The sequence below is a fragment of the Blautia caccae genome, from assembly GCF_040095955.1.
Classification (GTDB): Bacteria; Bacillota; Clostridia; order Lachnospirales; family Lachnospiraceae; genus Blautia; species Blautia celeris.
In genome coordinates this window covers 1-57,671 of sequence record NZ_JBBMFP010000008.1, presented here as the reverse complement: position 1 = coordinate 57,671, position 57,671 = coordinate 1, and the positions used below count along the sequence as shown (strand labels likewise).

General features: G+C 45.1%; 59 protein-coding genes. 51 read left to right on the top strand and 8 right to left on the bottom strand.

Going from position 1 to position 57,671, the window contains the following annotated elements; all coding sequences use genetic code 11:
• The first annotated feature begins 140 nt into the window (after positions 1–140).
• The 10 genes from WMO65_RS10370 to WMO65_RS10325 all read left to right on the top strand — a co-directional run bounded on the left by WMO65_RS10370 (position 141) and on the right by WMO65_RS10325 (position 8,091).
• Positions 141–518, top strand: coding sequence for a P-loop NTPase family protein (locus WMO65_RS10370; RefSeq protein WP_243128784.1), 378 nt, complete (start codon positions 141–143; stop codon positions 516–518).
• The gene (locus tag WMO65_RS10365) at positions 508–1,245 is read left to right on the top strand and encodes a type II secretion system F family protein (protein WP_052099551.1); all 738 of its coding nucleotides are present in this window, start codon (positions 508–510) and stop codon (positions 1,243–1,245) included. The genes WMO65_RS10370 and WMO65_RS10365 overlap by 11 nt, the downstream gene beginning before the upstream one ends.
• Positions 1,235–2,470, top strand: a complete 1,236-nt coding sequence (locus tag WMO65_RS10360) for a type II secretion system F family protein (RefSeq protein ID WP_148391703.1) — start codon at positions 1,235–1,237, stop codon at positions 2,468–2,470. Before WMO65_RS10365 ends, WMO65_RS10360 begins: the two co-directional genes overlap by 11 nt.
• A gap of 41 nt (positions 2,471–2,511) precedes the next feature.
• Positions 2,512–2,679, top strand: coding sequence for a Flp1 family type IVb pilin (locus tag WMO65_RS10355; RefSeq protein WP_103732463.1), 168 nt, complete (start codon positions 2,512–2,514; stop codon positions 2,677–2,679).
• A gap of 10 nt (positions 2,680–2,689) precedes the next feature.
• On the top strand, positions 2,690–4,096 hold the full coding sequence (locus tag WMO65_RS10350; protein ID WP_148391704.1) for a DUF5702 domain-containing protein: 1,407 nt from the start codon (positions 2,690–2,692) through the stop codon (positions 4,094–4,096).
• Positions 4,097–4,120: 24 nt separating this feature from the next.
• Positions 4,121–4,966: a TadE/TadG family type IV pilus assembly protein gene (locus WMO65_RS10345; protein WP_349064102.1), complete on the top strand. Its 846-nt coding sequence runs from the start codon at positions 4,121–4,123 to the stop codon at positions 4,964–4,966.
• A complete protein-coding gene (locus WMO65_RS10340; protein ID WP_148391706.1) occupies positions 4,967–5,407 on the top strand; it encodes an A24 family peptidase in 441 nt (146 codons plus the stop codon).
• A 12-nt stretch (positions 5,408–5,419) separates the two neighbouring features.
• Positions 5,420–5,845 carry a hypothetical protein gene (locus WMO65_RS10335; protein ID WP_148391707.1) on the top strand — a complete coding sequence of 142 codons (426 nt, stop codon included), beginning with the start codon at positions 5,420–5,422 and terminating at the stop codon, positions 5,843–5,845.
• A 61-nt stretch (positions 5,846–5,906) separates the two neighbouring features.
• A complete protein-coding gene (locus WMO65_RS10330; protein ID WP_148391708.1) occupies positions 5,907–7,280 on the top strand; it encodes a DUF6382 domain-containing protein in 1,374 nt (457 codons plus the stop codon).
• Between the two features lie 220 nt (positions 7,281–7,500).
• Positions 7,501–8,091 (top strand): rhomboid family intramembrane serine protease, encoded by a 591-nt coding sequence (locus WMO65_RS10325; RefSeq protein WP_033142097.1) that lies wholly within the window; start codon positions 7,501–7,503, stop codon positions 8,089–8,091.
• Between the two features lie 25 nt (positions 8,092–8,116).
• On the opposite strand, the gene WMO65_RS10320 is transcribed toward WMO65_RS10325, so the two are convergent.
• Positions 8,117–8,842 carry a sensor histidine kinase gene (locus WMO65_RS10320; RefSeq protein WP_103732468.1) on the bottom strand — a complete coding sequence of 242 codons (726 nt, stop codon included), beginning with the start codon at positions 8,840–8,842 and terminating at the stop codon, positions 8,117–8,119.
• A 163-nt stretch (positions 8,843–9,005) separates the two neighbouring features.
• Here WMO65_RS10320 and WMO65_RS10315 point away from each other — a divergent pair, with 163 nt between their 5' ends.
• Positions 9,006–9,413, top strand: a complete 408-nt coding sequence (locus WMO65_RS10315) for an HIT family protein (protein WP_033142069.1) — start codon at positions 9,006–9,008, stop codon at positions 9,411–9,413.
• Positions 9,414–9,433: 20 nt separating this feature from the next.
• Positions 9,434–9,991 carry an RNA polymerase sigma factor gene (locus tag WMO65_RS10310; RefSeq protein WP_148391709.1) on the top strand — a complete coding sequence of 186 codons (558 nt, stop codon included), beginning with the start codon at positions 9,434–9,436 and terminating at the stop codon, positions 9,989–9,991.
• Between the two features lies 1 nt (position 9,992).
• Here WMO65_RS10310 and murG read toward each other — a convergent pair whose 3' ends face one another.
• Positions 9,993–11,060 carry an undecaprenyldiphospho-muramoylpentapeptide beta-N-acetylglucosaminyltransferase gene (gene murG / locus WMO65_RS10305; RefSeq protein WP_148391710.1) on the bottom strand — a complete coding sequence of 356 codons (1,068 nt, stop codon included), beginning with the start codon at positions 11,058–11,060 and terminating at the stop codon, positions 9,993–9,995.
• Between the two features lie 97 nt (positions 11,061–11,157).
• Here murG and WMO65_RS10300 point away from each other — a divergent pair, with 97 nt between their 5' ends.
• The 9 genes from WMO65_RS10300 (at position 11,158) to WMO65_RS10260 (ending at position 17,935) form a co-directional block, all read left to right on the top strand.
• Positions 11,158–12,111, top strand: coding sequence for a DUF4367 domain-containing protein (locus WMO65_RS10300; RefSeq protein ID WP_349064100.1), 954 nt, complete (start codon positions 11,158–11,160; stop codon positions 12,109–12,111).
• A gap of 16 nt (positions 12,112–12,127) precedes the next feature.
• Positions 12,128–12,604, top strand: a complete 477-nt coding sequence (locus WMO65_RS10295) for a DUF6147 family protein (RefSeq protein ID WP_148391712.1) — start codon at positions 12,128–12,130, stop codon at positions 12,602–12,604.
• 118 nt (positions 12,605–12,722) lie between these two features.
• On the top strand, positions 12,723–14,330 hold the full coding sequence (locus WMO65_RS10290; protein WP_148391713.1) for an MBL fold metallo-hydrolase RNA specificity domain-containing protein: 1,608 nt from the start codon (positions 12,723–12,725) through the stop codon (positions 14,328–14,330).
• Positions 14,331–14,524: 194 nt separating this feature from the next.
• A complete protein-coding gene (gene glnA / locus WMO65_RS10285) occupies positions 14,525–15,955 on the top strand; it encodes a type I glutamate--ammonia ligase (protein WP_148391714.1) in 1,431 nt (476 codons plus the stop codon).
• A 66-nt stretch (positions 15,956–16,021) separates the two neighbouring features.
• The gene (locus WMO65_RS10280) at positions 16,022–16,294 is read left to right on the top strand and encodes a DUF6171 family protein (RefSeq protein ID WP_148391715.1); all 273 of its coding nucleotides are present in this window, start codon (positions 16,022–16,024) and stop codon (positions 16,292–16,294) included.
• Between the two features lie 15 nt (positions 16,295–16,309).
• Positions 16,310–16,693, top strand: a complete 384-nt coding sequence (locus WMO65_RS10275; protein ID WP_054350465.1) for a DUF6483 family protein — start codon at positions 16,310–16,312, stop codon at positions 16,691–16,693.
• 87 nt (positions 16,694–16,780) lie between these two features.
• Positions 16,781–17,104, top strand: coding sequence for a PadR family transcriptional regulator (locus WMO65_RS10270; protein ID WP_033142061.1), 324 nt, complete (start codon positions 16,781–16,783; stop codon positions 17,102–17,104).
• On the top strand, positions 17,091–17,702 hold the full coding sequence (locus WMO65_RS10265; protein ID WP_148391716.1) for a DUF1700 domain-containing protein: 612 nt from the start codon (positions 17,091–17,093) through the stop codon (positions 17,700–17,702). Before WMO65_RS10270 ends, WMO65_RS10265 begins: the two co-directional genes overlap by 14 nt.
• Positions 17,699–17,935 (top strand): hypothetical protein, encoded by a 237-nt coding sequence (locus WMO65_RS10260; RefSeq protein WP_148391717.1) that lies wholly within the window; start codon positions 17,699–17,701, stop codon positions 17,933–17,935. The genes WMO65_RS10265 and WMO65_RS10260 overlap by 4 nt, the downstream gene beginning before the upstream one ends.
• 9 nt (positions 17,936–17,944) lie before the next feature.
• On the opposite strand, the gene WMO65_RS10255 is transcribed toward WMO65_RS10260, so the two are convergent.
• Both WMO65_RS10255 and WMO65_RS10250 read right to left on the bottom strand, forming a co-directional pair.
• Positions 17,945–18,571: a response regulator gene (locus WMO65_RS10255; RefSeq protein WP_148391718.1), complete on the bottom strand. Its 627-nt coding sequence runs from the start codon at positions 18,569–18,571 to the stop codon at positions 17,945–17,947.
• A gap of 10 nt (positions 18,572–18,581) precedes the next feature.
• Positions 18,582–19,667, bottom strand: coding sequence for a sensor histidine kinase (locus tag WMO65_RS10250; RefSeq protein WP_148391719.1), 1,086 nt, complete (start codon positions 19,665–19,667; stop codon positions 18,582–18,584).
• Positions 19,668–19,868: 201 nt separating this feature from the next.
• On the opposite strand from WMO65_RS10250, the gene WMO65_RS10245 reads away from it, so the two are divergent.
• From WMO65_RS10245 to WMO65_RS10235, 3 genes are read left to right on the top strand one after another with little or no spacing between them, the layout of a single operon-like run.
• The gene (locus tag WMO65_RS10245) at positions 19,869–20,801 is read left to right on the top strand and encodes an ABC transporter ATP-binding protein (RefSeq protein WP_103731829.1); all 933 of its coding nucleotides are present in this window, start codon (positions 19,869–19,871) and stop codon (positions 20,799–20,801) included.
• A gap of 11 nt (positions 20,802–20,812) precedes the next feature.
• Positions 20,813–21,952: an ABC transporter permease gene (locus WMO65_RS10240; RefSeq protein WP_103731828.1), complete on the top strand. Its 1,140-nt coding sequence runs from the start codon at positions 20,813–20,815 to the stop codon at positions 21,950–21,952.
• The gene (locus WMO65_RS10235) at positions 21,939–23,150 is read left to right on the top strand and encodes an ABC transporter permease (protein ID WP_148391720.1); all 1,212 of its coding nucleotides are present in this window, start codon (positions 21,939–21,941) and stop codon (positions 23,148–23,150) included. The genes WMO65_RS10240 and WMO65_RS10235 overlap by 14 nt, the downstream gene beginning before the upstream one ends.
• A gap of 53 nt (positions 23,151–23,203) precedes the next feature.
• Here the strand turns inward: WMO65_RS10235 and WMO65_RS10230 are convergent, their stop codons facing one another.
• Both WMO65_RS10230 and WMO65_RS10225 read right to left on the bottom strand, forming a co-directional pair.
• Positions 23,204–24,313, bottom strand: a complete 1,110-nt coding sequence (locus WMO65_RS10230) for an SLC13 family permease (protein WP_148391721.1) — start codon at positions 24,311–24,313, stop codon at positions 23,204–23,206.
• Positions 24,314–24,321: 8 nt separating this feature from the next.
• Positions 24,322–24,573: a TIGR03905 family TSCPD domain-containing protein gene (locus tag WMO65_RS10225; protein WP_033142095.1), complete on the bottom strand. Its 252-nt coding sequence runs from the start codon at positions 24,571–24,573 to the stop codon at positions 24,322–24,324.
• 1,186 nt (positions 24,574–25,759) lie between these two features.
• Between WMO65_RS10225 and WMO65_RS10220 the strand changes: the two genes are divergently transcribed.
• From WMO65_RS10220 to WMO65_RS10110, 23 genes are all read left to right on the top strand, one after another.
• The gene (locus WMO65_RS10220; protein WP_256139560.1) at positions 25,760–26,701 is read left to right on the top strand and encodes a hypothetical protein; all 942 of its coding nucleotides are present in this window, start codon (positions 25,760–25,762) and stop codon (positions 26,699–26,701) included.
• A 157-nt stretch (positions 26,702–26,858) separates the two neighbouring features.
• A complete protein-coding gene (locus WMO65_RS10215; RefSeq protein WP_256139561.1) occupies positions 26,859–27,119 on the top strand; it encodes a hypothetical protein in 261 nt (86 codons plus the stop codon).
• Between the two features lie 499 nt (positions 27,120–27,618).
• Positions 27,619–28,422: a prepilin-type N-terminal cleavage/methylation domain-containing protein gene (locus tag WMO65_RS10210; protein ID WP_148393966.1), complete on the top strand. Its 804-nt coding sequence runs from the start codon at positions 27,619–27,621 to the stop codon at positions 28,420–28,422.
• 169 nt (positions 28,423–28,591) lie between these two features.
• Entirely contained in the window at positions 28,592–29,854 is a 1,263-nt protein-coding gene (locus WMO65_RS10205) for an AfsR/SARP family transcriptional regulator (RefSeq protein WP_256139562.1), read from the top strand.
• A gap of 36 nt (positions 29,855–29,890) precedes the next feature.
• Positions 29,891–30,340, top strand: coding sequence for a hypothetical protein (locus WMO65_RS10200; RefSeq protein ID WP_033142049.1), 450 nt, complete (start codon positions 29,891–29,893; stop codon positions 30,338–30,340).
• A 212-nt stretch (positions 30,341–30,552) separates the two neighbouring features.
• Positions 30,553–30,762, top strand: a complete 210-nt coding sequence (locus WMO65_RS10195; RefSeq protein ID WP_148393968.1) for a hypothetical protein — start codon at positions 30,553–30,555, stop codon at positions 30,760–30,762.
• On the top strand, positions 30,752–36,013 hold the full coding sequence (locus tag WMO65_RS10190) for a DUF7604 domain-containing protein (protein ID WP_148393969.1): 5,262 nt from the start codon (positions 30,752–30,754) through the stop codon (positions 36,011–36,013). The genes WMO65_RS10195 and WMO65_RS10190 overlap by 11 nt, the downstream gene beginning before the upstream one ends.
• Positions 36,014–36,127: 114 nt before the next feature.
• Complete coding sequence (locus WMO65_RS10185; RefSeq protein ID WP_148393970.1) at positions 36,128–37,498, top strand: SpaA isopeptide-forming pilin-related protein; 1,371 nt, start codon at positions 36,128–36,130, stop codon at positions 37,496–37,498.
• Positions 37,499–37,609: 111 nt separating this feature from the next.
• Positions 37,610–38,512, top strand: coding sequence for a class C sortase (locus WMO65_RS10180; RefSeq protein WP_148393971.1), 903 nt, complete (start codon positions 37,610–37,612; stop codon positions 38,510–38,512).
• Positions 38,513–39,385, top strand: a complete 873-nt coding sequence (locus WMO65_RS10175) for a class C sortase (RefSeq protein WP_148393972.1) — start codon at positions 38,513–38,515, stop codon at positions 39,383–39,385.
• A gap of 46 nt (positions 39,386–39,431) precedes the next feature.
• Positions 39,432–40,412, top strand: a complete 981-nt coding sequence (locus WMO65_RS10170; protein ID WP_243128892.1) for a DUF5979 domain-containing protein — start codon at positions 39,432–39,434, stop codon at positions 40,410–40,412.
• 14 nt (positions 40,413–40,426) lie between these two features.
• A complete protein-coding gene (locus WMO65_RS10165; RefSeq protein ID WP_033142043.1) occupies positions 40,427–40,927 on the top strand; it encodes a hypothetical protein in 501 nt (166 codons plus the stop codon).
• Positions 40,927–41,685 (top strand): hypothetical protein, encoded by a 759-nt coding sequence (locus WMO65_RS10160; RefSeq protein ID WP_033142042.1) that lies wholly within the window; start codon positions 40,927–40,929, stop codon positions 41,683–41,685. The genes WMO65_RS10165 and WMO65_RS10160 overlap by 1 nt, the downstream gene beginning before the upstream one ends.
• Before the next feature lie 12 nt (positions 41,686–41,697).
• Positions 41,698–42,489, top strand: a complete 792-nt coding sequence (locus WMO65_RS10155; RefSeq protein ID WP_033142041.1) for a sortase B protein-sorting domain-containing protein — start codon at positions 41,698–41,700, stop codon at positions 42,487–42,489.
• Positions 42,486–43,532 carry a MucBP domain-containing protein gene (locus WMO65_RS10150; RefSeq protein WP_148393974.1) on the top strand — a complete coding sequence of 349 codons (1,047 nt, stop codon included), beginning with the start codon at positions 42,486–42,488 and terminating at the stop codon, positions 43,530–43,532. Before WMO65_RS10155 ends, WMO65_RS10150 begins: the two co-directional genes overlap by 4 nt.
• A 14-nt stretch (positions 43,533–43,546) precedes the next feature.
• Positions 43,547–44,071, top strand: coding sequence for a signal peptidase I (locus tag WMO65_RS10145; protein WP_052099546.1), 525 nt, complete (start codon positions 43,547–43,549; stop codon positions 44,069–44,071).
• A 236-nt stretch (positions 44,072–44,307) separates the two neighbouring features.
• Complete coding sequence (locus WMO65_RS10140; RefSeq protein ID WP_181014420.1) at positions 44,308–44,481, top strand: hypothetical protein; 174 nt, start codon at positions 44,308–44,310, stop codon at positions 44,479–44,481.
• 28 nt (positions 44,482–44,509) lie between these two features.
• Positions 44,510–44,854 carry a hypothetical protein gene (locus WMO65_RS10135; RefSeq protein ID WP_033142039.1) on the top strand — a complete coding sequence of 115 codons (345 nt, stop codon included), beginning with the start codon at positions 44,510–44,512 and terminating at the stop codon, positions 44,852–44,854.
• Positions 44,855–45,027: 173 nt separating this feature from the next.
• Complete coding sequence (ilvD, locus tag WMO65_RS10130; protein WP_033142038.1) at positions 45,028–46,758, top strand: dihydroxy-acid dehydratase; 1,731 nt, start codon at positions 45,028–45,030, stop codon at positions 46,756–46,758.
• Between the two features lie 56 nt (positions 46,759–46,814).
• Positions 46,815–47,708, top strand: coding sequence for a dihydrodipicolinate synthase family protein (locus tag WMO65_RS10125; protein WP_054350502.1), 894 nt, complete (start codon positions 46,815–46,817; stop codon positions 47,706–47,708).
• A 77-nt stretch (positions 47,709–47,785) separates the two neighbouring features.
• A complete protein-coding gene (locus WMO65_RS10120) occupies positions 47,786–48,484 on the top strand; it encodes a 5'-methylthioadenosine/adenosylhomocysteine nucleosidase (RefSeq protein WP_033142036.1) in 699 nt (232 codons plus the stop codon).
• Between the two features lie 121 nt (positions 48,485–48,605).
• A complete protein-coding gene (locus WMO65_RS10115; RefSeq protein ID WP_243128811.1) occupies positions 48,606–49,427 on the top strand; it encodes a hypothetical protein in 822 nt (273 codons plus the stop codon).
• A 125-nt stretch (positions 49,428–49,552) separates the two neighbouring features.
• Positions 49,553–50,902 (top strand): glucose-6-phosphate isomerase, encoded by a 1,350-nt coding sequence (locus WMO65_RS10110; RefSeq protein WP_033142035.1) that lies wholly within the window; start codon positions 49,553–49,555, stop codon positions 50,900–50,902.
• Positions 50,903–50,946: 44 nt separating this feature from the next.
• Here WMO65_RS10110 and WMO65_RS10105 read toward each other — a convergent pair whose 3' ends face one another.
• A complete protein-coding gene (locus WMO65_RS10105; RefSeq protein ID WP_033142034.1) occupies positions 50,947–51,213 on the bottom strand; it encodes a hypothetical protein in 267 nt (88 codons plus the stop codon).
• Between the two features lie 345 nt (positions 51,214–51,558).
• Here WMO65_RS10105 and WMO65_RS10100 point away from each other — a divergent pair, with 345 nt between their 5' ends.
• From WMO65_RS10100 to WMO65_RS10090, 3 genes are all read left to right on the top strand, one after another.
• Positions 51,559–52,254: a response regulator transcription factor gene (locus tag WMO65_RS10100; RefSeq protein ID WP_033142033.1), complete on the top strand. Its 696-nt coding sequence runs from the start codon at positions 51,559–51,561 to the stop codon at positions 52,252–52,254.
• The gene (locus WMO65_RS10095) at positions 52,241–54,565 is read left to right on the top strand and encodes a sensor histidine kinase (protein WP_148392546.1); all 2,325 of its coding nucleotides are present in this window, start codon (positions 52,241–52,243) and stop codon (positions 54,563–54,565) included. Before WMO65_RS10100 ends, WMO65_RS10095 begins: the two co-directional genes overlap by 14 nt.
• 212 nt (positions 54,566–54,777) lie before the next feature.
• Entirely contained in the window at positions 54,778–55,890 is a 1,113-nt protein-coding gene (locus WMO65_RS10090; RefSeq protein ID WP_033142032.1) for an ABC transporter ATP-binding protein, read from the top strand.
• A gap of 47 nt (positions 55,891–55,937) precedes the next feature.
• Here WMO65_RS10090 and WMO65_RS26550 read toward each other — a convergent pair whose 3' ends face one another.
• Positions 55,938–56,015, bottom strand: coding sequence for a DUF6783 domain-containing protein (locus tag WMO65_RS26550; RefSeq protein ID WP_353963996.1), 78 nt, complete (start codon positions 56,013–56,015; stop codon positions 55,938–55,940).
• 114 nt (positions 56,016–56,129) lie between these two features.
• Between WMO65_RS26550 and WMO65_RS10085 the strand changes: the two genes are divergently transcribed.
• The gene (locus WMO65_RS10085; RefSeq protein WP_033142031.1) at positions 56,130–57,215 is read left to right on the top strand and encodes a PucR family transcriptional regulator; all 1,086 of its coding nucleotides are present in this window, start codon (positions 56,130–56,132) and stop codon (positions 57,213–57,215) included.
• Positions 57,216–57,671: the final 456 nt, after the last annotated feature.

The window sequence follows — 57,671 nt, the reverse complement described above, 5'->3', positions numbered from 1 at the left end:
CAAAAAATGCCTCATCCATTGATGGATGCTAAACTCATACAGAGTTGACAGGGTTTACAACTTCCTCTTAGACCGCCTTTTTCATACAAAGGTTACAGAGTTACACATCAAAAAGTAACTTATTATATATCGTGGGCGAGGTGAGAAGCGACGCGGAGGAACTGCTGCAGGCTGTCAATGTGGGGGCTGAGGGCAGCATGTCAACCATCCACGCCAATAGCTGCCGCGATATGGTCACAAGGCTGGAGACATTGGTTCTCATGGGAATCAATCTTCCGCTTCCGGCTGTCAGGAGGCAGATCGCGGCGGGGTTTGATCTGTTTGTCCACCTTGGCAGGCTCAGGGATAAGAGCCGCAGGCTGCTGGAAATCTGCGAGGTAGACGGGATGAATGAGGATGAAGTGCTGCTGCACCCCCTGTTTCTGTATGAGGAGGATCAGGGCCTGGTGCAGAAAGGGAAGCTGAAACACAGGGAAAAATTAGAAAGGGCGGGGATCATACTTGAAGATGGACTATGAACACTACAAACTGACAATTCTGGAATGGGCCAGATATCTGGGGGAGAGCGTACTTATCTGTGTGGTGATAGATGCGCTCTGCTACCAGAGCCTTATCACCTTTTTATTCATGCTGCCCATTCCTTTCTGGTATATCAGGCAGAGGAAACGCCAGCTTCTGATGCTGCGGCGCAGGAGGCTTCACCATCAGTTCAGGGATGCACTCAACGCTCTGGGAGCCGGTATCTCAGCGGGTTATTCACTGGAAAACGCGGTTCTGGAGGCGGGAAAGGACATGAACCGCATATACGGTCCCGACAGGGAGATCTCAAGAGAGATGGCGTACATGGCAGCGCAGATGCGTGTCAGTGTTCCCGTGGAGAAGCTGTTTTATGATTTGGGGAGCAGAAGCCAGGTAGAAGATATCCGCAGTTTTTCCGAAATCCTGGCACAATCCAAACGCATGGGCGGCAATATGCGGGAGACTATACAGAACTGCGTCAGTATCATGGAGGACAAGATTGACGTGAAAAAAGAGATTGACGCCATGCTGGCCGCAAGGAAAATGGAGCAGAACATGATGAGTTTCATGCCTGTGGGAATCATCCTCTATATGCGCCTGACATCGCCAGGATTTATGGATGTCCTGTATCACAATGCGGCAGGAGTCTGTATCATGACGATTTGTCTTGGCTGCTACGCAGCCGCATTTATCTGGGGCAGGAGGATTGTGGAGATTGAAGTCTGAAAAAATCTTTTCCGGAGAGAGAAAGGTCCTGGCTGCCGGAATCGCCGTGGTCCTTCTTGCAAACGCCGCCGGACTTACCCTGTACATCCTGGAAAAGAGGTCAGGTGACAGGGAAAACACGGAGTATCTGGAACGGCGTGAATTCGGTCAGGGGGATTATGAGGAGAAGCTGACTGTAAAGTCAGAGAAGGGAAACCAGGAGATCACAGTACAGGTCCGCGAAAAGGAGTATGGAGAGGAAGAGGCAGAAGAAATCATTGAGCAGGTAAAAGAGGAGATGGACGCTCTGATCCGGGGAGAAAACAAGAACCTGAACAAAGTGCAGCATCCGCTTTATCTGCCGGACCGCAGCCCTGATTTCCCTGTAAATCTGTCCTGGAGTACAGACACGCCTGAGATATTGGATTGGGAAGGAAAGATAGGGGATAATGCTGCAGAAGGAGGCACCGGCGTGAAGCTTACCTGCGACCTGAGTCTGGGGGAGGCAGAGGGGCGGTGGGAGAAAGAAGTCACCGTTTACCCGGAGCTGGTATCCCATAAGATAAAACTGGAAAGGGAGATACAGAGGGCAGTGGATGCGCAGAATCCGGCCTCCGGGGATAAGGTAAAACTCCCAAAAGAAGTGGATGGAACCAAGGTCATTTTTCGGAAAGAACAGAGCGGAAACGGATTGCTCATATCCTTGTTCGGCACCTTGCTGGGCCTGCTGATCCTGCCGCTGTACAGAGAAAAAGAAAAGGAAAATGAGAGAAAGAAAAAGGCCGAAATGCAGGCAGATTACCCCGATATCGTGAGCAGAATACTGCTGTTTCTGCAGGCCGGTCTGACCGTGCACAGTGCCATGGAGAAGATCGCAAAAGACTATATAAATACCTGCAGAATATACGGGAGAAAGAGGCGTCCGGCGTATGAAGAACTGGTGGAAACCTACCGCGAAATGGAGGGCGGAATGGCAGAGGTTCGGGCATATGAACGGTTTGGAAACCGCTGTGATTCACCGGAATATAAGGTCCTTTCCGTGCTTCTTGTCCAGAATCTGAAGAAGGGAAACCGGGGAGTTCTGGCACTTCTTGAGCGGGAGTCTGCAGCCGCTATAGAGGAGCGGAAACGAAAGGCGAAAATATGCGGTGAACAGGCGTCTGCAAAGCTTTTGGGGCCTATGTTCATACAGCTTGCGCTGGTGATGGCACTGGTTATGATTCCCGCTTTTTTAAGCTTTTACTAGAGCATAACAGGGTAAAAATGTGTGGAAAGGGGGTGATAAATATGAATGTATTCAGGGAGTTTTATGAGGATGAATCAGGGATCACGGTGATTGAAATTGTGCTCGTGTTAGTGGTTCTTATAGGGCTTGTCATCATCTTTAAAAAGCAGCTTACCAGTCTGATACAGAGTATTCTGTCCAAGATCACAAGCCAGAGCAACAGTATTTAGAGAGGTTGTTATGAGACAAAAGGGAAGTATGACCATTGCCATGTGTATGATGCTCTCTGTCATGCTTGGAATCATGGCGGCAGGCATAAAGCTCTGCAGAGAACAGTATGCCCGGGTACAGGCCGTGAATGCGGCAGATACGGGACTGTATTCTGTATTCTCCGAGTATGAGAGGGATCTTCTGGAGGAGTACGATTTATTTTTTCTGGACAGCGGTTACGGCAGAGGAGCCATTGATGCATACCATGTGGTACAGCAGATGGAAAACTCCATGGCTCTGACTTTAAAAAGCGGCATCCGGGGAAGCAGGCAGGAGAGCTGTTCCATTACAGGATACAGACTGGCCACGGATAATGCGGGGGAGGCATTCTGTGCGCAGGCGGCAGAAGCTGTCAGGGAACATCTGGGCACAGCGGCTGTCAAACGCCTGAAGGAGTATTTAGGCAATACCAAAGAGGTGACAGAACAGCAGCAGGCGCAAAAGGATGCCGGCGCGCCTCCTATGCCTGAGGTGCAGGCACCGGAGGAAACCGTACAGGAGAATAGGGATGCGCCGCAGATTACCTCGGAAAATAATCCCCTGGAAATCATCAAACGAATACGGTCTATGGGGATTCTGGGTCTGGTTCTTCCGGATGATGCAGTGATTTCCGAAAAGGAAGCAGATGTTTCCGTTTTCACTTCAAACCGAAATCTGCAGAAAGGCATGGGAGATATAAAAGGCCGGGAATCCGGGGGATCTGATAAACTCTTCCTCCAGGCGTATGCCATGAATAAGCTTGGAACCTACAGGGAACCGGGAAATCCGGGAGCCCTTGACTACCAGGTGGAGTACATTGTGGGAGGCAGAGGCAGCGACAGGGAGAACCTGAAGAAGACGGTAAACAGGATTTTACTGCTTCGGGAGGCAGCGAATGCGGCGTACCTCTATACAGACCCGGAGAAGCGGGCACAGTCCGGTGCGCTGGCTGCGTCCCTGTGTACTGCGCTGCTGATACCGGAGGGTGCTTTCGTTGTGGAAAAACTGCTGCTTCTGGGATGGGCTTACGGAGAAAGTCTTCTGGATGTACGTCAGCTCATGGCAGGCGGAAAAGTCCCCCTGGTTAAGACCGGTGCAGGCTGGCAGTTGGAGCTTTCCAATATCGGACAGATATTTACCATGCTGCAGGAGGGACAGGCAAAGAATACTTCCGGGCTGGATTATAACGATTATCTGCAGATACTGTTGTTTGCATCTTCGGGACACAGCCTGGCATTCCGCTGCATGGATATGATAGAGCAGAATATACGGCTCAAACCCGGAAAAGAAAACTTCCGTATAGACTCCTGCATGGAATGTCTGGAGATGGAAACCCGTTTTTTAAGCCCATCGGGAAACCAATGGACAGCAGTCAGAAACTACGGATACGATATGTAAAAAGCAGAAAAGGGAGGGGAGCAGATGCCCGATGTAAAAGACAGACAAAGATGTAATAGAAAGGATTGGTACTCTCTTCAGCAAAAAGGCAGTCTGACACTGGAAAGCGCGGCAGTGCTCCCCCTCTATTTTCTGGCAATGGTGATGCTGGTCAGTATGATGGATATCTTCCGGATACAGACAATTCTGGTATCTTCTCTGAGTCAGAGTGCCAAGGAGCTGGGGATGTATGCCTACAGCATAGACGGGGAGAGCAGATCACCGGTTGGTGCCGTGACAGACGCGGCATGTATTGTTTATGCCTCAGCGGAGGTTCAGAAGAGAGTAAAAGGCGAGAACCTCACGGGAATTGTGGGAAAACAGGCAGGGATTACACTGCTGGGGTCATCATACAGGGATGGCATCGTAACATTGAAAGCAAATTATCTGTACAAAAGCCCTGTGTCGCTCTTTCCGGTTTTTCCGGTGAAGATAGAAGCTGCCGCCGCCGCACAGGCCTGGCTGGGATATAACGGGGACAAATACGGCAATACGGATGACAGTCACGGCGGGGAGATGGTATATGTGACAGACTATGAAAGTGTATATCACACATCAGCGGACTGTACCCATATAAAACTGGCGGTAAAGCACGTGGGGATGCAGAGTGCAGTACAGGGAAGAAACGAGTATGGGGATAAATACTACCCCTGTGAAAAGTGTATGAGAGGACATGAGAAGGATGGGTTTGTATACATTACAGACAAGGGGAACCGTTACCACAGTGACAGCGCATGCGGCGGCCTTTCCCGCCATGTGCGGTTCATGAAAAAATCCGAGGCGGACAACAGAAATCTCTGTTCACGCTGCGGACAAAAACAGGGGGATTAGATGACAGAAAAGATAACAGCAGGTATTTTTCTTGCATTTATGGGGTGGGAAGATTCGAGAGGGAAAACGGTTTCTGTCCGGAAGATTCTTTTATTTTTTGCGGGCAGCCTTATCTGTACAGCCTTAAAAATAAAAGAAGTTCCGGGGGAACTGTGGGATGTGTCACGGGATGTTATGCTGGGCAGTCTGCCCGGTATCTCTCTTTTGCTCTGTGGGAAACTGTCCGGCTGGGCTGTGGGCAGCGCAGATGGAATCATTGTATTGGTGCTTGGAATCTATCTGGGCTTCTGGCAGGTTTTAAGTGTACTGTCGGGCGCGTTTTTAACGGCTGTTATGGCTGCCGGATTCTTACTGGCAGTGAAGAAAAAAGACAGGAAGTATGAGATACCGTTTATTCCCTTTTTATTTGCCGGGATGATGTTTAGCATTATCACAGGATGATACAGGAGAGATATGGATAGAAAAGACAGAAAAAAATTCGTATGCAGGGGGAGTTATACGCTGGAAGCGGCCTGCATCAGCGGTGTTTGGATGCTGACAGTGTTTGCGGTTCTGCTGTTGCTGACAGGAACCATAAAAAGAGGAGTATACACAGCAAAGGCATATGAGGCGGCTGTGGCAGGCAGCACGGAGGCTGTGCGCAGGCAGGGAGACGGGTTGGAAACTGCCCGGGAACGGCTTGCAGGTGAAAACGGAAATTATTCTGTAAACGGCAGCAAAAGGGAGATCACAGTCAATTATGAGGAATATGTGAAATATCCTTTTGCAGGTCTGCAGTGGCATATACAGGGCAATGCAAAAAGTAAAGTGATCCGCCCGGTGTCCTTTATCGGGAAGGTGAGAAGTGTGAGAAAATGGAAGGAAGAACTGATGGATTAAGCGGCGAGTTCCGGATGAAACAGAAAAAAGTACGGTTGTTCCGGGAAAAGGGGGAAAGAAAATGCAGGCAGAGTACAGAAGAGAGATGAATCACAGCTATCTGGTACTGAAGGCAGGCAGTGCAGTAAATCCGCAGGGATATGAGATAAAAATGCTTCTTCATAACCAGCCGCCGGGACTGCTTCCCCTCTCTGTGCGTTATATAGACGGAGAACCCCTGTTTTATTATGAGGTGACATCCAGACAAAGCATCTTTGTGATGTATGAGGCGAAGAAGTTCGGAAGGGCGGATTTGGAACAGATATTCCGGGCCGCCGCGGACATAATGGAGGGATTGGAGGAATACCTGCTGGATGTAGGGACAATACTGTTCAATCCCAAATATATTTATATGGATACAGAACGGCAGCACCTTTATTTTTGCTGCTTTCCTGCAGAACGGAATCAGGAACAGAGCGGCATATTAGAGCTTACAGAATACATCCTTCCGAAAATAGACCATAAGGATGCAGGTGCCGTTGTTCTGGGATATGGAGTATACCGGGAGAGTGTGGAGACCGGAACGGGAGCAGATGAGATCCGCAGAGAGCTTAGGAAAGTATCCCGGGAATCTGTAAAAGAAGAGGAGTACAGGGAGAAAAGGGTGTGCGCAGAGCAGGAGTTCAGTGGAGAGCCGGTGATGACAGAGGAGAAGAGAAAACAGGCTCTGGATGCCTTTTTTGAGGAGGAGGAAGACGTGGAGGAAAAGCATCCGCTTTTAAATGCCGTGGGGTGTATTTTTACACTGGCGGCAGCAGCCATATGTGTCTATCTGCTTCTTCATTATGAGATTGCCAATGCGCTGCAGGTCTGTATAGGAATAGCAGTGGCCGCATCGGCTGCCGCTGTGGCTTTCGTTATGTTCCGGCTGAAGAACAAAAGGGAAGAGAAAAAGAAGCAGAAGCATGAGTTGGACCGGTTAGAAGCATGGGGATGGGAGCGGGATACCGAATATGAAAGAGAAGAGGAGAGGAATACGGAAAAACAGGAAGATAACGGCAAAAAAGAGAAGGATATAAAGCCGGATGATTTTGAGTCCTGCGGACCGACGATTCTTCTCTCAGCGGGGAAACGAAATGATGAAAATGTGTGTTTGCTCTGGGAGGAGGAGGGAAATCAAAAGCGGTTTGTGCTTGATAAAGAGATTGAGATTATCGGAAAGCTGGCAGCAGCGGCGGATATATGTCTGAGACATCCGGCGGTAAGCAGGATACATGGCAGAATACGCAGAGAAGAAAATGATTTTTTTATATCGGATTTAAATTCAAAGAACGGTACCCTTTTAAATGACAGAATCCTGGAACCGGAGCAGGAATATTTGCTGCATAATGGTGACAAGATAAGTATTGCGGGAACGGAGTTACAGTACCTTAATTTTCAGAATAAGAGGGCCTGAATGGCTTATTTTAAACTGCACAATTGGAAGTATATGGTTGCGTTAACCTGGGAAAGAGATTATAATGAAGCTATGTCCTGCAGGCAGGGAGTGATGAGTGGTTTGTGGTTATCGCAGGGCTGAGAATTATATCAGATAAGAAGAAAAAGGCAGGTAGTGCATGGTGGATTACAGTTACTGGAACCAGAGGCCGGAATCCGATTTCAGACGGTTTTTACGGATGCGGAAGAGTGTTTTGATGAACACGATCATGATAGCGGTCAATGTTCTGGTGTTTCTGTTGACTGAAATAACAGGGTCATCACTGGACAGCAGGCATCTTATAAACTGGGGAGCTGCGTATACACCCTTCATAGAACAAGGGCATGAATATTACCGGCTTTTCACCTGTATGTTTCTTCATTTCGGACTGGCTCATCTGGGGAATAATATGTTGGTGCTTGCATTTCTCGGTGACAGCCTGGAAAGGGAAGTTGGCAGAATACGCTATCTTCTTATTTATCTGATTGGCGGAATCGGTGCCAGCTATATTTCTTATTACGCAGAGATAAGAGGAGGGGAGGCGGTAGTCTCCGCAGGTGCTTCCGGAGCGGTGTTTGCCGTGATTGGAGCACTGATTTATGTGGTGATGAGAAATAGAGGAAGACTGGGGAACTTTACAACAAGGCAGTTGGTATTCCTGGCTGCGCTTACACTTTATCACGGATTTACAAGTGCAGGAGTAGATAATGCAGCTCACTTTGGCGGGCTTTTATGTGGATTTGCTCTTGGGATCATTCTTTATCACGGAAAGAAAAGGCTGCCTTCATAGTGAAAGGCAGCACATTTTTGTGTGATTAGCTGATGGGAAGAACTACTTTGAATGTGGTACCTTCACCGGATTTTGATTTGAAGGAAATAGTGCCTTTGTGAGCGCTGACGATGCGCCTGCAGATAGGCAGACCGAGACCGGTACCTTCCTGTTTATGCGTGATAAACGGCTCAAACAGGTCGTCCTGATATTCAGAAGGAATACCGTTACCGGTATCCGATACCGTGAAGATGATGGATTCGCCGTCTGACTGTATGGCGCAGTAAATATGTCCTTCTGTTTCAATCGCGTCTGACGCGTTTCTTATCAGGTTGAGAAAAAGTTGACGAAGTTTAATACCGTCAGCTTTTATAACGGGTATTGGAGATAGTTTCTGCAAATCTATAGTGATATGCCGTTCATTCAAAGCCGGGGTCACAGATTCAATTACTTCGCAGAATGTATTATATATGTTGGAATTCTGCAGATTCAGTTTTTCAGAGTTATTGAAGGCGGATAATTCATTGAGAAGTGATTTTAGAAAATCCATATTCTCCATGATTTTTTGCCAGTAGTTATCCTGTATAAGTTCAGGATGCCGTCCTTCCAGTAGCTGCATAAAGCTGTTGATCAAAGTGACAGGATTTCTTATTTCATGAGAAACCTGGGAAAGCATAAACTGATGCTTCATTTTTAATTGCTGATAAAGCATCTTATAATCAGCAGTTTCGGGCATCCTGGTGCTCTGGTCAGTGCCGGATTGTATCGTCATTAGGTGTCCCCCCTGTTCTTTCTTTACGTTGATAGTGTAGCACTGTTACTGCCAAATATCAAATAATTTCATAACCTAAAAAGCGCCAAAAAACGACAAACAACTAATGACAGAATGCCGTCGAAATGAGCCGGCAAAAGCAGCACAGAAAGGAGAAATAAATATGTCGGATTGTATTTTTTGTAAGATTGCAAACGGCGAGATTCCGTCTGCAACGCTCTATGAGGATGAGGACTTCCGGGTCATACTGGATCTGGGACCAGCAAACAAAGGACATGCTTTAGTTCTGCCGAAACAGCACTATGCCAATCTCTATGAAATTCCGGATGAACTGGCAGGTAAAGCGATGGTGCTTGCAAAGAAAATAATCACCAGAATGAGGGATGTTCTCGGCTGCGATGGTTACAATGTTGTGCAGAACAACGGGGAAGCAGCGGGCCAGACTGTTTTCCATTTCCATATCCATCTGATTCCGCGCAGCGTTGGGGACAATGCTGGGATTACATGGACGCCGGGCGAATTAACAGAGGAGGATAAGCAGGAAATCCTTGAGAAGTTTTCAATGGATTAGACTTCAGGAAAAGGGTTGAGATGACAGAAGAAAAATTTCGTGAAATCTTTCGTCAATATTATCGTTTAGTTATGAAAGCGGCATACTGCGTTTTATTTGATGCAGACCTTTCACAGGATATCTGCCAGGAAACATTTCTAAAGTTTCTGGAAAAGGTGGACACTGTGGATAAAACACGTTATGCGGAGTGGCTTACAGTCTGTGCAAGAAGAAAGGCAATTGACTTTTGCAAGAAAGCCTATCAGGTACATGAAGTAGTTACGGCTGACCGTGCCGAAAAAGAAGATACGGATAAAATGGCACAAAGGAGTGACAGCGGAGGAAAGCGCACCGGATTTTATAATGATGATATGGCGCAGATGATGGTGCACAAAGAATTTACCGGTACGATTCTGAATTCTTTAAAAGCAAAGAATACGGACTGGTATGAGATTATGGTAAGAACACATGTCATGGGAGAAAACGATGAAGAGATTGCCTGCGCTCTTGGTATCACCATAGAAAATGTGCGTACCAAGAGACACAGGATGATGGAATGGCTGAAGCAGAGATTTCAGTCAGAATATGAATCACTATGATTTATTTGTTCACGGCCTGTTCAAAAAGCCGGACGATTTCTTCAATAGAATCTGTCAGCTTGCTTTTTGACATGGCATCCGCATAAGAGGCGCGGTTTTTATAGAGGGAGTGAATGGTCTCAAGGAGTTTTTCATTTGTGATCTCTTCCTCTTCCAGAACTACACTGTAGCCCATACGTTCAAAAGAACGGGCATTCAGTATCTGGTCACCGCGGCTTGCACGGGCAGAGAGCGGAATCAGGAGATTGGGCTTTTTCAATGCACTCAGTTCACAGATGGCATTGGCGCCGGCTCTTGAAATGACAACATCCGCAAGGGCAAACAGATCGGCAAGCTCCTTTTTGATATATTCATACTGTACATAGCCGTTTGTGTTTTTTAATGATTCGTCCAGTTTTCCTTTGCCGCACAGATGGATCACCTGGAAAGTTTTAAGCAGTTCAGGAAGGACTGCACGGACGGCATCATTAACGGCTGCAGCGCCAAGACTTCCTCCAATGATCATAATAACCGGTTTGTCTTTTGTAAAACCGGTAAATTCCAGAGCCCTCTCGGGGCTTCCTTCCAGCAGTTCCTGCCGTATAGGAGTTCCGGTCAGCACAGCCTTGTTGGCTGGCAGTTCAGACACGGTCTCAGGAAAGTTGCAGCACACTTTTGTGGCAAAAGGAATGGATATTTTATTAGCCAGACCGGGTGTCATGTCAGATTCGTGGATAAAAGTGGGAATTTTCCTCCTGCTCGCCGCAATCACCACAGGCACGGTAACAAAACCGCCTTTGGAAAAGACAACATCGGGTTTTAACTGCTTCATAAGTTTTTTAGCTTCCGCAAAGCCTTTCATAACTTTGAATGGGTCAGTAAAGTTTTTGACATCAAAATAGCGTCTTAATTTACCGGATGCAATCCCATAGTAAGGGATGCCCATTTCTTCTATCAGTTTTTTTTCGATTCCTTCATAGGAACCGATGTAAGAAATGGTATAACCAAGTTCCTTTAGGCGGGGAATCATTGCAATATTGGGGGTAACGTGTCCGGCAGTACCGCCGCCGGTAAGTACGATATGTTTCATGGTGTCCTCCTGCTCATTCAAAATAATAGTTAAAAACAAATACTATAAGATAATATGATACACTTGTCAGGAAAAGTCAAGGAAAGATAGGAGTTTCATGAGTAAATTGGACGAAAAGCAAATTGAAAAAACACATAAGTCTGCGGCAGGCCAGGAAGACAAAGCGTTTGAGGAATGGGTCAGCCAAAGAGTCCTTGATGAAACCGCAGAGATGATAAACGGGTTAGAAAATGGCCCGGACTTAGATGATTTTGAGCCCTCCGAGGAACTGTTCCAAAAGATAGTCGGAATAGCAAAGGAAAGGGGACTCCTGGCCGAAGATGATGAGACAACTGAAGACGAGGCAGATGAGATTGTTGAGAAAATAGAACTTTTTAATAAAAAGAGTCAAGATAATGTTAATGAAGAATTTCAAAATACTACAGTATTAGATAATGCTTTATCAGAAAAAATAGTTCACTATCCGAAACGTAGACGAACATTGATTAAATGGACTGCGATGATTGCTGTTACCATGATGGGTATTTTTGGTATATCAATGAGTAGTCAGGCGAATAGAGCTTATGTAATGCAGAGAGTTGATGAAATTTTCGGCAACGATGTCAATACAAAATTGAATAATACTACAGACATTATAGAAAGTGACTCTACGGAAGAGGTTGATAGAAGAAAAATAGAAGAGAAATTAGATGTGAAGGTTCCGACACTTTTTTATATGTTGGATGGTATGAGCTATGAATCGTATAAAATAGATGAAGAGGTACAAGCTGCTTATATACGATACAAGTATAAAGATAAATATATCTATCTTCAAATATTTTCTAACTATAATGATGCAAGTGGTATTTTTAGGAATGATCAAGGAGTTTTATTAGAAACCATAGGAAGTAATTGGGTTGACATTAAGGCTGAGCTATGGAAAATAGAAGAGGTTGGTGATGAAATGCCGGTTTATCTTGCGCAATGGGAATATGGAAATTCATATTACAATATTAATGGTAAAATAGAAGAAGAAGATATGAAGAATATTGTTTCAGATATAATTTATTAAAAGAAGGAGTAAGAATATGAAAAAGATAGTAAGTGTGATAATGGGTTTGACATTATCAATAATTTTAAGTGTATCAAGTGTTATGGCAGGTACAGAAGATTTAGGAAAAGTTGTTGATGGATCAGAATTAACAAATAAAGTCTCTGCAGAAGATGTTCAATATGCATTAGTAAGAGGAAATTTACTAAATCAAGGTTCTGCAAGGGTATCCAATTTAGGCGGTGGAGTAATAAATGCTTATGGTGGTGCATTTTGCTCGGTAACATGTGATAAAGTTATGTTAAAAATAACTGTGCAAAGGTATTCAGGAGGATCTTGGTATAACGTTGAATCATTTGATGATACTGCATATAATACGGCAACTTTAACGAGAAGCTATAATTTAAGTGTGAGTTCGGGGTATTATTATCGTGTAAAAGCAGCATGTATGGCACAGAAAAATGGCGTTAGTGAATCAAAGGTGTCAACAACCGATGGAATCTGGATAGGATAATAATTAATCACTACAATCAAAAATAATAAAATAATCTGAAAAGTTCTATTAAACTCCCCCCCTTTACGGTATAATGAAAGTAACCATACTTTTATATAACCGCAAAGGGGGTTCTTTTATGAAACTGACTTTTATAGGTGCGACTCATGAGGTTACGGGAAGTTGTTATTTCCTGGAGGCGGCGGGGAAGAAGTTTTTGGTGGACTGTGGAATGGAGCAGGGGCCGGATCAGTATGAAAACCAGGAGATTCCGGTGGCATTGTCCGAGGTAGATTTTGCACTGCTGACCCATGCCCACATTGACCATTCCGGCAATTTCCCGCTGGCTTATGCAAAAGGATTCCGGGGACCTATTTATGCGACAAATGCTACCTGCGACTTGTGTGACATCATGCTTCGTGACAGTGCGCATATTCAGATGTTCGAGGCTGAGTGGCGTAACCGCAAGGGACAGAGAAACGGACAGCCTGATTTTGTACCGGCGTATACCATGGAGGATGCTCTGAATGTGATCAAACAGTTTGTGGGGTGTGAATACAGCAGAAAAATCCGGATTGCAGACGGTATACAGGTAAGATTTGTGGATGCCGGGCATCTTCTGGGGTCCTCAAGTATTGAAATTTGGATAACAGAGGAGGGCGTGGAGAAGAAAATCGTGTTCTCCGGAGACATCGGCAACCTGGACCAGCCGCTTATAAAGGATCCGGAATATCTGGACAGCGCGGATTACGTGGTCATGGAATCCACCTATGGGGACAGGAGTCACGGCGAACGGCCGGACTACGCCAGGGAATTGGTGAAAATTCTGAAAAGAACCTTTGACAAGAACGGAAACGTGGTGGTGCCTTCCTTTGCTGTGGGCAGAACTCAGGAGATGCTGTATTTCCTCAGACGAATCAAAGAGGAGAATATGCTTCCGGAATACCCGTATTTTGATGTCTATGTGGATAGCCCCCTGGCTGTCCAGGCTACCAATATTTTTAAGGAGCATTATACAGACTGCTACGACGAGGAGGCTATGGCGCTTATCGAGAAAGGTATCAACCCCATTGCATTTCCGGGGCTGAAACTCTCCATAACCAGTGACGAATCAAGAGCCATCAATATGGATGACAGCCATAAGGTCATCCTGTCAGCCAGCGGCATGTGTGACGCGGGACGTATCAAGCATCATCTGAAACATAATCTCTGGAGGCGCGAATCCACCATTGTATTTGTGGGATACCAGGCAGTCGGCACGCTGGGACGCGCGCTGCTGGAGGGGGCCACGGATGTGAGGCTGTTCGGTGAGGAAATCCATGTCTGTGCCGATATCGTGAAGCTTCCGGGAATCAGCGGCCATGCGGATGACGCGGGGCTGATGCGCTGGGCGTCCTCCTTCAAGGAGAAGCCAAAGCGTGTCTTCGTGACACACGGGGATGACCAGGTATGCGATCTGTTTGCGGAAAGACTGAAAAATGAGCTGGGATACGATGCCATGGCGCCCTTCAGCGGCACAGAATTTGATATGCTGGCGAATGAATTTGAGAAGGAAACGGTTGGAATTGTCATCAAACACGCGAAGGAGAAGGCAAAAGCCCGCAAGGCTTCCGGTGTTTATGCAAGACTTCTTGCAGCAGGACAGCGGTTAATGACGGTTATCCGTCATAATGAAGGCGGCGCAAATAAGGACCTGGCGAAGTTTGCAGATCAGATTAATTCCATGTGTGATAAGTGGGACCGCTGACTGCCGGGAAGCGGCGATAAAACTATTGTAACTGTTCAGTACCCTCACAGTTACGAGCAAAAATCCATGCAGAATCGCCTTCGGCGATGGGATTTTTGCCTGGCTGCTGAACGTGTTCTTACGGTCAGCGCAGTAAATGCGCAGACCTGCTGAATAGTTACAAACTATTTTACAAAAAGAATGGGGGATTTAAAATGAAAACAAGTGAAGACGTGAGAAAACTGTGTGAGGAAAAGCAGATCCGTATGATAGACTTTAAAATGACGGATTTAAACGGACGCTGGCGTCATGTGACAATTCCGGTGGAACGTTTTGATGATGACATTTTCGTCTATGGAATCGGTTTTGACGGTTCTAATTACGGTTATGCTCCTATAGAAAAAAGTGATATGGTATTTATTCCGGACCCGGATACTGCCACAGTGGACCCATTTGCCGAGATTCCCACACTGACTATGTGCGGAAATGTCTGCACCATAGGGGAGGATGAGAATCGGCCTTTTGACCAGTATCCCAGGAATGTGGCCCTCAAAGCAGTGGAATATATGAAGGAAGAGCAGATTGCTGACCGTATGGTGATTGGGCCGGAGTTTGAATTTTATCTGCTGGACCATGTGAGTTATAATGTGACACCACAGAAGTGCAGCTACAGCATTGACACCAGGCAGGCGGAGTGGAACAGCGGCATAGACAACGGACAGAACAGCGGCTATCAGGTACCGTATCAGGGCGGCTACCACGCGGCAGCTCCCCAGGATGTGGGATATAATCTCAGAAGTAAAATGTGTATGCTTCTTGAGGACTGGGGCGTAAAGGTAAAATATCATCACCACGAGGTCGGCGGCCCGGGCCAGATGGAGATCGAGGTAGAGTTGGGCGATATGGTGGATATGGCAGATAAGACCATGATTGTGAAATATGTTCTGAAAAATGCGGCAGCAGCAGAGGGCAGAACTGTCACCTTCATGCCGAAGCCCATTTACAAAGAGGCCGGAAACGGTATGCACGTGCATATGCTGCTCATGAAGGACGGAGCCCCCATTTTCTACGACAAAGACGGATATTCGGGGCTGAGCCATACAGCGCACTATTTTATCGGCGGTCTGCTCAGACATATTGCGTCCCTGTGCGCGTTTACCAACCCCTCCACCAACTCTTTTAAACGCCTCGTACCCGGTTATGAAGCGCCTGTGACCATCGGATATGCAACATCGAACAGAAGTGCTGTCATCCGTATTCCGGCTTATGCCAAGAAACCGGAGGCCAAGAGGTTTGAACTGCGCAATCCGGATGCCACAGCAAATCCGTATTATGCCTATTCCGCCATCCTCATGGCAGGACTGGACGGAATCAGGAATAAGATAGACCCCCGCGAGCACGGATGGGGACCTTTTGACTGCAACCTGTATTCCCTGTCCCCTGAGGAGCAGAAGAAGATACAGAGTCTGCCCCGTTCCATGGGAGAGGCCCTGGACGCTCTGGAGAATGACCACGATTACCTGACAGCAGGCGGTGTCTTCCCTCAGCGTCTCATTGATATCTGGCTGGAAAGGAAGAGGAAGGAACTGCAGGAGATCGAGCAGATTCCAAGCCCCTCAGAATTTAAATATTATTATGATCTGTAAATAGACAGCATCACAGGCGGGATCCCGTTAAAATCCCGCCTGTGATAAAGGAGACGGAGGTACAGCATGGAGAACACGGGTAACCAGCCCAGGCGCTTCTGCAGAAAATGCCTTCTTCAGGACATGGATGAAGGACAGTATTTTGATGACATGCGCAGATACATAGATAATCTGGATGAAGATCTGAAGGTATCTTCACAGATCTATGATGAGCGGCTTGCCTTCTGCAGAAAATGTGATAACTTAATAAGCGGAATGTGCAGAGTCTGCGGCTGTTTTGTGGAGATGCGCGCTGTTATGAAGAAGAACGGTTGTCCGGGGATTCCGAAGAAATGGTGAGAAGGAGGAGCCAGCATGAAGTTTGAAGAAGATTATGTCATGAGAATGATAAAGGATATGGTGAAAGCATTGGCCTGTGTTGTTTTCGGAAAGAGATTTACGGAATATGAAGTGGAGGAGGAAAAAGCCGACGACACGGATTTTCTCTACCGTGACATTATTGAGATGGCAGACAGGGGAAAGATCAACGAGGCGGAAAACATACTTCTCACGGATATGGACCGGACGGACAAAAGATACATGGAAATGGCCATGAGCTTTTACCTTCATATCAACAAATACACAGATGAGTTTCTGTCAGCCAACGGCTACAGCCGCCAGGAGATCCTGGACGGGGTGGAGGCACTGGCTGAGGCAAACGGCATCAAAGGACTGGACGGACTGTCTGACGGATTATAAGTCAGATCGTCCGTTTTTTTTTGTGCATATACCACTTGACACATTATACTATGTAATGTATAGTATAATGCATAAGGAGGCGATACCATGGACACACAGCTAAAAAAAGGTTTTCTGGAATTTTGTGTTCTTGCTGCACTATACAGATCGGATTCCTACGGATACCAGATCATAAAAGACATATCCGTTTGTATTGAGATATCAGAATCGACGCTGTATCCCATATTAAAGCGTCTGGAGGCAAACGGATGCCTGGAGACATATTCTGTGGAGCACAACAGCCGACTGCGCAAGTATTACAGGATAACAGAGACAGGGAAAGAACATATCCAGGAGTTTTTAAATGACTGGCAGCAGGTAACAGACATATATGAATTTGTGAAGGGAGCGGTTGAACATGAAGAAGGATGAATTTTTAAGCAGTCTCGAACGGCTGCTGCGGAGCTTGAAAAGGGAGGAACGGAACAGATTCCTGTCCTACTACGCGGAAATAATCGAGGATTACATGGAGGACGGATGTGAGGAGGAGGATGCCGTACAGCGGATTGGAAGTCCCGGTGAGATTGCACAGGAAATCCTCTCTGACAGGGAGACGCAGCCGGCACGGCCCACACCCACATGGATGAAAATAGGTGTGATCGTTCTGCTGATACTTGGCTCACCTCTCTGGGGAAGCCTGGTCCTGGCTGCTATCTGCTGCGCACTGGCTGTTGTGATCATGGTAATGAGTGCCTATGTGATTATCTGGTGTATTCCCTTTATATTCGGGGTATTTTCTGTATCCAGTCTGGTACTGGCTGTAGTCAGTACGGTGGGTTCCGTGATAATAATGTTCCGGGACACAGCCACCGGTACGGTGCAGATGGGAGTCGGAATCCTGCTTGCAGGCATCTTTTTGGTGACAGCACTGCTTACCTTGGAACTGGGCAAGAGATTTGTAGGTGTTACGAAAAAATTCAGCAGATGGCTTGCAGGTCTGTATCAGAAAAGGAGAGGTGTCAGAGCATGAATATAAAATCATTAAAAAGTAAAATCCTTCTGGCCGGCATTATTTTCATGCTGGTCGGTACCACAGTAGGACTGATCGGTCTCGGTATGACCGGATTTGAACCGGATAGACTGATGAAATGGAAAGAGGGCAGATGGTACCAGACCGTTAATTATACAGACGATAACTTCTGGATCGGTATCAGACTCAAAGACGGGAGTTTCTACCTCACCAGTTATACTGCTTTTGACTGACAGAGATGATCAGTTATCCATATTTTTATAGTAAAACACGGCAAGCTGTGTCCTGTCACGCAGGCTCAGCTTGTCCAATATCGCACTCAGATAATTCCGCACAGTGCCCTCACTGAGATAGAGGCTCTGTGCGATTTCTTTGTTATTCAGGCCTTTTGCCACCAGCTCTATGACATCCATTTCCCTGTCAAGAATCCCGTATTTGCCAAGATCTGTTCTCTGCGGCTTTCCCATCATTTTAGGGATTTTCGTGACGATCTCGCTGCCGAACACACTCTGTCCGGACATGACAGAGCGCAGGGCAGGGGCAATGGTCTCAATATCCTGTTTTATCAGATACCCCTTGGCACCGATACGCAGCGCGCGGATAATATATTCGTCGTCGGAGAAGGTGGTCAGAAAAAGAATCCTGGCATCCGGGTGCTTTTCCAGTATCTCCGCGCCGGCGTCCAGCCCGGAGCAGCTCCCCATCTGAATGTCCATGAGCAGAATGTCGGGCTGTATTTCTTCATACAGGCGGACTGCATCCTCCCCGCTGCTGCCGGAGGCGCACACCTCTATGCCCGGTTCTGCCTGCAGGATCGTTTTCAGCGAAATGCAGACAAAGGGATCGTCGTCAACAATAATAATTCTCATAAATAACACCTCACATCTGATTTTTCATGGTATGTCCCTGTTTGGGGATGGAAATAAATATGCGGAAACCGTTCTGCACCTCTGTCCTGAAAATGCCGTGAAGATCTTCCACCCGCTCCCTCATATTCATAAGCCCGATTCCCCCGGACCCTGCCGCTGTCCCCTGTGTTCCGTTATCCCGGATGATAACCTGATAGAATCCGGGATGTTCCAGTACAGACAGAGAGGCCTCCGTAGCATTGCTGTGCCGGGAAATATTGGACAGAGCCTCCCGGACAATGGCGATAATACAGTATTTCAGTTCCTTCCGTTCAATCTCGGCATTGTAATTCAGGGTTACAGGACAGAAAGTGAATTCCTCTGCCAGCCGGGTGAGTACCATGCGCAGGTCCACAGATTCCTCATGCAGATTGTGGACGCTGCTGCGCACATTGTTCATGGCATCATCCAGTGTGGATTTGACAGCAGTAAGCTGCGCGGCCAGCTCCTTCTGTTCCTTCCATATAACCTGCATGGCACTGATCTGGAAGAGGGAGCGTGTCAGGAGGTGCCCCACATTGTCATGGATTTCCCGGGCGATCCTGTTTCGCTCTGTCAGAGTCGCAAGCTGGATCTCATACTCCTGCTTTTCCAGAAGCTCCTTGTTTTTCTGTTCCAGATGCAGAGATTCCTCCCGGGTGCTGTCCTGGGAGAGATGGAACTGTGCCATCATATTTTCATATTCCATGGTCAGCCGGGACAGATACAGCGCCAGCACCCCTGTGAACAGAAAGAGGAAAAATGCCGGCAGTGTGAAGTTATGAAAATGATACAGGTATAAAGGCACCCATGCGAACCGCAGGTACCATTTCCCGGATCTCTCACAGTCGTAGAAAAACAGCGGGAGAAACAATGCCAGTTCAGGAAGGAAGAGGGAGAGCACAAGACACCCGCCGCAGAGATATTCCAGTGGCCGTTCCCTGTCAAAATAGGAAATGAGGGCAGATACGCTGACGGATAAAAGCAGCAGGGAGATAAGGGAAATATCCACAGGCTGCCCGATGAGATTCATGGTACAGAATAAGAAAATAAAACACTTGTTCAACAGCTCTCTCATATATCCCCCTCCTCTTTGCAGACCCGCTCACTTCTGTGCTTGTATTTAGAGTGTATCACAGGAATGGGCAAAAAGTAAGGTGCAGCAGGAAGAAATGACAAATGTCATGTACAGAGGCCTGTATTCATGACAACGCTCACTGTCCCCGGCAGCAGATACCTGTTAGAATGAAGTCAGATAAGAAAAAGGGAGGATTAACCTATGATCATAGAAGTGAACAATCTCGTAAAACGATATAAAGACCTGGTAGCCCTGGACCATTTTGAGCTTCATGTTGAACAGGGTGAGATATACGGCCTGCTCGGGCCAAACGGCAGCGGCAAGACTACAGCGATCAACTGTATGCTGTCTCTGCTGAAATACGACAGAGGGGAGATCCGGCTTTTCGGTGAACCCATGGCACCGGACAACCGGGCAGTAAAGCAGCGGATTGGCGTTGTCATGCAAAATGTGGCGGTTTTCAGCGAACTGACTGTATATGAAAATATAGATTATTTCTGCGGCATGTATGTCCCTGAAAAGACAAAGCGGAAAGCCCTGGTCGAGGAAGCTCTGGAATTTACGGATCTGAAAGACTTCAGAAAGTTTCTGCCCAGAAAGTTAAGCGGCGGTCTTTTAAGGCGTCTGAACATTGCATGCGGCATAGCACACAAGCCGGAGCTGATCTTTATGGATGAGCCGACAGTGGCCGTTGACCCCCAGAGCAGAAACAGCATTCTGGAAGGCATCAAAAAGCTGAATAAGAACGGCGCTACCATTATTTACACCACACATTACATGGAAGAGGTGGAGCAGATATGTTCTCGCATCATGATCATGGATAAGGGCAGGGAAATCGCCTCCGGCACAAAGGAGGAGCTGAAAGGCCTCATCCGCACAGGGGAGAAGATAACTGTGGAGGTGTCCGAGCTGGCACCGGATATCCTGGAAAAAATCCGGAAAGCAGAGGGGGTCCTTAACGCGGAATATGAGGGAAATCTTCTTCAGGTACAGTGTGAGAGCGGCGGTCACAGCCTTATTACGCTGCTGGATATCCTCAAAAAGAATAAAATCTATTTCGGCAGAATATTCTCAGAGCCGCCGACCTTAAATGATGTCTTTCTGGAAATTACGGGAAAAGAGCTGAGGGATTAGGAGGGATATATATGTTCTGGAATATTTACAGCAAACGTTTACTGAGCTGCTTACGGAACAGAGACCAGCTTATATGGATTTGGGCCTTTCCGCTGATTCTGGCCACTCTGTTTTATTTTACCCTGTCATCCGTGGGGGAGGCAGATAATCTGAAAGCCATACCCACAGGTGTGGTCACAGACGCGGCATATGAGGCGGACCCCATGTTCGGCCAGGTGCTTGATCAGGTGGGCAGCGGGGAGGATGCGCTTCTTAACATAACGGAATACACCCGGGAGAATGAGGCGGACAGAGACCTGGAGACAGGCAAGATCGCCGGATATATCCTGCTTCAGGACAATACCCCGAAGCTTATGGTAAAGCAAGACGGAATGAACCAGACCATACTGAAGAGCTTTCTGGACCGCTATGTGCAGACAGAGGGAAATATAAAGGCGATTATGGAGAAAAATCCGGACTACAATCTTAACTGGGAGGAGATCATGGGCGGGGCTTCCCTGACAGAGAATATGTCACTCTCCTCACAGCCCTATTCCCCCATCCTGAATCCTTACTACGGCCTGATAGCAATGGTATGCATGTACGGTGGGATGCAGGGCCTTATGAGCATCACCTATCTGCAGGGGAACCTCTCTCCTCTCGGAGCCAGACGTATGATGGCGCCTCTTAGCAGGATCCGGGTGATCTTCTGTGATATGACAGGAAGCATAACCGTGCATATGATGAGCCTGCTGTTTCTTCTGTTTTACATTACAGTGATTCTGAAGGTGGACTTTGGAAACAAGCTGCCGCTTCTTGTTCTGACCTGTTTTGTTGGCTCCATTCTGGGCGTAGCATTCGGCACGGCGGTCAGTTGTCTGTCAAAGCTGGGAGAGAGCATGAAGGTGGGCATACTGGTATCTGTTACCATGCTCTGCTGCTTCGGTGCAGGTATGATGGAATCCAGTATGAAGTACCTGATAGACCAGAAGTTTCCGGTCATCTCCTGGCTGAACCCTGCAGCGAGAATTTCGGATGCATTATACTGTCTGTATTATTTTGACGACTATCAGAGATACGGTCAGAATATAGCGGTGATCATGGCTATGTCGGCTGTTCTGCTGCTGTTGTCAGGCGTATCATTAAGGAGGCAGAGTTATGAGAGTATTTAAGGCGTGTCTTTTGGTAATAAAGCGCAGAATGGTTACATTTGCCACCTATTTCGCTATATTTATCGGCCTGTCCATTCTGCTTTCACAGTTTTCTAAAGAGAGCTTTAACAGCGGATTTGAGGAGAGCCGTCCGGAATTTACCGTGATAAACAGGGACGGGGAAACCCCATACACGGAAAAAATGATGGATTTTCTGAAGGAACACGGAACCTATGTGCCCCTGGAGGATAGTATGGAGGCCCTCAAGGATGCCAGGTTCAACGACGCAGTCAGTTATATCCTCATTATACCGGAGGGATTCCAGGATGCCCTGCAGAAGGATAAACCCATAAAGCTCCTGGAAAATATGACACAGAATTCCGCGTCAGGCTATCAGATGAGTAGTTATGTCAACCAATATTGGGATTATATAAGAACATGGGAAAAAATAGGGGGGAACCCTGACAAAGAGAAGACAGCAGATAAAGTTCTGGAACTGCTGGGAACCGGCGCTAAGGTGGAAAAACGCCAGTATCTGAAAACGCAGCCCGTATCTGCCGGTTATCAGGCCCAGTATCAGGTGGCGCCGTATATTATACTTGTCATCTGTGTACTCTGCATCACATCTATTTTTCTCAGTTTCCAGCGCTCAGATATCAGGATGAGAAATATGTGCGGGCCTTTGAAACCATTCACACGGCTGTGGCAGATGGGGCTGGGATGTGCCAGCGTGGGGATCGTATTTTGGATACTGCTCACCATAGCCGGGTTTATCATATATTATGACTCGGTGAAGGAAATGGATATCAGAATAACCGCACTGATCCTTCTGAACAGCTTTGTCATGCTTCTGTTAGCCATGGCGATTTCTGTGCTGGCTGCGCTCTTTGTGAGAGATGCCAACACCCAGAACGCTGTTGCCAATATACTGGCGCTGGGCCTGTCATTTCTTGGAGGAGCCTTTGTGCCTACCAGCATTATGGGGGAAAGCGTGCTGAAGTTTGCAAAATGCCTGCCTGTGTACTGGTATGAAGAATGTCTGAACGAGATCAGCGGTCTTACCGGCTTCGGTATGGAGAACCTGATGCCTGTGTGGAAATGCATGGGGATATTGATGGGATTTACCGCAGCCATCCTCTGTATCACTTTAGCTGTCAATAAGCAGAAGAGCGGCGCTGAGGAGTCCTTTGGAAGCAACAAGACGGAAATAGAATTATAGCCTCTAAGCGGGCACTTTGAAACAGCCGGAGTTCAGCGATGAAGTCCGGCTGTTTAAAGGATACAGGCAGCCGCCAGAAGAAGGAGCAGCCCGCCCGCATTCAGGGAAAGGAACAGCAGCAGGTAGGATTTTAAATCAGCCTGTTCTGTTTTCAGATAAAATTTCAGGGATATAAGGCTTGCAAGGGAGGCAATGGGAGTTCCCAGGCCTCCCAGATTTGTCCCCAGAAGGAGGGCCTTCCAGTTCTCCGTGAAAGAGGACAACAGTACAGCAGCAGGCACATTGCTGATAACCTGGCTGGAAAGTACAGCAGTCAGCATCCCGTTTTTTTCCATCAATCCGGACAAAAAGGCACGCACTGCCTCCATCCTTCCCAGATTTCCGGAAAAGATAAAAAAGCAGATAAAAGTGGCAAGCAGAAAATAATCCACACTCCGAAACAGATCCCTGGAGAAAAGCAGCATACATGCAAGCACACACAGGGTCAGAACCTGATAAGACAGAACATGGAAGATGGTCAGCAGACACATAAGGAAAAGTACGGCAAAGACAGCCAGAAGCCGCGGCTGTTCCAGCGGTGAAGACTCCTTAAAATACACCCTTATGGGTTCCCTGCGCACAAAGCAGATGCAGAACAGAAGCAGCACCAGACTGATAGCGACAAAGGGGAGCATGGTAAGGAAAAAGCTGCCCATCCCCAGGTCATATCTGGAACAGAGGTAAAGATTCTGCGGATTACCGGGCGGAGTTGCCATACTTCCCAGATTGGCGGCAATGGTCTGCAGCACAATGACAGGTGAGGTATACCTGTCCTGTTTTATAATATGCAGCACCAGTATGGTGAACGGGACAAAGGTGAGGAGCGCCACATCGTTTGTGATCACCATGGAGCTGAAGAAGGGGAGCAGGACCAGAACCAGTGCAAGTCCCCGCATGTGGTTCTGTGCTCCCAGAAGCTTTTCCGCCATTATACGGAAAATACCGCATTTCTGAAAGCCTGCCGTCACTGCCATGAGACAGAACAGAAGGCAGAGGGTACGAAGGTCTATGTAACCTGCATAAGCTTTATCCGGCTTCACGGCAAGCATGGAGAGCAGGGCAAAAAGGAGAGAGATGCAGAATACAGTCTCTCCCCTGATGAGTTTTTGAAAATAAGATTTCATATTTCAGTTTACGCATTCTGTGCCTTGATGGATTCCAGAGCCAGTGCAAGCTGATCCGGGCAGGAAGTGCCGCGTCCGCCGCAGTCGGTTCCTTTCAGGCGTTCGATGACTTCGTTAACCTTCATTCCCTTTACAAGGCTGGCAATTCCCTTTGTATTGCCATTGCATCCTCCGTTGAATTTTACAGATGCGATGGTGTCTCCGTCCAGCTCGATCTCGATAGAACGTGAACATACGCCTCTTGTCTTATATACAGTCATGATATATTCCTCCATTCGTATTATCTGCGGATAATTATAGCAGATATGAGAGGAAAAGAAAATAGGGGATTTTTGCATTGTATTTTCGGCTGTTTTTGCCCGTTTTTGGCTACGGTTCCCGGATTTTTCGTAACAGTTCAGACAGGTCTGTGCATTTATCACACTGACCGCCAGCCCACCGCGAAGCGATTTTTAATGGCTGGATGCGCAATGGTTCGGCTTGTCTGAACTGTTATGGAATCTTAAGGTATACCTATAATTCTAAGATATTGAATTAAGATAGTAGGTAAAGCAGAAAGAAAATTTGTCCAGGAACTTAAGGGATACTAATAATTTTAAACTCTTGGATTGAATTATAGGTAAAGCAGAAGGAAAAATTGGTCAGAAACTTAGGAAATACCTATAATTCTAAAATGTTAGAGTTGAATAGTAGGTAAAACAGGAAGAAAAATTGTCAGAAACTTAGGAAATACCTATAATTCTAAAATGTTAGAGTTGAATAGTAGGTAAAACAGGAAGAAAAATTGGTCAGAAACTTAAGAAATGCCTATAATTTTAAAATGTTAGAGTTGAATAGTAGGTAAAGCAGGAAGAAAAATTGGTTAGAAACTTAAGAAATGCCTATAATTTTAAAATGTTAGAGTTGAATAGTAGGTAAAGCAGGAAGAAAAATTGGTTAGAAACTTAAGAAATGCCTATAATTCTAAAATGCTAGAAATGAATAGTAGGTAAAGCAGGAAGAGAATCTGATCAGAATCTCCAGAAATGTTTATAATTCTAAGATATTGGAACGGAATAGCAGGTAATCTTTCATAGGCCAAGTCAGACTTACTGGAAGTGCCGGGGCTTTCTGAATTTTTGCTGTATATCTGCGATAAGCGAGGCTATAGTTCGGCCTTCCGGCTGAATTGTAACGATTTTTCTAAAATAATAGAAAAAGGTTATAGAATCTTTATTGACTTTAAATGGTATATCATGTAAGCTTTTAAAAACAGCGGAAATGTTACCGCTTAAATTTACATATTTTCTTATAGCGCAGAATTTCTCTGCATCACGGCATCTCGCCGTTTATTCCCAATATTTATTTTAAAAAAGTTCGGACAGGAATCGGGGGTGGTATCCATGACGATATTTTTATGATTGCATGTTAATTATAAATTTGCTAAAATAAAGAGAGGATATGTATATGAGCGATGTTGCATATCAGAATAAAGATATTGTATCCAAGATACTTACAGATGGAATGAAAGAAAAATCTTTCGCGGTCTACGGTGTACCCATGTCAAGGATTAAGGACGTACTTCCGGTTAATCTGCCTGCAATTGAGGCAAACGAGATGGCCACAGACAACCTGTTTAGGCTGGAGGATGACAGCTATGCGGTTGTGGACTATGAAAGTTCTTTTTCAGAAAAGAGCAAGATAAAATATGTGTGTCATATTGCGAGAATCCTTAAAAAGTACGGAAGTATTATGAAGCTCAGAATGATAGTCCTATGCACATCCAGCACCTGCCGCATCAATACGGTACTGGATGCAGGATGCCTTCGCCTCAGCATTGAACCGGGATATCTGTCTTCTATCGAAACGGACAGGGTATTTGAAAATATCAGAAAACAGATAGAGGACGGGAAGAAGCTCAATGATACAGAAGTCATGCAGATGATTGTCCTTCCGCTGACGGTGAAGAATAGGGAAGAACAGAAGGAATTATTAGAAGAGGTGGTAAACCTGGCAAAGAATATAAAAGAGGAAGAGCAGCAGATGTTCGTCCTGTCAGGTGTCATTACCTTTGCTGATAAGATCATAGAACCGGATTTCGCAAGACGGGTAGAGGAGTGGATAAAGATGACGAAAGTAGGAAGATTATTTGAAGAGGAGAAACTGCAGGCTATGGCAGATGTAAGGCAGTCTATGGAAAAGACTATAGCAGAGAAAGATATGGCTCTGGCAGAAAAAGATATGGCTCTGGCGGTGGCAGAAAAAGAGAAGGCTATAGCTATTGCCGAAAAACAGCATGAGGCATTAAAATTGGCATCGGTCAGACTGCTGTTAAAAGGCAGTTCTCCTAAGGAAGTATCCAAAACAACAGGTCTGCCGTTAAAAGAAATTGAAGAGTTCTTGAAATGAGTGTGTAATACATACTGCATTATTAGAAGAGGTGGTAAACCTGGCAAAGAATATAAAAGAGGAAGAGCAGCAGATGTTCGTCCTGTCAGGTGTCATTACTTTTGCTAATAAGATCATAGAACCGGATTTCGCAAGAAGGGTAGAGGAGAGGATAAAGATGACGAAAGTAGGAAGATTATTTGAAGAGGAGAAACTGCAGGCTGTGGCAGATGTAAGGCAGTCTATGGAAAAGACTATAGCAGAGAAAGATATGGCTTTGGCGGTGGCAGAAAAAGAGAAGGCTATAGCTATCGCCGAAAAACAGCATGAGACATTAAGATTAGCATCGGTCAGACTGCTGTTAAAAGGCAGCTCCCCCGAGGAAGTATCCAAAACAACAGGGCTGCCGTTAAAAGAAATTGAAGAGTTCTTAAAATGAGTGTACAATACATACTACATTATAAAACTTCCTTGTCATAGCACATAAAATAAGGTAAAGGCGCTATAAATGTGTCTTTACCTTTTCTTATTTACGATGCATATAGGAGAGACTATTATCTATTTTGGACACAGGAGCAGTGCAGACAAGCTTGCTGAGGTAATCTCGGATATGCTTGGGATATATTATATATAGAAGAAACAGGTATGAATGAAAGATACGCTGACATCATCAGATTATTTCTGTATAGTTTTTCTGTGCAGTTCGCCAGAAGGTAAGTAATTGAGGAATATAATTGTTTTTTAAAATTATGTAAACTAATAATGGGGGCTTAATAAAATATTAAGAATATTAGAAATGGGCATTTTCGGCGTAAAATGCCCATTTTTTGCATGATATGTACATATAAATGATTGACAGAGACAAACCTTTAGTAATATGATGGGAATATAAAAAATATTGGCAAATTATGCCCGTAAAAGGAAAGGCTGAAAATAAAATGCTGCAAAAGAAAAAGAAGAATCAGGGATTTACCCTGGTGGAATTAATTGTAGTAATTGTAATTATTTTGATACTTGCCGCAGTGGCAGTGCCTTCCATTACACGTTACGTGCAGAAGTCCAAGATCGCCAAATGTGCGAATCAGAGACATGAACTGGCGACGCAGTTTCAGATTATGGGGACGGATGTACCGGAGCTGGCGCTTTGTACCTTAGAAGGTGAAGTTGAGAATATCTTAAAAAAAGATGTTCTGGATTATATGATTGAGAATGGGTATTGTTCTCAAGATATTACAGTTTGCCCGGTATATAATGAGAAATATGAACTGGAGATATCTGTAGAGAATGGCCAGCAGCATGTGGAGTTTGTTTGTCAATGTGTTGACAGTGTTAAAGGATATGTTTCTACATGCTCAAAATATTATAATGAAATCATCAAAAATGGAAATAAAAATCCTGATAGAAAGGATTTACTTTCTAAGGTGGCTGACGAGAAAGGATTTATGAAAGTCTCTGATTCTATAAAGAGTAGTACTTTATTTAAAGATAAACCTTTATACTGGAAACCTTATTTTCTGGCAGACGGTACAATGGCATTATATGGAACAACAAATTCTGAAGGAGAGAATGCCTGGTCTAACTGGAATGCGTACCTTATATATTATAATGGACAAGTTTACCAAAGTACTAAGAAGAATGGTACAAAACCGACTAATGGTAATATAGCAAGTATGAATGGTATTAAAAAAGAGACAATGGAAGAATACCTTAAAAATCACGATTTCGAGAAGGTAGAAAAATAGTATAGATTTTGAATATTGACAGTGTCCGATAAGTTATCCACACAATGTTTAATGGCGTCTAAACTGCAGTTTTGTCGACGCATAAACCATTGACAAAAGATAGTACAAACTTTAGAATTAAAAATAATGATATGATAGGGCAATAAAACGAGCGGAGGCGTGCAGACAAATGGGAGAGAGTATGATAGAAGAAAAATTACCGGTGTTAAAAGTGCACATGTTGGGAGGCTTCTCCATGGAATATGGCGGCAAGCCCATATCCTTCCGCAGGAATACAGCAACCAAGTCCATGAAGCTGCTTCAGATACTGCTCCACTGCGGTGATGAAGGAATAGCGAGAAGCAAACTGCTGGAAAACTTATATGGAAGAGAAGAACTGGCGGATGTAGCCAACAATTTAAGGGTGACTTCCCACCGCCTCAAGAAAATGCTGGTGGATGCAGGCCTTCCCGAATATGATTATATCCAGATAAAGTCAGGCATATACCGCTGGTCAGGCCCAATGGAAGTTGAAGTGGATGCCCTGGTATTTTCCAACCTTGTGGATTTAAGTGAAAAAGAAAACAACGAAGATAAAAAAATCCAGCTCTTAAAAGATGCGTGTGAAGTATACCACGGAGAATTCCTTCCGGGCCTGTCCGGTGAGGATTGGGTACTTCTTGAAAGCGTTCAGTATAAAAAGAAATACACACAGGCTTTGGGACAAATATGCGATACCCTCATGAAACAGCGTGAATATGAAACGGTACTGGATTTATGTGAAAAGGCAAGTGAGCTGTATCCTTTCGATGAATGGCAGTCTGTTCAGGTAGACTGTCTCATGGCTCTGAACAGATATAAAGAAGCAATTCAGCTCTATGAAGATACTGCGAAACTGTTTTTTGAAGAGCTGGGAATCAGTCCTTCAGAAAAAATGATGAACCAGTTTAAAGAAATGAGCGCCAAGATGAGCCACAAACCACAGGCACTCAATGAGATCAAGGGCGGCCTGAAAGAAGAAGAGGAAGAGGAAGGGGCATTTTACTGCAACCTGCCGAGTTTCCGGGATGGCTATCGTCTGGTAAGGCGAATCATTGAGCGGAGCGGCCAGTCAGTGTACCTTATGCTGTGCACAGTAACAGACGGAAAAGGACATCCAATGGAAAATAAAGAGAAATTGGCTGCTATGACCGATGAACTGTATGACGCGATCAAACATTGTCTGCGCAGGGGGGATTCCTTTACAAAATATAGTCCCACACAGTTTTTGATTCTGCTGGTGGGCACGAATCAGGAAAACTGTTCTATGATTTTTGACCGCATTTCCCGCTATTTTGCCAGAGAACATAAATCATGGGAACAATATCTGGAATACTATGTATCATCTATAGCTGATGTGGAGAATGATAATTCCAGAATAAGTTTCCGAAGCAACGGGTTCCACTGGGATTAACAGAAAAGACCCGGAAATGACTGGAGAGTGTGGACTATGAACAAAGAAGAGGGTTTAAATATAAATATATCGGCGCCTAACCTGATTAGTGTCTGTGTTGATACCAGTGACCGGGGCGAGTTTTCCGGGCGTCTATACCAGTGCTACAGCGAAGAGCCATGGTGTTTTGAAAATGTGGTGCAGCTGCTGCATCTCATGGATAAGCTCTATGACTGCATCAGCTACCCCCAGGCTTCCACAGAGAGCCGCAGTTTTATAAAAAGAGATAAAGAACCAATACTCAAATTACAGAAGAAAATACCTCAGGAAACTATTCTAAAGCAAAAAGGCAGTGTCGCAACCTTTGCCATATATGTCCAATACAGGCAGAATGCTACGTGGCAGGGTGATGTACTCTGGATGGAAAGAGGGATAAAACAGCATTTTTACAGTGCATTAGAGCTGATCAAACTCATAGACAGTGCACTTGGAGAATATGAAATCTGACACAATTGTGCCGCCGGTAATCCGGCGGTATTTTTTTGCCCTTTTTTCATAAACTTCACAGAATCTTCATAGAACCATTACACAAGAAGAAACATTGAAAAATATTTTGAAAAAAGTAATGGATGTAATGCTTTGCGTAATGCTCCTTTCAGTACAATAAGAACAAAGTTAAGCAAGAGTCGAAAAAATAACCCAAAGGAGGCGAGAATGTTGTGAGTGGCAAAACCATTAAGAAGGATAAAGGAACTTTTATAGTAAAGGTTCATGAATGTCAGAATGCCACATGGCAGGGCAGTGTCCTGTGGGTAGAAGAACAGCAGGAGCAATATTTTCGCAGTGCATTGGAGTTATTGAAACTGATAGACGGAGCAATATCTGAAATAGAAGAAAAAATAGTAGAAGGAGGAAGCCATGAAAAGTAATATAAAGAAAAGAGTGTTAGCAGTTGTACTTTGCATGGTCCTGATGCTGAGTACTGGCATATCTACTATGGCAGATGGTGAGGTAGCAGCAGGAACTCCCGCACCGGAGAGCGGAGCCAGTCAGGAGCCTGCAGCAGCAAGTGTTGAGGGAGAAGCAGTTGAAGGAGAAACAGTTGAAGGAGAACAGACACCTGCAGAACAATCTACGGAAACACAGGAAGAGACACCCACTGAACCCAGCGCAGCAGAAAGCAAAGACGAACCGGCTGCAGACATAAACAGCGTATCTGGTGTAACAGAGCTGGTCGGCAGTAATGGAATTCAGAATGAAGCATCTGAACAGGAAACAGAAACAGATTTGACAGAACAGGAACCTGAAGTTGAAATCGTATCAGAGGCAACAGAATTAAAACAAGAGTTCACAGATGAAGCAGGAAATGTTACACAGCGTGTAATTGCAAATATACCGGAAGGTGCATTTCAGGCAAACGCTTCTGAAATAACCATGGAAGTTAATTATCTGGACGAAGCTGCAGAAAATCACGTAAAAGAACTGATGACAGCAGCACTTCCGGAGAACGAAATCCTTGGTGATTACATACTTTATGATATTAAGTTTAAAGTAAACGGAGAAGTAACAGAACCTCAGAAAGCAATTGCTATTACATTTGAAGGCAGCGGACTTCATATCGAAGACACAAAGAAAGCAAATGTTTTCTACCTCGATCCGGCTGACCCGGAAGTGCAGGATGATAAGGATGAAATCGTAGAGATCACTCAGAAGAGTGAAATGATTGAAAACCTTCAGAATGCAGGACAGAGCATTGAGAATATTGATGAGTATGATCTGTCTGAGATTTCTGTAAAGGAAGATGGGACAGCAGATCAGATTCTGATGGAGGGAAGGATTTCTACAGTTTATGGTTGTTATGTAGAAGAATATCCGGAACCGGTGCAGACATTGACTTATGAAGATGATGATGTTGTGGTTAATGTAAATGCATATACAGAAGATGCGATACCGGCAGGTGCATCTTTAAAGGTTGTTCCGATTCGGTCAGATGTTAAAGAGACTGAAGAGCAGTATAAAGAAGTAGAAGAACAGCTCAATAAAAAGGCTGAGAATGAAGACTATGACATTGAGGGTTTTCTTGCATATGATATTACTTTTGTCAATGAAAATGACGCAGAGGTAGAACCAAATGGATTTGTAAAAGTCTCAATGGAATACAAGAAAGAAGCAATACCAGATGAAGTAACAACATCCGATGATGCGAATCTCGATGTAACAGTAATGCATCTTGAGGAAAATGAAAACGGAGATATTAAAGATGTAGTCGATATGATTGCTGATACTGACAAAGAGGCTTCGGTTGATGTAACTGAGAATGTAAAAGTTAAAAAAGCAGAATTTAAAACGGAAAGCTTTTCTGTATTCACGCTTACTTGGAAAAACAGTAATGGAGGAAAATCTAGAACAATTAGATTTAATTACGTTGATAATGAAAATAATCCAATTCCAGGAAAAGGTGGAAGAGAAATATTAAATTCCAGCAATGAACAGATTGATTTGGCATCAGATGAATATCAAGTTGTTATTGACGGCTATGATTATAAATATACAACCATAGTTCGCTATGATAATACACCGAGAGTTAGATATATACGGCGTTACTTCAACAATATACAGTACAAGAATGAAAAGGATGATTGGACTAAAATCGATGAGACATCAGATACAGTCTATGATATCTATTTTGTTTATGATAAGCAGGATTCTGGTGGTGGAGATGCTGAAGAAGAAACATTAGGAGCTCCAAATCATAGAAAATACATTCAATATAATGCAGATGAAAAAGATTATACATTAACGCTGGATGTAACAGGAAAAAAAGGAGATACAGTTGGAGCAGATGTGCTATTTGTATTAGATCGTTCTGCTAGTATGACAAATAATTATTCAACTAGATTAGCAAATCTGAAAAAAGCAGTAGTAGCAGCTACAGATAGTTTATTGACAAAAGATTCATCTAACAGGGTGGCAGCAGTATGGTTTAGCTATGATGATACTGAAGACTCTAGTTTGGATACAGGATGGTATGATTATAGTCAAAAGAAATCATTTACTGATAAGATTAACGGAGTTAATAATGCAGAAGGCGGAACGAACTGGCAGCTAGGTATGCGGAAGGCTAATAATAAAATGGGCCAGCGTCCTTCTGATAGCAAGAACAGAAAATATGTTATTTTCATTTCTGACGGACAGCCTACTCAAAGTTATAAGGGTGTTACTGGAAGCTATTATGCTAATACTACACAAGGAAATGGAACTGGCTATAGTGATGATTATTTTAATAAGGCTGTAGAGGAGGTTCAGGAGGTAGGTTCTAAACAAAACCTAGCAAATTCAACATTTTACTCCGTGTATTTAGACAATAGTTCAATTAGCGGAACCTCATATACTGTTGGAGAACGAATGAGGACATTCGCAAATAAAATTAACGGATACGGAGGGATTCAGGCTTCAGGTGAAGATGCAACGGTAAGTATTCAGAACACGTTGAATAAAATTACAAAAAATATCCTGACACCGGCATTTAAGAATGTAACGATTAAGGATACTTTGAGTAAATATGTAGATTTAACAGAAACCCCTAATTTTACCGTTACTTATAAAAAGGGCGATACAACGTCAGTACTTACAAAAGATAGGGATTACACCTTAACGCAAAATGGTAAGGAGATTACATTGAGTCTTCTAAACGGTGCGGAACTGGACGATGGTGCAACTTATAGTTTGAGTTTTGACATAAAACCAACACAAGAGGCAATAGATGCATACACTGAAAATGGTGGTTACCTACATACTGGAGATGAAGATACAGATGCAGATGGTAATAGCACCAGTTCTGGCAAGAAAGGGTTCTATTCAAATGATAGTGCAGTTGTAAAATATCAGGAAAATGATAATACACCAGCACAAGCTGATTATAAGAAACCGGTTGTCCAAATAGACGAAGGGACTATCGATATTCCGGAAGACCCCAATCCAATTGACGGAAGTATTACTAAGACGATGGGAGCAGTAGGGGAGAACGGGAAATATCCTATCACTTTGCAGGTTAAGACGAGATTAGAGGAAACATCTGAAGAAGCAAAAGTAGACGTAATAATGGTTATGGATGTGTCCGGTAGTATGAGCGGCGATAGGCTTAAGGATACTAAAGCGGCGGCAACTTCTTTTGTGGAAGGATTTGTTGGAGCAAGGGGAACAATCAGTGAAAATCATCGGGTTGGTATAGTAACCTTCAGCACAAATGCTTCAATGAAAACTTTTGGTAATGAGAATTATTATAGCGGAAATGTCGATGAAATAATTAGTGTCATTAACAATATATCAGCTAATGGAGGGACTAATACAGAAAGTGGATTTATAAAGGCTAAAGAGATGGCAGCGAAATCAGTAAATAAAAAATATGTTATTTTCTTAACTGATGGTGTGCCAACTTATAGTGAGAGTTCTACTTCTGGAGGCAGCACATGTACAGTAGGTGAATATAATGCAGCTGTTGATAAAGCCATTGCTTTAAGGGAATCTGTAGATGGCATTTATACCATAGGATTACTTAATGGAATGAAAGATGGATCAAAGGATATGGATGTTGCTCGTAGACTTTTGGCAAGCGCAGACAGCAAGCATTATCAGACTGGATATGAAGCATGTTATAAACCAAAAACAGGTAGGTATGTAGACGATAGTACAGTAATTAGCAGTGAAAGTCAAACGGGGACGGTCGATTGGGATACCTCTGTAGATTGCACATATTCAGATGGTTATTTTGAAGTAACATCATCAGATGATGCGACAACCAAACTAGAAGCTATTTGGAAACAATTAGCTACAATTATTAATAATAAAACTGCAGGTTCTACTGGTAGTGGTTGGGTTGTTACCGATAAAATGGCGGATTATACAAGCTTTTGTGAACTTGATGGCGCTGATATGAATGGTTTCAAAGTGACCTTGTCTGAAGACAAACTTTCTTTAACAGCTACAATAGAAAATAAGAAAATCACAGTAGCCGAATTTAATAAAGAAACGGAAACTCTTATTTGGTATCTGAATGATGCACTGGCAGAAAAATCTATAATGTATAAACATGGTGTAGATTATACGTATACTTTAAAATACTATGTAGATTTTGAAGACAGTGGCAAAACTGAATTTAGAAGAACTAATGATACAACATATGTCACAAAAAAAGAAGGTGGAAAACTTTATCCTCCTAAAATGCCATTTTTCATAAATGTGATTGGCGATAAGGTAGAGGAGAATAGTGCCAACGGTTTAAATGGAGCTAAATTTGCCGTATATAGAAATCCGGATAAGACGGGACTTATTAAAGATGAGATAACCTCTGGCGAAATGGGACATTTTGCATTCCAGATTGGTCAAAGTGATATGATTTTGACAGAAAACGGTGATGGCAGTGAATCATATACAGTGACGGTATATTTGGAAGAGACGGAAGCACCCTATGGATTTAATAGAGATGAAGTGCTTCATCCGCTCACAATTAATGTTTCAAGGGTCACTTATCAGGAAGACTCGGGAGTCCCAAGCGGTGATGTTCAAATTGAATATTCTGAGATTGAGAATGATTTATTGAGTGTCAGCAGTAATGGTAATTTAAAACTTGTTTATACCAATAAACCTAAAGCAAATTGGGGAATAATCAAACGTAGTTCAAACAATCCGGAACTTCTTTTGAAAGAGGCAGAGTTTGAATTATACAAAAAAACAGGAGATCTTATTGATAAACAGCCATCTTATAAAGGTGTATCAGATGAGAATGGTGTAATTTCTAAATGGGTCGATTTGAACAGCGATACTCAAAAAGAAATATTGGGAAGATTAATTCCCGCCGGTACCTATATTTTAAAAGAAACAAAAGCCCCAATAGGATACACAATTAGTGATGAAACTTGGGTAGTTGAAATATCTTCAGATAAGGTAGTTATTAAGTCTGGTGATAAGGAAATATCACAAATTCCTTTGGGAGACTTGGAGAATATTTCCGGCGTAGATAAAAATGGTGCATATTTCTATTTTGATAACGCTGTGTTGTACGAACTTCCATCAACTGGCGGTTCAGGAATCTTCTTGTATATGGTTGGCGGTGTACTGCTGATGATAGCAGCATCCCTGCTTCTATATAAAAATAAAAGTAGGGAGGTGCTGGAAAAGTAAGAATATGATTACATTTTTCAGCGGTCCCAGCACCGCAAAAGTGTGGAACGCATTTAAGATTTAAAGCAATAGAAATAATGGGTATGTCCCACAAAAAGAAAAGGAGAAAGAATTATGAAAAAAATGAGGAAAATTTTTGCCGTGTTATTATCACTGGCAATGGTGCTTGGAATGAGCATGACAACATTTGCAGACACAAAGGATAGTGCTGAGATTACAGTTACCAATGCTGAAAAAGCAACATTGACTTATTTACAGGTCATTAAACCAGATCAGACAACAACGACAGGATGGGCATTTTGTGATGAGGTTATTGCCAATGCTTATACAAAAGCTTTTGGTATAGATGACCCACAGGCGGTTATTAAGCAAATGACTGATAACCCAGATGGAAATACTGATGAAATCGGTAGAGCACTCAGTAATGTATATAGAGATAAAAGTGCAGAATTTGGAACAATGAATAATCCTCAGACCGTTAATTCTGCAGGTGTATATGCAATTCATGCATCAGAGGAAGGCTATACTTATAATAATATGGCAGCTTATATAGCATTTGCAGCTGTTGAAAATTATGAGTATCCTTCTTTAGAGGACAAAGAAATAGAAGCAAAGAAAACTCCAACAACGGTTGTAAAAGATAATAACGATAAAGATGATGTTGTGGCAATCGGTGATGTTGTAACGTATACTGTTAAAGCTAACGTACCGTTTATTAATCCTAATGATAGTGACAAGACATTCTTTGTATATGATAATATCACAGGAGCTACATATGATTTAAAAGATGCAACAGTAACCATGGGTGGTCAGGAAATTGATAATGAAATTATCTTAAACGATGATAAAAGCGGATTTAGTATTAACTTAAGCGATTTGATTAATGATTCTAACTCGAATGCAGGAAAAGAAATTGTTGTAACATATAAAGCTGTAGTTACAGGTGAAGTGGTAAACAATGAAGCTAAAGCTGGACACAAAGGTGGCAGTAACTATGGAAGTGATACAACAACGACTTATACTGGAACTATAGTATTAACAAAGTATAATGAAGATAGCTCCAAAGCTTTGGCTGGCGCAGGATTTAAGGTTACGAAAGATGATGTTGCAACTGCTTTAACATTTACAAAAGTATCGGATGGTGTTTATGTATATGATCCGGCAGGTACAGAAACAGAAGTATTTACGGGTGATGCTGGTACCTTAACAGTAAAAGGGCTGAATGTTGGAAAATATCATTTTGAAGAAACAACTGCTCCGAAAGGATATTCAATTAATGAAACTGGCGCAGATGCGACATTAGCAGTAAAGGGTGATACAGCAACAGCCGTTATTACAGCAGAGACAGATCTCAATGATACCAAACTTTCCTCCCTCCCATCCACAGGTGGAATCGGTACAACAATCTTCACAATCGGCGGATGCCTCATCATGATCGTAGCAGCAGGCCTGTTCTTCGCAAGCCGCAGAAAATCTGCAAAATAATTAATGATAATCAATTATAATTATCATCAACAATTCTAAGCAACAACTAAATGCCGGGGCGGTCGGCCCGCCCCGGCATTTTAGAAAAATACAACAATAAGGAGAGTCCGGATGAAAAAAAGATCGCACATAATCATTGTTTCCCTTCTGTTTTTAGCCGGTTTGTCCTTGCTGCTGTATCCCCTCGTATCCAATCAATGGAATAACTACAGACAGAGTAAACTGATCAGCAGTTATGAAGAAGTGGTAAATGAAAAAAACGCAGCAGGTGAAATCGACTACAAAGCCGAGGCAGACCGCGCGACAGCTTATAACAATGCCCTTCTTCCCAGTATCCTCCCAGACTCCTTTGCCGTAGCAGAAGCATCCGAGGAGGAAGATGACGAATATATGTCTTGTCTTAACCTCTCCGGTAATGGTATGATGGGATATGTAGAAATTCCTAAAATCAACGTGAAAATACCTGTATTTCACACCACGGATGATGAGGTGCTTCAGAAAGCAGCGGGCCATCTGGAAGGAAGTTCACTTCCCATTGGAGGTAAGAGCACACATTCTGTAATCTCTGCCCACAGAGGACTGCCAAGTGCAACATTGTTTACCGACCTGGACAAAATGAAAGAGGGGGATCACTTCCTTCTGTATATACTGGATGATATCCTCTGCTATGAAGTGGATAACGTTTCAGTGGTAGAACCCGAGGAGACCGATGGTCTGGCAGTGGAGGAAGGAGAAGATTTAGTTACCCTTCTTACCTGTACCCCTTACGGAGTGAACAGCCAGAGACTTCTTGTACGCGGACACCGTGTTCCTTATGAGGAGACAGAGATGGAAGAGACACCAACTTCCCTTCTGACCGGAGTAAGCATGCACACAAGCTATTTATTCTGGGTGATCGTAGGTCTGGCAGTGACAGCAGCCTTTGTTATATTCCTCTACCTCCGCGAGAAGAAATTAAGGAAAAAGCTTAATTCTGATGAAAAACAGGAGAATGAGGAGCTGACGGACAAATAAATGAAGAGAAAAATTTCAACCATTCTGTTCGGATTATTATTTCTGGCAGGGTTTGGCATCCTGGTTTATCCAACCGTTTCCAACCAATGGAACACATACCGCCAGAGCAAGCTTATAAGCAGCTATGAAGAAGTGATCGGCGATATGACGCCCGAAGATTTTACAAAAGAATGGGACGCCGCAAGAGCCTTTGATGAAAGTCTGACAGAGAATAACCTGTACGGTGATGTATTCGGCGAAGACAAAGAAGAACTGCAGAACACAGAATACTGGAAAGTTCTTAACGTTAACAAGGACGGCGTGATGGGATACCTTTCCATCCCCAAGATCAACATAAAGGTAGCCATCTACCATGGCACCGGAGATGACGTTCTCCAGACAGGAGTAGGGCATCTCAACGGAACCAAATTACCGATCGGAGGCGAGAGTACACACAGTGTACTGGCAGCCCACAGAGGTCTTCCGAGCGCCAGGCTTTTTACGGATATTGACCAGTTAAAACGCGGAGATTTATTTTACATCCACGTGCTGGATGATACATTAGCTTATGAGGTCGACCAGATCCTCACCATGATAGACAAGGACGACAGGGAAACCCTGGACGGCGCAATGGCCATTGAAGAGGGCCAGGACTATGTAACATTGTTTACTTGCACTCCATACGGCGTCAACTCCCACAGACTTTTAGTCCGCGGGCATCGGGTACCGTATACCGGAGAGGAAGAGATAGAGAGCACACCGGTTCAGTCCATGCTGAAAGCAGTACAGAATTATTACATGTTATATCTGATACTTGGATTGTCGGTGACATTACTGGTGATACTTTTAATGAAATTCCTGTTCAAGCCACGGAAAAAAAATAAGAAGTCATAAAGTGGTCAATAGGGAATGAGTTTTCAGAGGAGGGTAAAATGTGAAGATGAAAAAGACAATAAAAAAAGGAAGTGCATTGGCTCTGGCTCTGGCATTGATGCTTTCCGCAACGATTCTGCCTAAGGTTTATGCAGCCTTTGGTATTGATACAGAGAAAAGCTGTTCCCTGACCTTTGAACTGGACGGACAGTATGAAGAGCTGAACAGTCTGACCATTCCCATTCATTTATACAGAGTGGCAGATGTAGAGGAAAATGGTGAATACAAAGTATTGGCCGGATATGAAGATTTGGATCTTGCATCCATAAGCAATAAGACAACAGCCGAAGACTGGGAGAAGCTTGGAGGAAAAGCATCCGAACTGGTAGAAAAGCTTGCAGCCGCCCCGACTGCTGAGGTACAGATGCAGAAACCTGAGGGCAGCGATAAATCCAAAGGCGTTGCCGGAGACCTCTCCACAGGTATGTATCTGGTTGTTGCGGAATCTGTACAGTCACCGGAGTATACATATGATTTTACCCCGTATCTGATCTCCCTGCCGAACAACTATTACAGCGAGACAGAGGATGACACCTGGGTATATGATGTGACCACCGGATTAAAACCGGCACAGACAGAGCGCTATGGGGATTTAGTCATTGAAAAGACCCTTACTGCATATAACGCCACTTTAGGCGGAGCAGATTTCATTTTCCGGGTAGAAGCAGAGAGGGATTATGAAGTGGTATACAGCAACGTGGTATCCATCTCCTTTGACGCACCGGGAACAAAAAGTGTAAAGATAGAACATATTCCGGCTGGTGCTTCTGTTACGGTAACAGAGGTATACAGCGGAGCAAGTTATGAACTGACTTCCGACGGGACACAGCAGACAGTGATCACTGCAGATGAATCGGTTGGTGTTTCATTTGAAAATACCTATGACCATCGAAACAACGGCGGCAGCAGTGTAGTCAACCGGTTTACTTACAATGAAGGTGACTGGGATTGGGAACAGCAGAAAGATAGTACAGGTGAGCAGGAGTAAAGGAGGATGGAGCGATGAAGAAGAAATTCAATAAGAAAAGCCTTTGTCTGGCAGCAGCAGCTCTTGCCCTCACCGCAGGTATATCCGTGAACAGCGCCATGGCGTACTTCACCACCTATACAACGGCAGCAGGTGATGTGACCATCAGTCTTGGTTCCACCGTGACGATTCCGGAAGAGAAGGTCAGCGACTGGACAAAGCATATTGTGATCAAAAATACAGGAGATTATGAGTGCTATGTCCGTGTGAAAGTATTTGCAGGAGAAAAATATCAGGACGGACTTGTATATCAGGGCAGCCAGAAGTGGTCCCCCGGAGAAGAAGATTACTACTATTACAGTGATATTGTTCCGGCAGGCGGTGAAACGGAGGAACTCCAGGTTAAGATTGATTCCAAAGACAGTGAGGAGGAATTTAATATTATCGTGGCCCAGGAGTGTACCCCGGTATTATATGACGATGAAGGCAAACCCTATGCAGACTGGAATGCAAAACAAGAGGAGGTTGGTGAATAATGAAAAAGAAGAAAAAATCCTTTTCTGTGAAACCAGTTATCCTTCTCTCAGCAGCAGCCCTGTTATTGCTGGGCAGTACAGTCGGAAGTGCACGTGCGGCACTTACCTATTACAGTGAAAACTATTCTGTGCAGATGAGCACATCAAACATTGGTGTAAGCCTCATAGAAAATGGTGACAAAATCAGCTACAGGGACTATAATGAAAACGATGAGTGGAATGAGAGCACAGGAACTCTTTTATCCGATCTGAAGAAAGAGAAGCTGGTACTGGGCAAGACATATGATGAGAAGCTCAGCGTTACGAACAGCGGCTCCATAGACAGCTATGTGAGGGTTATCCTCTATAAGAGCTGGTCAAAAGGCGAAGGAGAAAATGCAGTCAAAGACACAACGCTTTCCCCCGCACTGATTGACCTGAACCTGACCGGCAACGGCTGGACCGAAGATAAAAATGCATCCACAAAAGAACGTACGGTTCTGTACTATAACAGCATTCTTCCGGCAGGAGAAACCACTCCCGAGTTCGCAGACACACTGCGGATTGACCCGGCGCTTGGCAAGAAGGTCACAGAACATGAGACAATTGATGAAAATGGTTACAAGACCATCACCACGGTTTACGATTATGACGGTTACAGTTTCCAGGTGGAAGCCGAAGTGGATGCTGTTCAGACACATAATGCACAGGATGCCATCAAGAGTGCCTGGGGTGTAGACGTAGATGTTGCAGCAAACGGAGATATCAGCTTACGATAGGAGGTACAGAATATGAAAAAGAAAATTTTGTGCCTTATCATGGCAGCAGTCATGACCGTAGGCACCGCGGCAACCGCATATGCAGAAGATTTTAAAAGTGATAAAGACTGGCAGGTTGATTTTGACGGAGACAAGATGAACAGTAATTTCAGTTCTAAGGAAATGGCTGAGGAGATTTATGGAATCCTCCCCGGCGATACCATGGAACTGCAGGTTAAGATAAAGAATTCCGGAGAGGAACAAACCGACTGGTATATGTCCAATGAAGTTCTGAAAAGTCTGGAAGAGGGAAGCAAAGCAGAAGGCGGAGCTTACACATATGTTTTGACCTATTATGATCCATCCGGTGCGGAGGCAGTCCTCTATGACAGCGAAACCGTAGGCGGCGAGGGCACGTCCTATGTTGGAAAAGGTCTGGAACAAGCCACGGATTCCCTGGATGATTTCTTCTATCTGGATAGGCTGGATGCAGGAAAAGCCGGTTCTGTTCACCTGAAGGTTATCTTAGACGGTGAGACACAGGGCAATGGCTATCAGGATACACTGGCTCGTCTGCAGATGAATTTCGCAGTAGAGAAAGTAGCTCCTTCCACGGTAACCGTAAAAGGTAAAGACACTGTGGTAAGAAAGACCGTTACAGGCGAATCCAATACAGTGAAGAAGACGATCACCCGTCCTAAGACAGGAGATACCACAAATATCCTCCTTTTCAGTACAGCGGCATTAGTCAGCGGATTGGTACTGCTGCTTCTGGGAATCGCAGCCATGAAAAAACGCCATGAGAAAGGGGAGCTGAAGTCATGAAGAAGTTGAAAATGATTCTGACATCTTTGCTTACTGTCTGCATGCTCTTTGGCTCATCTGTGATCAGCGTTTTTGCGGCAGATGGAGAATACACCTATACAGCAACCTTCTATGCAGGCAATCAGGGTACATTTTCCGGGATTGACGGATTATCTGTAGTAAGTACAGGGACACCGGTGATTGATGCACAGGGTGACAGGGTTGTGGTAAGCGGCCTGAAATTAGGTGATAAAGTATCCTTTGATGTACAGAACGGTGATGTTGCACTGGGAGATTCCAGTAAATATTATGTAAAAGGTGTCCGGATAAGCGGACGTGACAATAATTCCCTTGAGACCTCCGGATTTTATGTAAATGGTGACAGAGATTTTGTTGTCGCTTACGGAATTCAGGGCGACATGGTTGGTTATACTGTTAATTATCATGATGAAGAAGGAAACGAACTGGCACCGAGCCGTACTTATTACGGCAATGTGGGAGACAAACCGGTAGTGGCTTACCTGTATGTGGAAGGTTATACACCGCAGGCTCTGGCACTGACCAAGACACTCTCCTCCAATGAAGCACAGAACGTATTTACTTTCGTATATACACCTGTTACAACAGAGACAGTAACCATACCCGGCGAGACAACAACCGTCACAACCGTTATACCCGGAACCACCACAACAGAGACAACTGTTGTAGAGACTCCGGCAGCAGGTACTCCGGCAGGCACAACAGGAACCACCGGAACGGAGGGAACAGCCGGTACAGAAGGCACCGCAGGTGAAGCCGGAACAGCCGGTACTGAGGGAACCGAAGGTACGGCAGGAGCCGGAACAGACGAGGGAACTCAGGTTATAGAGCCGAATGAAGTGCCGCAGGGCAACCAGGAAGTTGTCGATTTAGATGAGGATGAAACACCTCTGGCTGACAATCCGGAAGAGACCAAAGAGAAAGTAAAGAAGGGCCTTCCCCTTGCAGCAGGCATCGCGATCGGAGTCGGAGCAGTTGCAGCTCTTTCCGCATTAGCAGTATTTCTGATTAGACGACGCAGATGAAAGGATAACTTGTTTTGAGCAGAAAGAAGAAAAAGGATAGGAAAAGCCCAGTGTCTGCAATTTGCAGTGCACTGGGCACTGTTTTATTAGTAAGTCTGGTGCTTGTCTGTCTTCCCATTACAGCAACCAGGCTTTTTGGCTATGATGCATATTCCGTGGTAAGCGGAAGCATGGAGCCGGCAATCCCCACAGGAAGCCTGGTGTATGTACAGGAGACAGCACCGGAGGACATGAAGGAAGATGATGTGATCGCGTTCTATGGCGCAAAGGATTCCAATGCCATTATCACCCACAGGGTAGTGGAGAACAAAGTGGTCATGGGTGAATTTATCACCAAAGGAGATGCCAACAAGACGGAGGATATGAACGCAGTCCCCTACAGCAACTTTATAGGGAAAGTGGTATATACCATCCCTGTTTTGGGAAGGGTCGCTCAAGCCCTGACAAGTACAATGGGAAAGATCATTGCAGGCGGTGTGATTGCGGCAGCACTGGTTTTGGAAATCATAGCATCTGTTATCCGCAGACGCGAATCATAACGGTTTCCGTGGTGTTTTTTGTCCTGTCTGTTATTTTATACCATTACAAAAAACTCCTTTATGAAAATATGATTCAAATAAAGTAATGCGTGTAATGCTTTTGGTAATGCCGCTTAAAGTATAATACGAATAACAGAAGCAGAGACCTGAATGGTTATCGATATTAACACGGTGATCCATTTATACAGCTTGTAACAATACCCAACGGACGAGATAAAACTATAGTGAGGGCTAAAATGGCAAAAGAAGCAGAAACCTTTGTAATTAAAATAGACGGCAGCAGAGATGCCACATGGCAGGGTGAAGTTACATGGGCAGAAGAAAAGAGTGAAAAGCACTTTCGCAGTGCACTTGAATTAATAAAATATATAGACGGAGCCTTAATACAGGCAGCGTCAGATAAGAAATAGTCATAGTGACAGGGGAAAGGGGTGCATTATGGGACATAAAAGATTAGAAAAGAAAATCTTGCTTCTCATATTATGCATAGCGATTGCCCTTGGAAATATTACTATTGCTCATGCAGGACAGGACGCGCTCTCGGCTGATCCTGTAAATCGGCAGACGGAAGAGGCAGCCCCTTTGAAAGACCGGGAGCAGACCGGTCAGGCAGAAGAAGACAGCACCCGAACAGTCATCATCAATGGGGAAGAGGTTCCATTGAGTGAAGGGGAGAATATAACGAAAAATGACAATACAGGCCTGATTTATGTAGGCCTTTTTGCAGGCATCCTGGTCCTTGCTGGTGCCAGGGAATATGTAGTCAGAAAACGTATCAAGTAATTTTGTTAAAATACCTCCTTTATAAAACAAGTACAAAAGCCGCAGGATGAAGAAAATTCTTTGTCCCGCGGCTTTTGTGCCGCTGTCACCCAATTAACAGTAGTCAAACCCTTCAAAAAGTTGTAATATGAAAGCATCAAATAATCTATTAAAGAAGGGATACATAATACACCATGAACCACAAACAAAAAAGCGCCCCCCAGCGCCTTCTCTGGTCCCAGTTCGACGCCCTGCAGATGGGCTCCGGATGGGATGAGGAGGACATTAAGAAACCTCAGATCCTTCTGGAGGATGTCTTTGGTGACAGCCATCCCGGCAGTACCCATCTGTCGGGCCTCATGGAGCAGGCAAAATACGGAGTCTTCGAGAAAGGCGGCTATCCGGCCCAGTATCACACCACAGATATCTGTGACGGATGTGCCCAGGGTCATGACGGGATGAACTACATCCTGGCATCCCGCGAAGCGATCTGTGATATGATAGAAGTACACGGTTCCGTGTACCCATGGGACGGCATGATCCTCTCCGCCTCCTGTGACAAGTCCATTCCCGCCCAGTTAAAGGCAGCAGCCCGCCTGGACATGCCCACCATCTTTATTCCCGGCGGCAGCATGCGCCCGGGACCGGATATGACCACATCGCTGGTTGCGGGGGATATTTCTCTGCGCCAAAAGCGTGAGGGCGCAGTGACAGAGCAGGAGATCAGGGACTATAAGCTCACAGGCTGTCCGTCCTGCGGTGCCTGTACTTTCCTGGGGACTGCCAGTACCATGCAGTGTATGGCAGAAGCCCTGGGCATGTCACTTCCGGGAACTGCTGTTATGCCGGCCACCATGCGGGATATTTTTGCTTATTCCAGAAAAGCGGGCCGTATGATCATGGAACTGGTTGAGCGTGAGATCACAGCGGGCAGTATCATGACAAGGGAAGCATTTGAAAATGCCATCATCATTCACAGTGCCATAGGCGGCTCCACCAATGCGACCATCCATCTTCCCTCCATTGCAAGGGAGCTGGGAATCATATTGGAACCGGAACTTTTTGATGACCTGAACCACAAAGTACCGCATATCGGCAACATCAACCCAAGCGGACAGCACCTGACGGAATCCTTCTGGTTTGCCGGAGGAATCCCCATGGTTCAGCTTTATTTAAAGGACATGCTGCATCTGGACGTCATGACCGTTACCGGCAGAACCCTGGGCGAAAATCTGGAGGAGCTGGAGAGGGACAATTTCTTTGCCCGCAACCTGGGCTATCTGCATAATTACGGCCTGGAACGTGACCAGGTCATCTTCCCTGTGGAGAAAGCGGAGGAAAAGGGTTCCATAGCTATTTTAAAAGGCAATCTGGCACCGGAAGGCGCAGTTATCAAATACTCCGCCTGTGTGGAATCCATGCGGGAGCACAAAGGCCCTGCGAAGGTCTACAACCGTGAGGAGGACGCTTACCAGGCCGTCGTAGATGGTGAGGTAGACCCGGGCGATATCCTTGTTATCCGCTATGAAGGTCCGAGAGGGACCGGCATGCCGGAAATGCTCATGACCACAGAGGCCATTGTCTGTGATGAGCATCTGAACGGCACGGTTGCCCTGGTGACAGACGGACGTTTTTCAGGGGCAACGAGAGGTGCCGCCATCGGCCACGTCTCCCCGGAAGCGGCAGCAGGAGGCCCGCTGGCCTTTATTGAGACGGGGGATATTCTGGAGTACAGTGTACAGAACAGAAGTCTCGAAGTAGTCGGAATTCAGGGACAGGAACTCTCCGGGGAAGAGATCGAGGCTGTTCTGAAAAAACGTTCCGAATCCGGCATTCTGCCCCGTCCGAAGAGAAAGGGTTTGTTTGGCCGTTATACAAGCCACGCTATGTCTGCCATGAAGGGCGCAGGATACGAAGAGATATAATAACGCGGCAGACCGCAACAGGATTAATCAGATAAAAGAGAGGACATAATTAATTTATGAATGCAAAATGGATCACGCCGGCAGTGACGGCATTGGATGAAAACGGACATATTGACATAGAAGCCAACAAAAGAATCTATGAACATCTGATACAGGGAGGTATTGACGGAATTCTCATCTTCGGCAGCATCGGTGAGTTTTTTGCCCTGCCCATGGAGGAAAAGCGGAATATGGTGCGTGAGGCTGTGGCGTACATTGCACACAGGGTAACCGTCTATATAGGAACCTGCAGTATGGAATTTGAGGAATGCGTGGAGTTTTCTAATTTTGCTCTGGAAGCAGGGGCAGACGGAGTTATGGTGATCTCTCCGTATTACTTTAATCTGCCGGACAGTGCAGTGGAAAACTTTTATGACAGCCTTGCCGACCGTGTGAACGGACCTGTTCTTCTGTATAATTTTCCGGACAGGACAGGATATGATCTGAAGCCCCAGGTGGTACTGAACCTGGTACGCAGACATAAAAACATCGTTGGGATCAAAGATACCGTGGGAACCATGGGACACACCCGTGCGCTCATACAGACAGTGAAGAAGGAATTTCCTGAGTTTTTAATATATTCCGGATTTGATGAATTTTTTGCCCATAACGTACTGAGCGGTGGTGACGGGTGTATTGCAGGCCTGTCAAACTTTGCCCCTGCTGTTGCTTCCGGCTTCGCAAAAGCAGCAAGGGAGAACGATTTGGAGGCACTTCAGGTTTATCAGCAGAAAATAGATGGACTGATGGCCATCTATGATGTGGCAGAACAGTTCATACCCATTATAAAAAAGGCAATGGTACTCTGCGGCGTGGATATGAATCCCGGCTGCACAGCGCCTCTGCTGGCCGCTGATGCGTCTGAAACAGAACGGATAGAGGAAATCCTGAGGAACGCCTCAATCCTTTGAAAATGGGGCATATAGAGGCTTACAGAGGGGTCGGATAAACGCCGGCATATATAATATCGACAGAAAGGAACTTAGCAATGAAACATATAGGAATCATAGGCGCCATGGAGGAGGAAGTGGCGATCCTGAAAGAGAAGATGACAGATGTAACAGTGGAGAAAAAAGCCTCCATGGAGTTTTACAGCGGCAGATTAAACGGTAAGGAGGCAGTGATCGTACGCTCCGGAATTGGCAAGGTAAACGCGGGAATCTGTACCCAGATCCTGGCGGATGACTTCCATGTGGATGCCGTCATCAACACCGGCGTGGCAGGCTCCCTGCGGGCGGAGATCAACATCGGTGATATTGTCCTCTCCACAGACACCCTGCAGCACGATATGGATGCCAGGGAGTTCGGCTATCCCATCGGCCAGGTGCCCAGAATGGATACGCTGGCATTCCCGGCAGATGAGACGCTGCGCAGCCTGGCAGCGGAGGTATGCCGTCAGGTCAATCCCGATATCCAGGTATTTGAGGGCCGTGTAGTGAGCGGTGACCAGTTCGTAGCCAAAAAAGAGGTGAAAGACCAGATCATAGAGAACACAGACGGATACTGCACAGAGATGGAAGGCGCGGCCATCGGACAGGCGGCATATCTCAATCAAATCCCCTATCTGGTGATAAGAGCCATCTCCGACAAGGCTGACGACAGCGCCCATATGGACTATCCCGCCTTTGAAAGAGAGGCGATCCGCCACACGGTAAATCTGGTGGAGAGCATGGTTAAGAGGCTGTAGAAAGGCGCCTTTTGTCACCATTTGACGCACGATTTTTGTTTTCAAAACGCCCGGGTTGCTATATAATGAATGCCATAAAGAGCGTGCTTTCTGCGCGCCGAAATAGTGAGGAGGATTTACTGTGCACTTATTTTATTATGGCACCTGGCTGATGGGGTTACTGAGCCTTTTCAGCGTACTGGCAATCTACGGGAGCAACAGAAGAGTAATCCGGGACCTGAAAAATGTTCCGGCGGTAAAAGACAAATGGCTGCAGCAGTTTCTGCTGGAATATCAGAGAAACGTAAAAGACGATTCAGCGATACATAACCCCGCTGTGTATCTCACAAGGCGGATGAGAGGACGAAAGATAGGACCGATAACCCTTCGGCAGATGAAAGGGGTATCCTGGTGTACTTTTGTCCTCTCTTTTTTAGCCGCGGGAGCAGGGGCGCTGTGGATCAGAAGGACAGGCCTTGAGCGGATCTCTTTTCCGGTCATCACCAGAGACTTTCCGGCTATGGGGCTTCTGGCGGGCAGCGCGGCGGTTATGGGTATCGCACTTCTTCTGCTGCGCATGGTGATATCCATGGGGTTCCAGGAGGAGGTCATTGAGACAAACCTGTTGGATTATATGGAAAACCAGAGAGGCGACAGCCAGAAGGTAGTTCAGATAGAACCTGTCCGTCAGAATACCGGATCTAAGGCAGCCAAGGCAGGAAAGACAGGCAGAAGGGCAAGGGTAAAGGCAAAAGAGCAGGAACAGCTTCAGCAGGAACAGCGGCTGAGAGCCCAGAAGGAACGGGCCATGTCAGACCGCAGGGGTCAGGACAAAGATCCGAGGGCCGAGAAGGTGGAAGAGCGCATCCGGGAAGCGGCAGCCACGGATGAACGGTACAGCCATCTCCTGAACAAAGAGGAGGAGGCTATCGTCAAAGATGTGATAAAGGAATTTCTAACTTGATAAACCTCCCATCATTTGCTAAACTATATTTGTTGAGTGACAACGTTCAAGTTGAGTTGGACATGCTGTCCTGATAAGTGTCAGGTCAGCTTCAGGCAAACGACAGGAAAAAGGAGAAGAGAGCAATGGGAAACAAAGTTACATTTGATTATTCAAAAGCCGCTGACGTTATCCGCGAAGAAGAAGTAACAGCAATGCAAAAAATGGTGGAAGCGGCCAAAGAGACCCTGGTATCCAGAAACGGCCTTGGAAATGACTTCCTGGGATGGATCGACCTTCCGGTAGATTATGACAAAGAAGAGTTCGGCCGCATCAAGAAAGCAGCGGAGAAGATTAAAAATGATTCCGATGTTCTGCTTGTGATCGGTATCGGCGGTTCCTACCTGGGAGCGAGAGCTGCCATCGATTTCCTGAACCATCCATTTTATAACAATCTTACAAAAGAAGCCCGTAAAGCTCCGGAGATCTACTATGTAGGCAACAACATCAGCGGCGCATATGTAAAAGGCCTTGCTGAGGTGATCGGAGACAGAGACTTCTCCATTAATGTCATTTCAAAATCCGGCACAACAACAGAGCCGGCAATCGCTTTCCGTGTGTTCAAAGAGATGGCAGAGAACAAATACGGAAAAGAAGAGGCAGCAAAAAGGATCTATGCTACAACAGATAAAGCCAAGGGCGCATTAAAGACCCTGGCAGCAGAGGAAGGATATGAGACCTTCGTAGTTCCGGATGACGTGGGAGGACGTTTCTCCGTGCTGACAGCCGTTGGACTTCTGCCTATCGCAGTGAGCGGCGTTTCCATTGATAAGCTCATGGAAGGTGCAGCATCCGGAAGAGAACTGGCACTGAATACTCCGTATGCGGAAAATGACGCGCTGCAGTATGCGGCAGTCCGCAACATTCTTCATAGAAAAGGCAAATCCGTTGAGATTCTGGCTGACTATGAGCCTACCCTGCACTATGTTGCAGAGTGGTGGAAACAGTTATATGGTGAGAGCGAAGGTAAGGATCAGAAGGGCATCTACCCGGCATCCGTGGACTTTACCACAGACCTGCACTCCCTGGGACAGTTTATCCAGGATGGCTCCAGAATCATGTTCGAGACTGTTCTTGCCATCGAAGAGCCCAAAGAAGACCTTGCCATCAAAGAGGCAGAGAATGACTTAGACGGCCTGAACTATCTGGCCGGAAAAGGCATGGACTTCGTAAACAAGAGCGCCATGAACGGAACAATCCTTGCCCATACAGACGGTAATACCCCGAACCTGATGGTTAAAATCCCGAGACAGGACGAGTTTTACCTTGGACAGTTGTTCTATTTCTTTGAATTTGCCTGCGGTATCAGCGGTTACCTGTCAGGTGTGAACCCCTTCAATCAGCCGGGTGTTGAGAGCTACAAGAAGAACATGTTCGCACTCCTTGGAAAACCGGGATACGAGGACAGAAGAGAAGAGTTACTGAAAAGACTGTAAGGAAAGAAAGGCCCGCCCGGGAACTTCCGGGCGGGCTGTTTTTCTCATCCCTCTTCAATGACCTGTATTTCCAGATAATCAAAATCCAGCACTTCGATAAAATTATCCTGGTTGAAGCGCGCCTTTGCATGCTTCTGGAAATCCTTGATATTCACATCCAGCCACAGGGGCTTTTCCAAATCGAACTCATAACAGATGGCGTCCAGACAGTGAAATACTTTCTTGGTGCGGTTCATGTCTGTCTCATCACATATGACGGTGCTCTTGACCACATGTGTGTCTTTATAAATGGTTCCCATCAATCGAAACATAGTAAAATTCCTTTCCCTTGCACTTGTCTAATTCGTATTATTATAAAAAAGAATGGAGGATATGTAAAGCGATCCTGAAATAATTACTGTTATTTTAGAAAATACCAGAAGTTTCCATTTTGTTAATGCTGTATGGCTGTGAAACGTTCATTATCTGTATATTTGAAAGGAAATCTTTAAGTTTTTCTTAATTTTCCGGAATTTGCGTTCGTTTTTTACGGTAAATGTCGAAACAATGGTATAATAAATCTACAGCAGTGACGCCACGTCCTGAGATGATTCAGGGCACAGGTATCCCGGACGGATGCCGGTGCTGGATGCAAAATAATGACAAGAGGTGTTAACATGTTCAGGATACTTGTTTGTGATGATGACAGAGAGATTGTGCATGCCATAGAGCTTTATCTTTCGGAGGAGGGGTATGAGGTACTGTGTGCCTATGATGGAATGGAGGCTGCGGAAGTGGTGCGCAGGGAGAATGTACACCTGCTGATCGTGGATATCATGATGCCGAAAATGGACGGCATACAGGCAATCACACAGATTCGCAGATTTTCAACGATTCCCATCATCTGCCTGACAGCCAAAACAGAGGATGAGGATAAGATAGCCGGGCTCAACGCCGGAGCGGATGATTATATGGAGAAGCCATTCAATCCCCTGGAGCTGATCGCACGGGTAAAGTCCCAGCTCAGACGCTATACAGAACTGGGAAATATGCCGAAAGGGCAGGACAAACACATTTATTTTTCCGGGGGACTGGTGGTGGATGACGATACCAAAGAGGTGACCCTGGATGGTAAGGGAGTGCGGTTTACTCCCATTGAATATAATATTCTTCTGTTTCTTTTAAAAAATAAGGGGAAAGTATTTTCTATTGAGCAGATCTATCGTAATATATGGAATGAGGAAGCCATCGGCGCTGACAACACGGTGGCAGTACATATCCGCCATATCCGGGAGAAGATCGAACTGAATCCGAAGAACCCGAGGTATCTGAAAGTAGTCTGGGGAGTGGGATACAAAATTGAAAATATTTAGAGGCAGAAAAGAGAAAAAACCCGGCAGGAATAGGCGTCCGTTCTGTTATCCAGGGACCCTGATCCTGCATTTTTTATTTGCAGTGATCGTGATGATCTACATTATCATTGCCGACTATTATCAGGTATGGCAGGATCCCGGCTGGCTTGCGGGGGAGACACCTCCTTACTACAAGACCAGGGATTATGCCCAGAATGTAAAGAATGAGATGTCAGAGCTTATTGACTATATACGCCTCAGAATGAATTTTGAGACAGACGGGAAGTATGACCCTGACAAGCAGGTAGACATTCTGGAATATGCCGAGCAGGGAATCATAAGCGGCAGCAACACTAACGGTTTGGCGTACACCCTGCAGCAGCTCTATGACTGGAGTGAGCAGAAGGAGAGCTACAAGTGGTGGAAATCCTATATCCGGGAAAATGAGAAGAATCTGTACAGTGTAAGTGAGCTGAAGGAGATCAAGGGAACCCTGGATGAACTGTATACGCCTCAGGGCTATGACAGCATTCTGGAGTTTGTCATGTCGGAGCAGAACCTGAGGCGTGCAAGCGAAGTACACTGTGCCTCCGAACTGGCTGTGTGCCTGTTAAAAATTGACGCTGAGATGCCTCAGTATGTAAAGGACAAGGAGAGATTCAAAGCGGAGAACACCAATATTAAGTACAGGTTTGAGAATGTGGAGACCGGCTTGGTGTACACTAACTGCACCTTGGAAGAAGAGAAGCAGAATTCCGCCAGACTTCTGTTCCAGGGAGATACTTTTTTCTTGGATACAGATGTACCTCTGTCCTATGAGATGAAATATGACATCATAAAAAAGCTCAACGAGGATATTTCGGATACGGAAAATATCACCCTTTCCGTCTGGATTGACAGGACATTTGCAGCAAAGGATTATCTGTGGGGCGGCAGCCAGTTTTATCACAAATGGTCCTGGTTCATCCGTACCTTTCCGAAAGGCCTGATCTTTTCCGCTGCCGTTTTCTTCATTTCCCTTCTGGCACTCTGTGTGATGACAGTGAAAAGGGCAGGGCAGGAAAGGCGGCTGAGCAGGTATTTTGACAAGATCTCCATAGAATTTCTGCTGGTACCCATGGGTCTGCTTCTGTGTCTGGCAGCAGTGATCGTAAAACGCAGCATGGAGGAGATCCTTCCGCCTCCCCGGGCAACAGGCAATGTGGTGATGCTCTTATTTATTTATGTGTTTCTTTTGGTGGGAGTCCTGAGTATTGTGCGCAGGGGGAAAATGGGGACTCTCGGCAGGGGCAGCATAGTATCCCAGATTATCGGCAATTACAGGGCCGGCATCCGGGGCGGTAAGAAGGCGGCCTTTGCGCTGGCGGGATTTGTCCTCTATGTGGTGCTGAGCTTTCTCTTGTGCCGCGGAGGGACAGTGGGAGCTGTAATACTTGTCTTTATGAACCTCTACGCAGGAGGTCATATTCTGAGGGAGATAAGCGCAAGGGTGCAGATGCTGGACGGTGTGCGGAAGATTTCCGATGAGGATTTTACCTATAAAATACCAACAGAGAATTTAAACCGGATAAACGCGGAGATAGCGGACAACATCAACCGGATCGGCGACAATCTGGAAAAAGCCGTCCAGGAGAGTGTGCGCAATGAGCGCAGAAAGACGGATCTGATCGCCAATGTCTCCCACGACTTAAAGACACCCCTCACATCCATCATCAGTTACATCGGCCTTCTGAAGCGGGAGGAGATACAAAATCCCAAGATCGAGGAGTATGTGGATGTGCTGGACAAGAAGACAGAGCGTCTGAAGATCCTAATGGAGGACCTGGTTGAAGTCTCCAAGATCAACTCCGGCAATTTCCATATCCAGCCCGAGCAGATAGACTTCCGGGAATTCCAGCAGCAGGTACAGGGGGAATTCTTTGAGCAGCTCCGAAGCCGCGGGCTGCAGACCGTGAACAGTATGCCTGAGGAGCATGTGTATATCTGCGCCGACGGCAGGGCTTTGTGGCGAGTCATGGATAACCTGTACGGCAATATTGTCAAATACGCCTTTCCGGGAAGCCGGGTATATGCGGACATGAAGGCAGATGAAAAGAAAGTCACCTTTTCCCTGAAGAATATATCCAGCCAGCCCCTGAACATCGATGCGGATGAGCTGACCGAACGGTTCATCCAGGGGGATGAGTCCAGGAGCACAGAGGGCAGCGGCTTGGGACTTTCCATTGCCAAGAACCTGGTAGAGCTTATGAACGGGAGGTTCGAGATCTATCTGGACGGAGACCTGTTCAAGACAACCATCATATTTCCCGTGAAACCCGCGAACTGCAGGTAAAATATGGAGAAATGATATCCATTGTGCAAGTTGTATATTGAAGAAAAGAAAATTCGGTAAATTGCCAATAGGGTGTATTTTCTTAGAGATGATAACAAAGACTTTATTTAATCTTTGTTTAATTGAACCATGGTAAAAAACCGGGTGTCAGTGTTATACTTGTAACAGTTAATCAAAGCAAAGAGACGCGTAACAATTAGGAGGAAATGAAAATGGCAAGCTTATCATTACAGCATATTAACAAAACATATCCAAACGGATTCGAAGCAGTAAAAGATTTTAACCTTGAAATCGCAGATAAAGAATTCATCATCTTCGTAGGTCCTTCAGGTTGTGGTAAATCTACTACACTTCGTATGATCGCAGGTCTGGAAGAAATTTCAGGCGGTACATTAAAAATCGGTGACAAGGTTGTAAATGATGTAGAACCTAAAGACAGAGATATTGCAATGGTATTCCAGAACTACGCTCTGTATCCGCATATGACCGTATATGATAACATGGCATTCGGTCTGAAACTGAGAAAAGTTCCGAAAGACCAGATTGATAAAATGGTTAAAGAAGCAGCTAAGATCCTTGACCTGGAGAAACTGTTAGACCGTAAACCGAAAGCTCTTTCCGGTGGTCAGAGACAGCGTGTTGCTATGGGACGTGCTATCGTGCGTGAACCTAAAGTATTCCTGATGGACGAACCTCTGTCAAACCTGGATGCTAAACTTCGTGTACAGATGCGTACTGAGATCTCCAAACTGCATGAGAGATTAGGTGCAACCATTATCTACGTAACACATGACCAGACAGAGGCTATGACACTTGGTACAAGAATCGTTGTTATGAAAGACGGTATCGTACAGCAGGTTGATACACCTCAGAACTTATACAACGCTCCGAAGAACCTGTTCGTAGCAGGATTCATCGGTTCTCCTCAGATGAACATGATGGATGCAGTATGCCACGTAAAAGGCAATGAAGTTGAACTGGAAATCGGCGGAACTACAATCGCTTTACCTGCTTCCAAGAGAAAACCGCTCATCGACGGCGGCTATGACGGAAAGACAGTTGTTATGGGTATTCGTCCTGAGCACGTATACGATGATGAAGCTCGTATTCAGGCATTCCCGGGCAGCGTAATCGAAGGTAAGATCACTGTTTACGAATTACTTGGTGCTGAGGTTTACTTATACTTTGACACAGAAGGATTCCCGATGACAGCAAGAGTTAATCCGCGTACAACAGCCAGAACAGGCGATGTTGTTAAATTCTCACTGGATCTGGAAAAGATTCACGTATTCGACAAAGAAACAGAACAGGTTATCACAAACTAATTGTTATGAAAAGATACAGACTGCCGCGGATTTATCTGCGGCAGTTTTTATATAGGAAAAGCTGCCAGCCTAGAGCGTGTTTGAAAATTGCTTTCGCCAAGCTGTACGTCACAGATTGTCGGAATGAATTTTCAAACAGGCTCTAGTGTACGAAAATAAAAAATTGAAATTTTGTCGAAAATACGTTATAGTAATTGATATATTAGTATTTTTGATAAGTGTGCAGAAGGAGAATAACTATGATTTCAAGCCAGGTGATACAGAAGACATTAGAAGAATTGAGAACCATAACGAGGATAGATCTCTGTGTTATGGATGTGGATGGAAAGGTAAACTCTACTACATTTCCGGTTGAGAATGAAGATTTCGGTGATGTGTCCGGCTTTGTGGAATCAATGGCGGACAGCCAGGTAATGAAAGGCTACCATTTCTTCAAGATTTATGACGGGCAGTCTGTGGAGTTTATTCTGATCGCAAAAGGCGGCAATGAGGATGCCTATATGATTGGCCGCGTGGCTGTTGCGGAGATTCAGAATCTGATCGTGGCTTACAAAGAGCGTTTTGATAAGTCAAATTTTATCCAGAATCTGATCCTCGACAATCTGCTTCTGGTAGATGTATACAACCGTGCAAAAAAACTGCATATCCCGGTGGAAGCCAGGAGAGTAGTGCTTCTGGTCGAGACCAAAAATGAGAAGGATCAGGATGCCATTGAGATTCTGAAAAACCTGTTTGTGTCCAGAACAAACGATTTCATCACAGCGATTGATGAGAAAAATATCATCATTGTTCGGAATCTGGAAGAGACTGACAATTACGAATCCATTGAGAGCATTGCCAAGATGATCGTGGATATGCTCAATGCTGAGGCTATGTCCCAGGTGCGCGTGTCCTACGGCAATATCATCAATGAGATCAAGGATGTATCACGTTCTTATAAAGAAGCGAAGATGGCTCTTGACGTAGGTAAAATATTCTATGTGGAGAAGACCATTGTGGGATACAACAATCTGGGAATCGGCCGTCTGATCTACCAGCTTCCCATGCCTCTGTGTGAAATGTTCATGAAAGAGGTATTCGGAGGCAAGCTGCCGGAATCCCTGGATGATGAGACTCTGAACACCATCAACAAATTCTTTGACAATAATCTGAACATTTCAGAGACATCCCGCCAGCTCTTCCTGCACAGGAATACACTGGTGTACAGACTGGAGAAGATCCAGAAGAGCACAGGACTTGATATCAGGGTGTTTGACGACGCACTGACATTCAAGATCGCGCTGATGGTTTCCAGCTATATGGAGTTTATGAAAAAACAGGATTAACGATTCAGCCGGGCCCCGCACTTACTGCCCGGACCTGATATAAGAGAGCTGCCGCGTGCCGCGCAAGTACGTTCTCTGCAGCAGTCATTTTGTCTATACAGGCCCATGACTGCAGCAGGGAGCAGATCTTGTGGCATCCGGCAGCTTTTTTGCTGTTGTGAAGGAAAGTACAGGTAAATTGGAAGAAACCTTTGGTTTTAGTATGTATATTAAGTAAGTGAGCCTTGGTTTTGGCTACACTTTACAGATAAAATGCAGGGAATCTTTGGTATTAGTCTGTAAATTAAGTAAGCGTGCCGTGGTTTTTGTCACACTTTACAGATAAAAAGCAGGGAACCTTTGGTTTTAATACGTAAACTAAGCAAGTGAGCCTTGGTTCTGGTCACACTTTACAGATAAAAAGCAGGGAACCTTTGGCTTTAATACGTAAACTAAGCAAGTGAGCCGTGGTTCTGG

Excerpts from the sequence above, each read along its gene's own strand:
- WMO65_RS10365 (WP_052099551.1), top strand. The coding sequence starts at position 508 with ATGGACTATGAACACTACAAACTGACAATTCTGGAATGGGCCAGATAT.
- WMO65_RS10355 (WP_103732463.1), top strand. The coding sequence starts at position 2,512 with ATGAATGTATTCAGGGAGTTTTATGAGGATGAATCAGGGATCACGGTG.
- WMO65_RS10350 (WP_148391704.1), top strand. The coding sequence starts at position 2,690 with ATGAGACAAAAGGGAAGTATGACCATTGCCATGTGTATGATGCTCTCT.
- WMO65_RS10345 (WP_349064102.1), top strand. The coding sequence starts at position 4,121 with ATGCCCGATGTAAAAGACAGACAAAGATGTAATAGAAAGGATTGGTAC.
- WMO65_RS10340 (WP_148391706.1), top strand. The coding sequence starts at position 4,967 with ATGACAGAAAAGATAACAGCAGGTATTTTTCTTGCATTTATGGGGTGG.
- WMO65_RS10335 (WP_148391707.1), top strand. The coding sequence starts at position 5,420 with ATGGATAGAAAAGACAGAAAAAAATTCGTATGCAGGGGGAGTTATACG.
- WMO65_RS10330 (WP_148391708.1), top strand. The coding sequence starts at position 5,907 with ATGCAGGCAGAGTACAGAAGAGAGATGAATCACAGCTATCTGGTACTG.
- WMO65_RS10325 (WP_033142097.1), top strand. The coding sequence starts at position 7,501 with ATGCGGAAGAGTGTTTTGATGAACACGATCATGATAGCGGTCAATGTT.
- WMO65_RS10320 (WP_103732468.1), bottom strand. The coding sequence starts at position 8,842 with ATGACGATACAATCCGGCACTGACCAGAGCACCAGGATGCCCGAAACT.
- WMO65_RS10315 (WP_033142069.1), top strand. The coding sequence starts at position 9,006 with ATGTCGGATTGTATTTTTTGTAAGATTGCAAACGGCGAGATTCCGTCT.
- WMO65_RS10310 (WP_148391709.1), top strand. The coding sequence starts at position 9,434 with ATGACAGAAGAAAAATTTCGTGAAATCTTTCGTCAATATTATCGTTTA.
- murG (WP_148391710.1), bottom strand. The coding sequence starts at position 11,060 with ATGAAACATATCGTACTTACCGGCGGCGGTACTGCCGGACACGTTACC.
- WMO65_RS10300 (WP_349064100.1), top strand. The coding sequence starts at position 11,158 with ATGAGTAAATTGGACGAAAAGCAAATTGAAAAAACACATAAGTCTGCG.
- WMO65_RS10295 (WP_148391712.1), top strand. The coding sequence starts at position 12,128 with ATGAAAAAGATAGTAAGTGTGATAATGGGTTTGACATTATCAATAATT.
- WMO65_RS10290 (WP_148391713.1), top strand. The coding sequence starts at position 12,723 with ATGAAACTGACTTTTATAGGTGCGACTCATGAGGTTACGGGAAGTTGT.
- glnA (WP_148391714.1), top strand. The coding sequence starts at position 14,525 with ATGAAAACAAGTGAAGACGTGAGAAAACTGTGTGAGGAAAAGCAGATC.
- WMO65_RS10280 (WP_148391715.1), top strand. The coding sequence starts at position 16,022 with ATGGAGAACACGGGTAACCAGCCCAGGCGCTTCTGCAGAAAATGCCTT.
- WMO65_RS10275 (WP_054350465.1), top strand. The coding sequence starts at position 16,310 with ATGAAGTTTGAAGAAGATTATGTCATGAGAATGATAAAGGATATGGTG.
- WMO65_RS10270 (WP_033142061.1), top strand. The coding sequence starts at position 16,781 with ATGGACACACAGCTAAAAAAAGGTTTTCTGGAATTTTGTGTTCTTGCT.
- WMO65_RS10265 (WP_148391716.1), top strand. The coding sequence starts at position 17,091 with ATGAAGAAGGATGAATTTTTAAGCAGTCTCGAACGGCTGCTGCGGAGC.
- WMO65_RS10260 (WP_148391717.1), top strand. The coding sequence starts at position 17,699 with ATGAATATAAAATCATTAAAAAGTAAAATCCTTCTGGCCGGCATTATT.
- WMO65_RS10255 (WP_148391718.1), bottom strand. The coding sequence starts at position 18,571 with ATGAGAATTATTATTGTTGACGACGATCCCTTTGTCTGCATTTCGCTG.
- WMO65_RS10250 (WP_148391719.1), bottom strand. The coding sequence starts at position 19,667 with ATGAGAGAGCTGTTGAACAAGTGTTTTATTTTCTTATTCTGTACCATG.
- WMO65_RS10245 (WP_103731829.1), top strand. The coding sequence starts at position 19,869 with ATGATCATAGAAGTGAACAATCTCGTAAAACGATATAAAGACCTGGTA.
- WMO65_RS10240 (WP_103731828.1), top strand. The coding sequence starts at position 20,813 with ATGTTCTGGAATATTTACAGCAAACGTTTACTGAGCTGCTTACGGAAC.
- WMO65_RS10235 (WP_148391720.1), top strand. The coding sequence starts at position 21,939 with ATGAGAGTATTTAAGGCGTGTCTTTTGGTAATAAAGCGCAGAATGGTT.
- WMO65_RS10230 (WP_148391721.1), bottom strand. The coding sequence starts at position 24,313 with ATGAAATCTTATTTTCAAAAACTCATCAGGGGAGAGACTGTATTCTGC.
- WMO65_RS10225 (WP_033142095.1), bottom strand. The coding sequence starts at position 24,573 with ATGACTGTATATAAGACAAGAGGCGTATGTTCACGTTCTATCGAGATC.
- WMO65_RS10220 (WP_256139560.1), top strand. The coding sequence starts at position 25,760 with ATGAGCGATGTTGCATATCAGAATAAAGATATTGTATCCAAGATACTT.
- WMO65_RS10215 (WP_256139561.1), top strand. The coding sequence starts at position 26,859 with ATGACGAAAGTAGGAAGATTATTTGAAGAGGAGAAACTGCAGGCTGTG.
- WMO65_RS10210 (WP_148393966.1), top strand. The coding sequence starts at position 27,619 with ATGCTGCAAAAGAAAAAGAAGAATCAGGGATTTACCCTGGTGGAATTA.
- WMO65_RS10205 (WP_256139562.1), top strand. The coding sequence starts at position 28,592 with ATGGGAGAGAGTATGATAGAAGAAAAATTACCGGTGTTAAAAGTGCAC.
- WMO65_RS10200 (WP_033142049.1), top strand. The coding sequence starts at position 29,891 with ATGAACAAAGAAGAGGGTTTAAATATAAATATATCGGCGCCTAACCTG.
- WMO65_RS10190 (WP_148393969.1), top strand. The coding sequence starts at position 30,752 with ATGAAAAGTAATATAAAGAAAAGAGTGTTAGCAGTTGTACTTTGCATG.
- WMO65_RS10185 (WP_148393970.1), top strand. The coding sequence starts at position 36,128 with ATGAAAAAAATGAGGAAAATTTTTGCCGTGTTATTATCACTGGCAATG.
- WMO65_RS10180 (WP_148393971.1), top strand. The coding sequence starts at position 37,610 with ATGAAAAAAAGATCGCACATAATCATTGTTTCCCTTCTGTTTTTAGCC.
- WMO65_RS10175 (WP_148393972.1), top strand. The coding sequence starts at position 38,513 with ATGAAGAGAAAAATTTCAACCATTCTGTTCGGATTATTATTTCTGGCA.
- WMO65_RS10170 (WP_243128892.1), top strand. The coding sequence starts at position 39,432 with ATGAAAAAGACAATAAAAAAAGGAAGTGCATTGGCTCTGGCTCTGGCA.
- WMO65_RS10165 (WP_033142043.1), top strand. The coding sequence starts at position 40,427 with ATGAAGAAGAAATTCAATAAGAAAAGCCTTTGTCTGGCAGCAGCAGCT.
- WMO65_RS10160 (WP_033142042.1), top strand. The coding sequence starts at position 40,927 with ATGAAAAAGAAGAAAAAATCCTTTTCTGTGAAACCAGTTATCCTTCTC.
- WMO65_RS10155 (WP_033142041.1), top strand. The coding sequence starts at position 41,698 with ATGAAAAAGAAAATTTTGTGCCTTATCATGGCAGCAGTCATGACCGTA.
- WMO65_RS10150 (WP_148393974.1), top strand. The coding sequence starts at position 42,486 with ATGAAGAAGTTGAAAATGATTCTGACATCTTTGCTTACTGTCTGCATG.
- WMO65_RS10140 (WP_181014420.1), top strand. The coding sequence starts at position 44,308 with ATGGCAAAAGAAGCAGAAACCTTTGTAATTAAAATAGACGGCAGCAGA.
- WMO65_RS10135 (WP_033142039.1), top strand. The coding sequence starts at position 44,510 with ATGGGACATAAAAGATTAGAAAAGAAAATCTTGCTTCTCATATTATGC.
- ilvD (WP_033142038.1), top strand. The coding sequence starts at position 45,028 with ATGAACCACAAACAAAAAAGCGCCCCCCAGCGCCTTCTCTGGTCCCAG.
- WMO65_RS10125 (WP_054350502.1), top strand. The coding sequence starts at position 46,815 with ATGAATGCAAAATGGATCACGCCGGCAGTGACGGCATTGGATGAAAAC.
- WMO65_RS10120 (WP_033142036.1), top strand. The coding sequence starts at position 47,786 with ATGAAACATATAGGAATCATAGGCGCCATGGAGGAGGAAGTGGCGATC.
- WMO65_RS10110 (WP_033142035.1), top strand. The coding sequence starts at position 49,553 with ATGGGAAACAAAGTTACATTTGATTATTCAAAAGCCGCTGACGTTATC.
- WMO65_RS10105 (WP_033142034.1), bottom strand. The coding sequence starts at position 51,213 with ATGTTTCGATTGATGGGAACCATTTATAAAGACACACATGTGGTCAAG.
- WMO65_RS10100 (WP_033142033.1), top strand. The coding sequence starts at position 51,559 with ATGTTCAGGATACTTGTTTGTGATGATGACAGAGAGATTGTGCATGCC.
- WMO65_RS10090 (WP_033142032.1), top strand. The coding sequence starts at position 54,778 with ATGGCAAGCTTATCATTACAGCATATTAACAAAACATATCCAAACGGA.
- WMO65_RS10085 (WP_033142031.1), top strand. The coding sequence starts at position 56,130 with ATGATTTCAAGCCAGGTGATACAGAAGACATTAGAAGAATTGAGAACC.